The organism is Micromonospora sp. NPDC047730, assembly GCF_043204765.1.
Lineage (GTDB): Bacteria > Actinomycetota > Actinomycetes > Mycobacteriales > Micromonosporaceae > Micromonospora.
Map to the genome: position 1 here is coordinate 1 of NZ_JBIDCU010000026.1, position 57,449 is coordinate 57,449.

Below are 57,449 nucleotides of genomic sequence, written 5' to 3' on the forward strand. Positions count from 1 at the left end.
TTCCGACTCGGCGCCTGGGCACTTTTCTTCGGACTCGCTCTGGCCGCACTCACCGTCAACCTCGCCTACCATCCGGACGCTTGATGCAACTGGTGGGCGGGGGTCGGCGCTGAAGGTCATATCGGCGTCGGTGCCTACCAACGTGTCTGACAGCGTGAACCGCTGCACTCGCGTCCGAACCGGCACGTCGCCGGTGGACGGCCGGTGCGCTATGCCGATGAGCGAATGGCATCCGATCATCGACATGACCGGACGCCGGCGACCGGCGCCGACATCCCCCTCGGTGACGAGCGCTTCGCGGCAGATCCGGATAGCTGCGGCAGATCGGCGAGTTCGAGGTTATAGCCGCCAGCCCGGCATGCCCGTCTGTGGGCGCTTCTCATACGGTGTGGCGGTGGAAACCTTGGCACAGATGCGGTCCGAAGCGACGCTCGAGCGGTTGCTCTGCCACCCCAGGCTGCCGTTGATAGCCGGTTGGGACACCGAACGCCCGGCGATCCGGATCTGGGAGTACGCGGTCGGGCAGCTGCGTGAGATTGGCGGTGTCGGTACGGATTCGGCCGTCTACGACGCCATCGGCTATGACCGGTTCAAGCGGACACCCTCTGCCGCTTGGCATCCGGGTGAGCCGCAGCTGGTCATAGCGGACGGCCACAGCACGGCCTGCTGGACTCCTTCGGGCATCACCGCGATCGATGGTGTTCCGCCGACCGAGTACCAACGGGAAGTGGCGTTCAGTCCGGACGGTCAGACGCTCTGGTTGTCGCCCGGCGGCGGAGAGGAAGGCTGGGAGTCCTCCATCACGCTCCACCTCGCTTCCGGCACAACCGCAGTCGGCCCTCGTTGGGACACCGGTGTCGCGGCGTATCCGGGCGGTGGCCTCTTGGCCACTCTGCAAAGCGATCAGGGTGCCACGCTGGTGCTCTTCTCTCGAGACACCGAGCCGGTGCTGCGGCCAATGCGCCGGGCGTTGGTCCTCGACTGCGACGGCTACGAGACACCTATCTTTAGCCCGGACGGGCGGCATTTCGCGGTGCGGGGCAACGCCTACGACAACTCGCTGGAGGTGTTCGAGTTTCCTTCGCTGCGCCGCGTTCTCGGCCTGACACTCGGGGACCCAAGTCCGGGGTACCCGTACCCGCAGGAGTGGCTGGACAGAATGCGTGCCTGGTCGCGCCACAACGTTGCGTTCGGGCCATCTCCGGGTGTTCTCTGGATCGGTACGCCGGACGGTGCCGTCATCGAGTTCGAGATCGACGGGAAACAGGTGGCCGAGTATGAGGTGCTGCCCGGTTCGATGGTGACCGCCCTGGCGGCCACCGCCCCAGGCGAACTGATCGTTGCCGGCCGCGACGGCACGCTTCTGGTGCTTTCGGGGGAACGGGCCGGCCCCACCGAGGCGTCAACTGCCGCAGTGGCCGAGTTCCTTGCCGGCACCTCTGAGGCTTCGGTCATCGACATGGACCAACTTGATCTCACCGACGGAAACCGGACCTGGCAGCCCGGCGAGCTGGAAACGGTCACCGACGCGTCAGACAGCGACCCCTCATGGCTGAAGATCCAGGCCGCCATGAACAGGCGCACCTAACCTCGACGCTGGGCGCGTGCGAAGTTGCGCATCGCGGTTTGGGCGGCAAAGACGTACGACATCATCGCCTCGGCGTGGGCTGTGGTCGGCCATGCCGCGCACAAGATTCTCAGCGGGACGCCTACGAACATTGGAATGATCGGCTGCGCTGATCTCGGCACGAGCGGTCGCCTGACGGTGTCGGTCTCGCAGGTGCGGCCCCCTGACGCCCGCTCGCGGCAGATCCGTGCACCTGGGTTCCATGTGCCATCGACCTGATCGAACTGACCGCGGTAACGTCCGGGGCCGCCAGCATCAGAAAGTTTCAGGCGTGGCTCGCCACGTCACGCGATAACCATGGTTGCAGGGAGCAGACCCATCGACGCCTCCGACACGATCACCCTGTGGCGGCCCACCGGACAGGCCGAACTCGACCTTGTCGCGGCGTCCGGATGGCGCGCTTGGCCACCACGCCTGCCGGACCAGCCGATTTTCTATCCGGTACTCAACCGCTGGTACGCCACAAAGATCGCACGCGAGTGGAATGTCCCTGCCGGTGGCATCGGCTACGTGACCCGGTTCGAGGTCCAGCGTGCGTACCTGAACCGTTACGAGGTTCATCAGGTCGGTGGCCGCGACGTGCTGGAGTACTGGATCCCCGCAGAGGAGCTTGCCGACCTCAACGCCCACATCGTCGGGGCGATCATCGAGGAAGCCGACTACCGCGGTCCCGTGGGCGACCAGGAGTTCACCGACGCCCACCACGCGCTGGGCAGAGCACTACCGGCCGCGTGGCGGGCCTACCTGCAAGGTGCGTCGTGGTTCCGGCGAGGGTGGATGACAGGCGGAACCTATGTTTGGCTCAACACGCCACGCGAGATGCTTGAACTGCACCACGTATGGGACGAGAGCACCGACGCGTACCCCGGCATCGCGATCATCGGCGGTGACGGATCCCGCGAACAACTCGTGCTCGACCTGCGCAGCGACCCCGCACCGGTACTGCTGGTCGACATCACCAGCAGCGGATGGGACAACGCCATCCGGCAAGCCGATGATGTCGGCGAGCTCATCGACCGCATCGAGGCGGGCACCTTCGCGTTCGACTTCGAGGATTAGCCGACATCGGCGAGCGGCCCAACGCGCACCTCGCGGCAGATGAGTGCGTTCACGCTCACCGCACTCGGTCAGACTCTAGGAGGGGAATCGTCCTCGCTCGGGCAGCCCAGGCATCGACGATGCGGTCCAGGGTGCGCCTGCCCCACCGGCTCATCGTCGGGTTGGAGTCGAGGTAGTACCAGACCAGCCCCATCGCCTGCTGGAACGCCCAAGCCATCCCGCGCCGCCACTGGACGTCGCCGCATCCGAGCTCGCGGCGGAGGATGCCGCGCTGGTGCTCGTCGAGGAGGTGCCAGGCCGCCACGAGGTCGAGCGCCGGGTCCGCCGGGCCGAAGCCGCCGCCGTCCAGGACGCCGACGAGACGGCCGTCTTCGACGAGGACGTTGGGCGGGATGAGGTCGCGGTGGCACATCGTGTCCTCGTCGACCTCGGGCAGCGTCCGAAGCTCTGCCCAGATCCGCCGCAGGAGGGGTACGTCGAGCAGGTCCTCGCTCTGCCGGAAGCATGTCTCGAGCCATTCGTCGTGGTCCGGGAGGTGCCCGCCGCGACCGACGCCGTCGAAGCGTCGCCCACGGGTGTCGGCGGCGCGCATCCCGGCGATGAGCTCGGCCAGGTCATGGGCGAACGCGTTCGACCCTGCAGGGTCCTCGACCGTCGCGTCGTGGCCGGACAGCCAGGTCTGGACGCTCCACGGCAGCGGATAGCCCGCGCCCGGCTCCCCGAGCGCCACCGGCTCCGGGGTGGGCACGGTGGCGGCGTCGGCCAGTTCACGCGCGGCCTCGGCCTCGGCCGCCAGCGACCCGCGGGCCTGCGCCGGGTCGTGACCGACCAGCGGGAAGCGGGCGGCCAGGTCGTCGCCGATCCGGAAGATCGCGTTCACGGTCCCAGGCGTGCGCAGCTCGGTGACCGGCAGTCCGCGCCACTGAGGGAACTGCACCTCGACCAGCTGGCGGACGGTCTGCGCGTCGACGTGGAGCTGGTCGGCGTGCATCGTCATGCCGCCATCCTCCCGTCGGCGACCGCGGGTGTCCTCCGATTTTCGCGCGACAGGCTCGGCACCGTCGCCCGACCAGCCGCCAGCGCCCGGTCGAGACGACGTCCACCTTGTCGCCGCGGACCCGGATCGCGGAGTCGTCGTCGAGCAGGTAGAGCGGGAAGTCCACGCTCGCCGCAAGCCGGTCCGCCCATGCCTCGTCGCGGTTTGGGAAGGACGGGGAGTCGAGGTGAGGCTTGACGTACCAGTCGAACAGCACGTCCGCTCATCGACAAAGCCGCGAGCGCTGGCTATGTCCCGGAGGCCATGTACGCGGCCAGGATGTAGTTGAGGTGCCGGTCGAGGTTCTTGCGGATTCGGTCAGAGCGCATGGTGGTTCACGGGTCGGCGTGGCGGGCGGCGATCCGCACGTCACGCCGGCTGACGCCGGCGTCGAGCATCGTCGTCACAAACGTGTGGCGCAGCATGTGAGGGTGCATCCTCGGCATCCGGATGCCCTGCGGCCTGAGCTCGCCGATCGATCACAGCCCGGCGTACCTGCCTGTTCGTCGCCGTGGTCGCGGCCGGTGTGGCGCAGCGCCGCGATGTCCAGTTCGGTGACCACCAGGTCGAGCCCGGGATGGTCGCGGGCCAGCGCGACCAGGGCAGGCGCAAACGGTACGCACAGCGCTCGGATACGCGCCGATGCGTACCGTGCCGGAAAGCCCCCGACGATGCCTGCGGCCTGAGCAAGGTGCTTGAGCCGGCGGGTGGCGGCGTGTCTGTCAATCCGTACGCCGAGGGTGTTGCGCAGGATGGGCCCGCTGGTCCGGAGCGGCAGATCCGGGCGGCGGCTGGGCCGTCATTGTGCAGTGGGTCTGATGGTCCAGGCCTGGGCGTTGGCGACCAGGTTCGCCGCATGCGGGCCGGCGGCGTAGCGGGCCGCGTGCATGGTGTCCGTGGCCGCCGCGACGGGGTCCGGGTTGGTCGCGCGGTGGAGGGCGAGCCAGACCCACCGGTGTTCGCCGTCGTCGAGTTGGGATCGGCGGGCGCGTAGGTGCGCGTCCGGGGTCAGGGTGCGGGCGGCGATGCTGGCGGCGATGTCCGGGTCGTCGCCGAGGCCTGCGTAGCGGGCTGCCTCCGCGGCGATCCACCAGGTGAGGTCCCGCAGTTCGGGTTCGGGTAGGGCGGTCAGCGCTTCGGCGGGAATCCCCGGCGCGGTGACCTCGGGCAAGGCGGGGCCGAGGCGTTTGCCGCCGGGTTTCGGCCGGCGCGGGTACAGCGTGGGCAGGTCCGGCACGATCCGGAAACCGATGTCGGCGGCCTCGATCCGGGCCAGGTCTTCGGCAGTGATGCCGTGGCCGGTGAATCGCTGTACCGCGACCAGGCCCATCAGCCGCTTGTTGCGGTAGTGGTCGGCGAAGTCGAGGTCGGCGAGCGTCGCGGTGACCGGTGGTGGCGCGTCGACGTCGCCGAACGGTTCCACCCGCAGCAGCACCTCGCCGCGTTCGGCGAACGACAGCCGGGTCACGGCGTTGATGTTCCAGAACATGCTGGCGGCCCGCCCGCCGGCGGACACGCGGGTCAGCACGGGCGCGGTCGAACCCTGCCAACCGTTGTACTCGACGGCGAGCACGGCGTCGCCGACGTCCAGCATCGCTACCCACGGATCGATCGACTGCCGGCGCATCAGGTCATCGTTGATGGCCCGCATCGACTCCGGTCGGGCCGGGTCCGCGCCGAAGGCGCGCAGTACGTCCGCGACGTTCGTCCCGGTCACCACCGTGACCGTCGCGGCCTCCCCGAGGGTGCTGTGGCGCAGCCATCGGTAGGCGGTTTCGGGCTGGTCGGGCCGCGCCGGCTCCGGCTCGCCGCGCAGCCGATGGCCGAGCCGGTCTCTACGGGAATACACGATCTCGGGCGCGGCGGGCGCCTGCCACACCACCAGCTCGTAGTACTCGGCGTCGCGTTCGTCGGTGTCGTCCCTACCGCGGGCGTGCACGCGCAGCCGGTAGTCGCCCGGCCAGGGTGGGGTGACCCGGCGCAGGTGCGAGTCGCTCGTGTGAGGTCCGACCACCGAGGCGCCGCCGACGGCCGCCCGCCAGCTGACCTCGACGATTTCCTCCCATCCGGTCGCGACGTCCGGCGGTGGCCCGTCCAGGATCCGCAACCCGATGCGGACGTGCCCGGTCTCGACGCCGGTGCGGATCACCGCACCGCCCGGCACGACCGCGACCAGCCCGTTGCCGCCGAAGTCGGCCTCTGGGACGCCAGCGTCCTCCAGCAGCGCGAACCGGTGCCCGAACACTGGTGCCGACCCGCTGGTCTGGCGGGGCAGCAGGTACTCCGCCCGGGCCCGGTCGAGGACCGCAGCGGCGTAACCGGCGGGCATCGGGGCTTCGCGTAGCAGCAAGACTGCGGTGCCGATCGCGACGCCGAGCACCGCCGGTGGTTCGATGGCCCAGGGGTGGATGCCCACCCGGTGCAGGACGGCGACGGTGGTAGTCACGGCCAGCGCGAGCTGTGCCGCGCCGTGCGCTGCGGCGATCCCCCGCTCGTCGGTGATTGCAGGCGCCACCGCCAGCAGGGGGGCCACTCGCGCGTGAGAGGCCAGCCGGCGGGCCAGCGCGGCGACCAGTGGCACCGCGCCGGGCCGGATTTGCTCCAGCACGGCTACGCCGGTAACCGCCTCGCTCTGCCCGCTCATGCTCGCGATGCCGAACGTGCCGGTGCACGGCTCGCCCAGGAGACCGGTCAGGTCCGGGGCACCGGCCAGGTCCAGTTCCCGCACGGTCAGTTCCAGTGCGCCGAGCAGGCGTTCGATCAGCAAGGGAGGCAGCGAGCCGAGCGCTTCTCGCACCGGCGAACTGCCCGATCCGGCCACGCCGGAGCGGAACTGGGCCACCGCCGGGTGCCGGACGGCCGATCCCCGGATCGGCCAGGTTTCGCCGTCAGCGAGTGCCCGCAGCCGGCCGAGCTCGGCCGCCGGTGCTGTCGGAACACGGGCAACGATGAACGGCAACGCAGCGGCGACCGGACCCGACAAATCCGCCAATACCGCATCAGGAATCTCGACCACAGCACCCCCGCCGCCCGCCTGTACAGGACGGCACATTCTAGCCATCGATGATCTTACAGTCGGTGACAGTTTTCGCGTTCCCGACCAGCCTTCCCAGGACGCGCCACACTGCGGCGAGTCGCGCTCATCGGCATGTGCGGACGTCGCCCGGCTGACAAGCAGGAGTCACCAATGCTGACGCCTTCGGACGCGCCGAAGAGGTCACCGTTCAGGAAACCCTGCTCACAGGTTTGCCGGGTGGGATTCGGGTCTCAGCTCGCGGGGTCCAGACCGCCGCCACCACGACGACAACCAGAGCCACACATCGATGCGGCCTGCCCTCGTGCTTGGCGTCGACAGGCCTCAGGGCGACAGCCGGACGGCGGCAGAACCGGCGACTTCCATCGTGCATCAGATGAGGGCGCCGGCCCGCGCCGCGACCATGCGGTCACGGCGACGCAGGTCACCCGTCGACGGTCGCGGCTGAAAGCCGCCAGCAACCGCTCGTCGCTCATCGTTGACTTGGTGAATGTCGATCTTCACTACATCTTCGACCGCCAGTGCGCGTCGTACCGATCACAGGCCGCCTCTGCTCGGCTGGTTGGGCGTCGTCTGGGTGGCGATCGGCATCTTCGCCATCGTCACCGCCGAGATTCTGCCGATCGGCCTGTTGACCTCGATCGGGTCCACGTTCGGTGTCTCCGACGGCACGGCTGGTCTAACAATGACCATGCCGGGCGTGCTGGCGGCGCTGTCGGCACCCACGGTCGCCGTCGCCGTCGGCCGGCTCGACCGGCGGCTTCTGCTGTGCGGCCTGATGCTCCTGCTGGCTGTCGCGAACCTGCTGGCTGCCACCGCGACCTCCTATCCCGTCATGGTGACGTCCCGAGCGCTCGTCGGAATCGTGATCGGTGGCTTCTGGTCGATCAGTGCCGGTCTTGCCGTACGGCTGGTGCGGCCCGAGCAGGTGGGTGTGGCAACTGCGGTGATCTTTTCGGCCGTGCCGGTGGGATCGGTCTTCGGCCTTCCGGCGGGGACCTTCATCGCCCAGTACGGTGGCTGGCGCACCGCATTCGTCGTGCTCGGCGCGTTGAGTGTGATCGTGCTGGTGGCGTTGATGGCGGTTCTGCCCCCGCTGCCAGCGGAGCTACCGGTCAGGTTCACCGCGCTGCTGGACCTGGTGTCCGGTCGCACCGGCCGCACCGCAGTGATCCTGACGGTCCTCGTCGTGACTGCGCACTTCGGCACCTACACCTATCTGACCCCGTTCCTGCAACAGGTCACGGGCGTCGGCTCGGTGACCCCGTTTCTGTTGATATACGGCCTCGGCGGCGTCGTGGGCAACTTCGTGGCTGGCGCGAGCGTGCGGCGACGGCTGCGGGCCACCCTGATCACCGGCGCCGCCGCACTCGCCTCGGCCACTGCGCTGCTGCCCGAGTTCGGCGCCACAACGATCGGCGCGATGATGCTGCTCGCTCTGTGGGGCGTCGCTTACGGAGCCGTGCCGATCTGCTCGCAGTCCTGGTTCACGGCTGCGGGCGCGACCGAGGCCGCGTCCGTACTGTTCACATCGTCGTTCCAGGCCACCATCGCATTCGGCGCGATCCTCGGCGGCGTCGTGGTCGACGCAACGTCGCCGTCGGTACTCATGATCCTCGGCTCTGGTGCTGCCTTGCTCGCCGCGCTCATTGCGGCAGGGTCGACGAACCCGCAACAAGGGATCAGTGGCACCAGATGATCGACGGTCCCATGAAGATGCCCGCAGCGAAGCCAGAGGATCAGCAGGCAACACCGCCTTGGTGGCGTTCGCAATTCGGCTACTTGTTTCATTGACCTGCGACCGTGGCCCGGCCAGGCTTCGGTTGAGGCGCCCGGGCTGTCGCTCTCAATTCGGCTGCCTACGCTGGATGAGCGGACGTTGCCGGCCTGCGAAGCGGGGTCTTGGGTGCTGACGCTCTCGGGCTCGCCGAAGCACGCACGTGTACGCATGCCGCGTAACCAGTTACGGCGTTCGCGAGGGCTCGGCGGGACGGCTGCTGGCGTTGTATGAGTTCTTGGCGGCGACCACGGCCGGCTGAAGGTGCTCGGGGTCGACACCGTGCACGTTGAGCGGCGGGTGCACACGCCGGACAAGTTCGGCCTCGACGGTCGCCGGCTCCGCGTCTTCCGCCCAGGTCAAGCGCAGGTGCGTGTGCATCCACGCGGTCAGCCGTGCCTCATCCTCAGCAACCAGGACGACACGGTCGGTCCAGGTTGTCCGGTAGCCCTCGGCGAGCAGAAGCCCGGCCAAGGTACGGCGCAGCGTCGAGCTGCCCGAACGCCTCAGATGGTTGCGCAGGATACGCCCGCGCAGGCTGGTCGCTCGTCCGAGGTACAGCAGTCGTAGCGACGGGGCGTTCTCATTCGGCGGCCCGGGGAGGTCGGGAAAGACAGAGGGAGCAGCCCACCAGGCGTAGACACCGCTGCCAGGGCTGAGCCGCTTGACAGCGACATCGAGTCCGACCGGCACGCCGGAGAGCAGCCGCAGGACCTCTTCGACCCAAGCTTCGTCGCCAGGGACGTGGTCGGGTCGCCATTCGGGAATGGTCATCGACACGCCATATCCGTCGCGCACCAGACCCGCCTCCACGCATCGTCCGTGGCCCCGGGCCGCTGGTCCAGGCGTCGGACTGCCGGCAGCCACGTTACGAAGAGACCTACCCCAACACCGCAGGTGGCCGTGTCCCTATCAGCGGTCCGTCGACGCCACCCGACCCGGCGACAACACCCCCCGGATCATGCGTACGACAGGGGAAGTAAGTCATACCGGGCCGGGCGACCGAGCAGTCCCCGGCTGGGGACGATCAAAAAGACCTCCGATCTCCTCAAGGGTCAAGTGGCGGGGTTGGTTGGATGGCGGAATGGACTACCGAAAGCTCTTTGCGGACGTGCATCGACGCCCGGGGATGTTCACGCTGGACGGCTCGTTTCACGACTTCACGGTCTTCATCCGAGGCTGCGAGGCCGGCAACGACTGGCAGCTGCTTGCAGGCTTCCGGGAGTGGCTGGTGGCCCGCTGTGGGCGCGGAGACAATCTGATCTGGGAGGCGCTGGTGCTGCACCAGGCGTTCCCGGATGGGCCGCCGCAACGCGAGCAGCTTGAGGCGGAGGCTGAGCTCAACCGGGTGGCGGTCGAAGCGCTGTTTCGGCTGCTTGACGAGTATCTGCAGCGACGAACAGAGCATGGCGGTCTGGCTAAGATCTTCGATGAGTACGTGACGTGGCGAAAGGCACAGAGCTGGTCGTGATTCACGCGGTAGCGGTGTCTTTCCGCGCCCCGAATGCCTTGGCAGGGTCGTATCGCTGACCGGTTGCCAGGCAGTGGTGGAGGCGGCCCAGGAGCCGGTTGAACAGGTTTCGTAGCGCCGCGGGGTGCCGGTCGCCATGGTCGCGGCGGCGTTGGTAGTGCTGCTTGGCGGGTTCGGCGTGGGTGGCGGCGACGAAGGCCCACAGGTAGCCGGCAGCGGCGAGCCGATCGTTTTTGACCTTGCGGTGGGTGATGGAGATGCTGCGCCCGGACGCGCGGGTGACCGGGGCCGCGCCGGCGTAGGCCTTCAACGCGCGGGCATCGGCGAACCGGGCGCGATCGTCGCCGATCTCGGCCAGGACGCGGGCGCCGGTCACGTCGGCCAGGCCGGGAAAGCTGGTCACGATCGCGTGGTCTGGGTGCTGGCGGAACGCTTCGCTGGCGGCCTCGGCAAGCTGGTCGACACTGGAGCACTCGACGTTCAGTGTCGCCAGCAGTGCCAGCGTCTGGGTGCCCATCGCTGCCTCCACGACGGCCGGCTGGCGCAGTTGCGGACGGCGTAGCGCCTGCTGCAGTTCGGCGGCCAGGTCCTCGACGCCGCGTCGGCGGCCGCCGCGACGCAGCGCGGCAGCGATCCGCGGCGTGGACAGCTTTGCAGCAGCTGCCGGTGTGGGTGCGATGGCCAGCACAGCCCGGGCGTCCGCACTGGTCAGGTTGCCCTTCCTGCCGTTGAACGCGGCAAGGAACGTGGGGAAGTACTCCCGCAGCAGCGACCGCAGCTCGTTCGAGGCCCGGGTTCGCCGCGAGACGGCGTCCTGGTGGGCCCGGGCCAGCACGGCAACGGCCTGGACCAGTTCGCTGTCGTGCGGCAGCGACCGGTGGGCATGGGCGTCAGTATGCAGGATGTTGGCCAGCACCACCGCGTCGGCGTGGTCGGATTTCTTGCGTGACACCGAGTACCGCTCCCGGTAGCGGGCCACCGCCATCGGGTTGATCGAGTACACCCGCCGTCCGCTCGCGCGTAGCGCCGCGACCAGCAGCCCGCGCGGCGTCTCGATCGCCACCGGGATCGGATGGTCGGCGCTGTCACCGGCGGCGGCCAGCATCTCCACCAGCGTGGTGAATCCGTCCCAGGTCATCGCCGATACGGCCCTTGGCGACCAGGTGACCGTGCTCGTCGACCAGAGCGATGTCGTGATGCCGTTCCGCCCAGTCGATGCCGCAGTACACCGTCAACTCCAACTCCTCCTCATCTGTCAGTACAGGTGCGCAACCCTGGCGGAAACGCGTGGCGCCCTAATGACGAGGCTCTGTGGCCTACCCTCCGATGAGCCGTTCGCGATCCCAGCGACCCGCACGGTCCCGGTCTTCGCAGTCAGAGCTCGTCGGCTCCCGGTATGCGAGGTGTTCGCCGTGCGGGCGGGCTGCAACCACGATCAACATCTTGCCCAAGGCCGTGAGGTGGTCCGGCACCACCGAGATCCGCCCGTCTTGCACGAGACCTGCCGCGGTCCAGAGGTGTGCAGGCATGTCCTCGGTGAGCCGGACCACCACCTGAACGGCTCGCCGAGCCCACGCTGCCGATCTTTTGGAGACCTTCAGAGGCCAGGTAACGGGCAGGCATCCCATGGACTACGGCGGGCCGTCCGAGGCTCATTAGGTAACGGGGACCGACGTCCCCGTGCGGGACGGCGACGGCAGCCCCGGACGCGCCTACGTTGATCCAGTGCACCGAGGCCCGTTCACGCGCTGGCCGAGGGCGGCCGAGGCCGTCCTCGGCGCCGTGCTGTTCGTGCTCACGCTGCTGTTCACCGACGGGGCGGGCGACTCAGTGGTGCTGCGCGACGTCGGCGCCGTCCCGCTCTGGATCGTGCTGCTGCTCGCGGTCGCTGTTGCCGGAGCCGCTGTCACCGACCCCGCACACCGGGCCTGCCTCGAGCGTCACACCCCGGCCTGGGCGAGGTCGCGGCCGGCGGTGGCTCGAATGGTCCGGGGCCAGGTCCATGCGGCGCGCAGGATGAAGGCCAGGAGCAGCAGCTCGAGTCCGACGGAGAGGCCGTAGAAGTAGAAGTAGGTCCAGGACTCGCCCTCCGCGTTGTACACCGAGACGGGGACGTAGAGCGTTGCCACGACGAGGTTGGTGGCGCGGTTGACACGGGCGGGGAGTGTCGTGGAGAGCAAGATCATGAGGATCGGGATGGCCACGAGCGTGAGCGCAAGGGCGACAAAGGTAGGGCCGGTGTCGAACTCATGAACGACGCCGACCAGGATGTCGTCGATGAAGCCGGGCTTGTACAGGGCGAGGTAGTCGACGTAGATGTAGAGGAACATGAAGCTGGCCCAGGCCGCGGCGAGCTTCGCCTGGACCGGGATGTGCGCTTCCTGGAGCGCACCGACTGGTCTGTCGTTTCTGGTCATCACGTCTCCTGTGTGCTGGCGTCAGCCAGGTCGGCTCACTCGATGTCTTAACCATGACCAGCGTTGACGGGCACCACCTCCGCTTGCGGGCTCGAGCTGTCCTGGCCGCAGGCACGGGACATCCGCAGTACTTTCGACTGATCCGCCCAAGCGGCGGGCCCCTTACGTTGTCCGGGAGGGGGAAGCATGCTTGCTGGGATCTGGGCTGAGCCTCGCCCCGCACGCCCGCCGGTGCGGGTCTGGCGGGACTGGGCGCTGTCCTCGGCTCTTGTCGCGATCTCGCTCGTCGAGGTACTGCTGCGCGACGACAGGGCATGGGCGCCGCTGCTGGTCGGTGTCAGCGTCGTGGTCGCGGCGTGCCTACTGTGGCGACGCACGCGGCCGCTGGCCGCAGTCACCGTTGCCTTCGGAGCCGTTCTCGCGTTCGACATCGCGAGGATCGCGGTCATTGATGCCACCGGTCTGCTGGGCATCGCAGGGCTGCTTGTGTTGCCCTACGCCCTGCTGCGCTGGGGAGCAGGTCGCGAGGCTGCCCTCGGACTCGGCATCATCCTCATCTGGCTACCCGTCACCCTCATCGCGGACCCGACCTCACCCGCGGAGAAGGTCGCCGGTTACGGCTTCTTCCTGTTCTCGGCCGCGCTCGGCGCGGCAGTGCGCTACCGCACCAGAAGCCACGACCGCGACATCGAGCAGGTGCGGCTTCACCAGCGCAACGAACTCGCCCGCGAGCTGCACGACACGGTCGGCCACCGCGTCTTGGCCATCGCCGTCCAGGCACAGGCAGGTCGCGCGCTGTCCGCCGCAGATCCGAAGCGCGCGCTGGCCACCCTGGTCACCATCGAGGAAGAGGCGTCCCGGACGCTCAAGGAGATGCGAGCCCTCGTGGGCGTGCTGCGCGACGGAACAGACGCCGATCTCGCCCCCCGGCGAGGGGTGGTGGACGTCGAACGACTCGCTCGTCCCGGCGGAGAGGTGCTGGGCGTCCGCGTGCAGGTCTCCGGTGACGTCGAGGCCGTTGAGCCAGCAGTCGGCACCGCCCTCTACCTGATCGCCGCCGAGGCGGTCACCAACGCGACCCGCCACGCCTCCGGCGCCACCCACGTCACCGTCGACGTCACCGCATCCCGCAGCCAGGTGCACCTGCGAGTGCGCGATGACGGCGAGGCGAGTACGACCAGCTCCCCGCACGCCGGCTACGGGCTGCGCGGCATGGCCGAGCGGGCGAGCCTGCTCGGCGGCACCCTCCGAGCGGGACCTGACCCGGACGGCGGCTGGAGCGTCGACGCCTCGCTGCCTCGGACAGCGCGCGCGTCATGACCATCCGCGTGCTGGTCGCTGACGACCAGGACATCGTCAGGGCAGGGCTCTGCATGATCTTGGACGCCCAACCGGGCATCGCCGTCGTCGGCGAGGCCGCCGACGGCCGCCGGGCGATCGCCATGGCCCGTTCGCTGCGTCCCGACGTGTGCCTGCTGGACATCCGCATGCCCGAGGTCGACGGGATCGAAGCCACCCGCCAGCTCGCCGGGGCCGACGTCGCCGATCCTCTGGCCGTCGTCGTCATCACCACTTTCGACCTCGACGAGTACGTCTACGGCGCGCTGAAGGCAGGCGCCCGAGGCTTCCTCCTCAAGGACGCCGGCGCCGAGATGCTCACCCAGGCCATCCATGCCGCCGCCCGCGGCGACGCCCTGATCGCACCGAACATCACCGCGAGGCTCCTGTCCTCCTTCGCGAACAGCCGCTCGCGCTCGGTGCCGCCTGAGCCTGTCGAGCCGCTGACCGCTCGCGAGGAACAGGTCCTGCTGGCTGCCGCTCGCGGGCGGACCAACAGCGAGATCGGCGATGAGCTGTCCATCAGCCTCAGCACCGTCAAGACCCACATCGCCGCCCTGATGCGCAAGCTCAACGCCCGCAACCGCGTCGAGATCGTCATGTGGGCCTACGAGACACGCCGCGTCGGCACCTGATCGGCGCCCGCATACTCGAATCGCGGAAGCAGGAGCGCCGGGGGGCCGGATAAGGCGAGGAACTCACCTCGGGCGGGTTGAGTGGGCATGCCGCTGGCTTCGGGCGCACCGTCGGACGTCCGGCGGCTGTCCCTTCCAACACAGGTTGCGCCCTGCGGTGTCCCGGTCGTGTGTCACGGTGCTCGGTGCCCTGAAGGATCGACCGCCGTGTCGGCGGCGGCCGACCCGTTACGGCTCCGACATCCCGCAGGCGCGCTAGTCGTACCGATCGCCGTCGTGCACGACGACGGCAGGGCACGCGGGCCCGGCGAGCCGACGGCATCGAGCGCGACGTCCGCTTCTCGGCTGCATCGACTTCCGCCGCCCATCCAGCAACAGCCCCCGCAGATACGTCTCACCCTTCGCCCGCTGATCCGACCGAGCCAACGGGGTGAACACGTCCGCCGCGAACGCCTCAAGCCGCTGCCGCACAACCGAAAGCTCGTCAGGAGTCACCGCAACATCGAACTACCCGGACCCCTCTGACGCCCCAACGACACACCGACCTAACAAAGCACTACTAGACGGGCCACTCGAACGCATGTTCGGGCTGTCGCCCCCACGGAGTAACCTCGCCCCGTGACCGAAGCCTCTGGACACGACCCTCCACGACGGAGTGCCAGATTGGCTGGATCAGCCGCTCCGCGCATGGTTGAACCAAAGCATCAGCGAGTCGATGGCGCAGCGTGTCATGCTCCGACTTCATCTGTGGCAGGACTCCCGGTACTACGAGAAGCACAAGGACCAGCTGATCAGGGATCCCAGCCAGGACCTGCTGGCGATCATCGACGCCGCGCTTCAGCTACATCCGGCGTGGGGGTTGGACGGAGACCGGCTGTGGGACCAGCACCGCATGACGAGGGAGGACGTTGTCGGCTCCCTCGTTGCCCTGGACCCTCTGCTGAAGGATGGCGGGTCCCTCTACCGATGCGACTTCGAGCAGCACTGCTTAGTCCGCCGGGTGGATGACACGACGCAGGCTGCCGTCGACACGGCGATCAAGAGCGCCTCCGCCTCTGCCGCAGATCACCTACGTGCGGCGTGGACTGCGGCGTACGGCCTGAGCCCCGACCCGGACAAGGTCTTCAACGAGGCGATCCGGGCGGTGGAGGAGGTGGCCTGCCCGTTCGTCGAGCAGAAGAAGGCCGCGGCGAACTCGGCCACCCTCGGGACGGTCATCGGGGAGCTGGGCAAGAACGCCCCGCACAAGTGGGAGCTGATGCTGCCAGGGAAGGACGGCCAGCCGAGCGAGGTTGGGCCAATCGTCTCGATGATGGAGGCGCTGTGGCACGCCCAGCTCTCCCGGCACGGCGGCGCGCCGAAGTCGCGCCGGCAGAACCAGGACGAGGCGGAGGCCGCTGTGCACCTCGCCGTGCTACTGGTGCAGTGGCTCTCGACGGGTGTCCTGCGCAAGAAGTCCTAGGCGAGACCGAATCAGGGCGGCGTTGGCTCTGGTCTAGGAGCGGAAGTCGAACCGGGCCGCCGGATGCGCGGCGGTGATCCGGTCCCGGACCGCCTCGGGCAGCCGGTTGTATCCGAGGTCGACCGCCGCCAGCTCGGGCAGCTCGTCGAACTCCGTTGGCAGGTCCTCAAGCTTGTTGAAGGACAGGTCCACGACGCGCAGCCGGCGGAACGCCCCGATCCCGGCGAGGTGTTCGGCCCGCAGCTCGCCGCGGTCCTTGTCCGGGCCCCACCGGTCGATCCGCAGCTCCTTCAGCGCGCCCAGCGTCATGCCGAACAGCTGCCGCAGCACGGAGTGCGCCGGCTGCGCCGGGTGCGGGCCGATCCGCCCGCTGAAGCCGAGCACCCGCAGGGCGGGCAGTTGGCCGAGGTCCGGCAGCGGGACCGTGACCAGGCCAAGGCTGTCGCCGAGGTCGAGCTCCTCGAGGCCGGTCAGCCGGAGCAGCCTGTCCGGGATCGCGTCGAAGTAGTTGCGGCTCAGGTCGAGGCGGCGCAGGTTCGGGAAGGTCGTGACGGCGTCGGGGAAGATTTTCAGGTACCCGCCGCCGCCGGCCGCCATGGACACCTCCTCGATGCCGGTCAGGCCGTGCGCGGACTCCGGGAACACGAGGTTGGTCCCGTCGGCGACCAGCCGCCGCAGCCCGACCAGGCCACCGAAGGAGTCCGGCAGCACCAGCGGCGCCACCCCGGGCACGTTCCGCCACGGGGTCGACCGCACCGGGCCGCCCGACATCGCGGAGATGTCCAGCTCCTCCAGCCCGGCGAGCCGGCCGACGGCCGCCGGCAGGGCGAGGGCGTCCCCGTCCCCGATCTTGTTGCCGGCCAGCCGCAGCACCCGGAGCGCAGCCAGGTCGCCGATCGAGTCGGGCAGGGCGGTCAGCCCGCAGTGGCACACCGACAGGTGCTCGAGCCGGATGAGTTTGCCGATCGCCTCGGGCAGTTCGCCGATCCGGTTGCCGTCCAGCACCAGGGTGCGCAGCCACGGCATTCGCAGCACCTCGGCGGGGAACCTTCGCAGGTCGCGCCCGGTCAGGTCGAGGTGCTCGACCCGGTCGGCCACCGCGCCGGACACGTGGTCGCGCGCCCGTTCGGACGCGATCCGGGCTCCGGGCCGCAGCACCGGCAGCCCGGCCCGCAGCCGGTCCAGGAACACGTCGAGCATCAGCTCCTGCTCGTCGGCGTCCACGACCTCGGGCACGAAGGCGTCGACGATGGCCTGCCCGGCGAAGTCAGCGTCCTCGGAGTCGCCGTAGTTGTCCACCAGGCGCGCGCCCGGGGCGGTCACGACGACCGGGTGGTCACGCTCGATCACCCACGGCGTGTCGACGGTACCGGCCTGGAGAGTACCCTCGCTGTGCTCGCCGTACACGAAGTGGGTGAAGGCGCCGTCGTGGATGGAGATCTCCGACCCGCCGCCCTCCAGGGTCTCGGCCTCGGTGCGACCGGCGACGTAGAGCCCGGGGTGCTCGTCGTACAGCGCGATCCGCCCGGTGACCGTCAGATCGCCGGTGACCACGATCAGCTCGACGGCGTCCTCGCGGTCCGCGGCGGACATCTCGCGGACGGCGTCCAGGAAGTCCCCGTCGAGGGTCAGGTCGCCGTCGAAGAACAGCGTGCCGCCGTAGTTGCCGTCGAACGCGGCGGACAACGCGCCGCCCAGGCGTGTATCGGCATCGTCGAAGGACGTGAACACGTAGGTCGCGGGCGTCGCCACGCGGGTGATCATAGGGTACGCCCGCGCCAGCCGTGCGCACAGTCTATTGTGGAGCGAAGGGTCGAGCCCTCCAACCGGGCGGCCTCCCGGGGGTTAGACGGGCATCTTGTCCAGCAGATGCGCCTGCTCGCCGGCCACCGCCGCGTGCAGCATCGCGTGCATACGCATCCGCGCCGCCCGGCGCACGCTGGCCACCTGGTCCCGCAGCGTCGTCACACCCGGCAGCAGCACCCGCCGGGTCCGCAGCCATGCCACCGCCGCGTAGAACAACACCTTTGGTTGATCACCCGTCGTCCACGCCTGCTGATCCACCCACTCCAGTAACGCCGCCTCCGAGTCGGCGTAGCCGGTGAACCCGTACACCTCGCAGATCTCCCACTGGTGCTCGAACCGGGTCTTCTCTCGCTCCAGGTACGCCTGCGGTGGCGCTTGATCGTGCGGCCATCCCACTCGTAGAACGCCAGGTCAGTCGCTTCCGTCCTGATCTGGCGGGCAACGAACTCCACCGCCTCCGGATGCAGGTCAGCTCGGCCACGCGGGAACCTGCCGAACCGGCCGTAGAACCGCAGCAGCAACGCGAACCCGAGGCGCGTCTCGGCGTGCTTGCCCACCACGAGATCCAGCTCGGCGGGCACGAGCGTCCAGTGCTCAACCAGCTCGCCGATGTTGAGGGGAGATCGACTCACAACGGTCAATCATCGCGGTAGCGACCTTGCAACACAGCCCTCAACCGAAGATCAACTATTTGGCCCCTGGTCGCAAGATCCTTACCAACACCCCTAGGTCTACGGGCTCGGCGACCTGTGCGCTGACGTGGCCGCCAGAATCCGGCACCGGCTCGGGCGTTGCTGAGACATCCTGAGCCGCACTTCGGGATCATCGATGAATGCAGGTGTTCTCGGCTTCCCGCCCGGAGTTGATTCATCCGTTCAACCGGGCTGCACCCGGCGCAGATCCACCGGCTGGTGCGCCTGGTCGCTCGCCGTGGCGGGGACGCGATAGCCGACGGGCGCCCGGTACACCCCTGGGCCCTGACCGCTGCCGGACCGGGTTCTGCTGGTCGCCGTGCACTGGCGCACGAACCTGACCATGCGTCAACTCGGCCCATTGTTCGGAGTCTCGCACTCCGCCGCCCACCAGGTCATCGACACGGCCGGACCCTTGCTCGCGCTGGCACCGGTACGCCGCCGGCCGAAAGACCAGATCGCGATCGTGGACGGCACCCTGATCCCGACCCGCGACCACCGACTGGCCGCACAGAGCAAGAACTACCGATACTCGACCAACCTGCAAGTCGCGATCGACGCGAACACCCGCCTGGTCATCGCCTTGGGTGACGCAACCGGGTCTGTCAAACGAACGGTGTAACTCGGGTTATTGAGAGTTACTTGCGGCCTGCGGTCAGGCGGCCTTCGAACGTCATCTCGAAGGCGTTCAGGGCGGGTTTCCAGCGCATGGTCCACCGCCGGCGGTCCTGCCCGGTCGGGTCGAGGCTCATCACCGCGAGGTAGACGCATTTGAGGGCGGCGCCCTCGTTCGGGAAGTGGCCGCGGGCCCGGACGGCTCGGCGGATGCGGGCGTTGACGGACTCGATGGCGTTGGTGGAGCAGATGACGGTGCGGATCTCGGCGTCGAAGGCCAGGAACGGGACGAACTCCGCCCACGCCTGCTCCCACAGTCGAATGATCGCCGGGTACTTTGTGCCCCACGCCTGCGCGAACTCGGCGAAGCGTTCCCGGGCGGCGGCCTCGGTCGCTGCCGTGTAGACCGGTTTCAACGCCTTGGCGATGGCGTCCCAGTGCTGCCGGCTGGCATAGCGGAACGACGCCCGCAGCAGGTGGATGATGCAGGTCTGCACGACCGCCTCGGGCCAGGTCTGCCCGATCGCGTCCGGCAGACCCTTGAGCCCGTCGCAGACCACCATGCACGCGTCGGTGACACCCCGGTTCTTCAACTCGGTGAGCACGCTGAGCCAGAACTTCGCGCCCTCACCGCCGTCGCCGGCCCACGGTCCGAGGATGTCCCGGTTGCCGTCGACCGTGACGGCCAAGGCCACATAGATCGGCCTGTTCGCGACCTTGCCGTCGCGGATCTTGACGTGCACCGCGTCGAGGAAGATCACCGGGTAGACCGGGTCGAGGGGCCGGTTCTGCCACTCGGTCATCCCGTCGACGACCTTGTCGGTGATCGTGGAGATCGTCTGCCGGGACACGTCCGTGCCATACACCTCGGACAGGTGGGCCTGGATCTCCCCGGTCGTCAATCCCTTTGCCGACAAGGCAATCACCATGTCCTCGACCCCGGACAACCGGCGCTGACGCTTCCGCACGATCTGCGGTTCGAACGTGCCGTCGCGGTCGCGGGGCACCTCGATCTGCACCGGGCCGACCTCGGTCAGCACCGTCTTGCCCCGCACCCCGTTGCGAGAGTTTTCCACCGTTCTTCCCTGCCGGGTCGCCCTTGTCATAGCCCACGTGATCGGTGATCTCACCGTCCAGAGCGGCTTCCAGAACCCGCTTGGTCAGCTGCTGCAGCAGCCCGCCCTCACCGGTGAGCTGCAGACCCGCCGCACGAGCCTGTTCCACCACCTGGGCGACGAGCTGATCGTCGACCCCGTCTCCCACCGGCCGCGCCGGTCCACGCTTCGCCACCTGGTCAGTATCGACCTCGGTGATCACGACATCCGTCATCAAGTGCTGCTCCTTGATCAGGAGTTACACCGTTCGTTTTACAGTCCCTACAGAAGGTTGAAAGATCAGGGTTACGGCGGTTCGGGGTCGAGGGGCAGGCCGGTGTGAGCGAGAAAGCTGGTCAGGAGGTCGGGGCGGTACTGGATGCGCTTGAGCCGGTTCTGCACCACAGCGGCGAGCTGGTCCACGCCGGTCACGGCGAGGTTGCGAGGCTGCGTTTGACGTGTGACCAGACGTCTTCGGTCGGGTTGAGGTCAGGGGCATAGGCAGGCAGCTGGATCGCGTGGAGCCAGTCCCGGGCCGCGGCCAGTTCGCGCATCGCGGCGCTGACGTGGGTGTTGAGGTTGTCCCAGATCAGCACGATCGGCGCCTTGAGGTACTGGTGAGCGGCATCGAGCAGGGCGAGTAGTCGGTCTCGGCGAAGCTGCGCCGCTCGCCCTTGCGGGGACGGTGGACGCGTCGGAACGCCCTCGGTACCACCTCCAACAACTCCTCGGCGTCCGCCACACGCCAGCGCCCCGACATGACGTCAGCGTCAGCCACGACCGCCTGCCACGTTCGCGGGTGATCGGGGCCGCTGACGGACTCGTGGTGGTCAGCGGCTCCCGATCACTCGACGTGTCAGCGCACGTCGTACGCGCGCGTGATGGTCTGGGAGACCTTGGCTCCCTTCGCATCGGTGAGCTCGACGCGCAGGCTGACCTGCTTGCCGGAGTCACCGGAGTGGTCCACAACGAGGTCCGCCCCGGAGGACGTCAGGCGCGTCGTGCCCTGGACCCAGGTGATGCCGCCGTCCGTCGAGGTCCACACCCTGGCGGACTCGATGGCACTCGCCGGGTAGCCCGGGTTCGCCTGGACCCTGGCCGGGATCGTCACCAACCCAGCGGCGACCGTCTTGAGGCCGTCGGTGGGCAGGTCGAGACGCGGAAGGAGCATCGGCAGCGGGCGGCTGTAGACGTCGGGTTCCTCGTGCGAGTCGAACGTCCACGACGTCTGGATCAACGTCGAGCGCTTCCAGAACTTCGCCGGCGCCCCGATCTTCTCCGTGGTCAACGTCAGCTCGTAGGTCGAGTCCTCTGACGGGACCTTGAAGACGTCGTAGGGGTAGATGCTCTTGCCCACGGTGACACCGTTGCGCTTGAGCTCGAGCTTGCCCAGGTCGCCGAAGCTGCCGGCGTCGGCCCAGTGCCCTGCGCTGTCGGCCCAGATCGTCGGAGCGACACCGATGAGCTCACCCTGCCGCTCACCGATCATCTGCGGCACGCCGTCGTTGTTGTTCCGGACACCCGGTGCGAGGATCCCGCCGTGCCACGAGTCGGTGACCTCCTGGCCGGGCCTGAAGGTCCGGAAACGGTCGCTCATGACCTCGCCGAACGGAAAGCTCGAGATGACGGACTTGTACCACTGGGTGCCATCGGCGGTGAGGTACTCCGTCCGGGTGTTCGGCACGGCGAGGGGGTCGCTTCCACCGATGCCGAAGGCGACAGTGCTCGGACGCCTGGCCACCGTCAGGTCACCGAAGTCGGTCGTGGCACCCATGCTCGAGTACGTCGCGTTGATCCGACCGAGGGAGGAGTCGGCCACGACGTGCTTCTGGGCCGTGACGAGCTGGCCGTCGGAGAAGAAGCCCAGCGTGTAGGCGTACCGGCTTTTCGCCTGCGCCGACCATGTGATGGTCACCGGACCTGCCGCGAGCTCAGCGCCGAGCGCGGCGCCCTCGCTGGCGGACAGGCTGTAGACAGGCAGTGGCGTAGCGCCGAAGCCGGCGGTTGGGAGCCACGTGCCGGGGTCGTCGCGGTAGACGAGCAGTGCCTTGGCGCCTGCAGCCGCAGCCCTCGTCTGGATTGGGAAGTCGCTGCCGCCCGGAATGTGAGCCACGGCCACCTTGCCCGCGACGCTCACGGCCGCGAAGTCGGCGGCGGTGCCTGCTCCGACCGAGACGGCCTCCGCAGTGCCCTGCCCGTCGAGGTTGCCGACCCCACTGCGCGGCGAGAGCGGGTGCAGGGCCAGCCCGCCGGACGTCGTCATGGACGAGACGAGCGGGGTGATCCTCCGGCTCCAGTGCCCGAACTCGAACGATCCGTCACCGTTGGCCACCTTGCCGGTGATCTGAGCGTAGATCTCGCGCGTTCCGGGACCCGTGGTCATCGTCCCCGCGTGCAGCCAGTTGTTCGGCCACTGCCGCTCGAAGGTGAGCGTCGTCGAGCGAAGCTCGCTGGGCTGCTCGGTCGAGACCGTGAGCGGGTGCGCCTGGCGGGCGTCGAGGACGAACGAGGTGTCCTTGTCGATCGTCACCTCCGGACGGGCGAGGTACGCCACCGACGCTGGAGCCGACGGGTTCGCCGCCCCAGGGGTAGGCGTCACCGCGAACGACGTGAGGAAGTAACGGCCCGGGCGGACGGTGTAGGTCTGCGCCTTTCCGCTGGTGAAGCGCCGCTCCCCCTTGGACGTGTCGGTGTTGACCAGGTCGACCGACGACAAGCTGGCGGCGAGGTTGCCGTTGCGGTCGATGACGGACACCGTGACCGTCACCGACGGGGCGGTGGCGTAGAGGTTGAAGGCGGTCGAGACCCGCTGGCTACCGTCGGTCGCGACGATGCGGGCGGTGATGTCGCCGAGCGAGCTGTCGGGGATGTTCGCCCCGAGCTGGACGGTCACCGGGACCACGACGCTCGCCCGGGCCGGGACGGCGACGTGCTGCGGCAGCTTGAGCAGGGGCGTGTTGACCGGTCGGCCGTCGTTACCGGTGACCCGCTCGACGGAGAGGCGCAGGTCGACGGGAGCGTTCCCACGGTTGGTGTACGTCAGGCTCTTCGCCTCGTAGGCCTTGGTCTGCGGGTAGGCGAAGGCCCCTCCGTAGACGCTGGACTGCCCGGTGATCTTCTGGGAGAGCATCCGCGCGATGTCGAGACGACCCGCGCCGACCTCCTGTGCGGCTCCGGCGACGGTCGGGTCCGCCGAGGAGGTGAGCAGGTCCTTCAGCTGCGCACCGGTGAGGGTGGGGTTTGCCTCCTTCGCGATGGCGGCAGCGCCGGCGACGTGCGGCGCGGCCATCGACGTACCGGACATCGCCCGGTAGGCGTACAGGCCGCGACCGCCGGCGGCGGCTGCCAGGATCCCCACGCCGGGCGCGGCGATCTCCGGCTTCAGGACATGGGTGCCACCCACCGGGCCGCGGCTGGAGAACTGCGCGGTCGCGTTCGTGGAGTCCACGGCGCCGACGGTGAGCGCGGACGTGGCGCAGCCCGGGCTCGAGACCGTGTTCTGGGACGAGCCGATGTTGCCCGCCGCGATGACGAACAGGCTGCGGCTGGAGCCGGAGAGCTCGTTGACGGCCTGGGAAATGGGGTCGTCACAGGTCGTGGTCGGCTGGACGCTGCCCAGGCTCATGGAGACGACGTCGGCGTTGTGCGCCACGGCCCACTGCATGCCAGCGATGATCTGGGACTCGAAGCCGGCGCCCGAGTCGTTGAGGACCTTGCCGATGAGCAGGTCCGCACCCGGGGCGACACCACGCTCCTTGCCACCACTCGCAGCTCCGGTGCCGGCGATCGTGGACGCGACATGCGTGCCGTGCCCGACGCGGTCGTCGGTGCCGGTCGCGGACCCGGTGAAGTCCTTGCTCGCCTTGATGCGGCCGATGAGGTCGGAGTGACCCGCGTCGACCCCGGTGTCGAGGACGGCCACGGTGCTGCCCGCACCGTCGAGTCCGGCCTGCCAGGCGACGGGCGCGCCGACCTGCGCGGTCGAGTCGGCGAGTGTCGCACGCAACGCGCGGTCGAGCCAGAGCTTGGCCAGACCGTTGCCAGCGCCCGAGCTCGCGTCGGTCAACTCCGCCCAGGCCGCCTGGACGTTCGACTTGTCAACGGCGTACGACAGCGAGTTGACCGAGGTCAGAGCGCTGCTGTCGCTGGCCCCGGTCGGCGTGGGCGTCGAGTCGGTGACCGTCCGGCTGCCGTCGTCGTACTCGGCGATGACCCGGATCGCGTCGGCGTGGGCGTCGTCGAAGCCCTGGTCGACGAGGCCGGTCACGTTGAAGAGCTCGCGGTCGACGAGGTCTGCCGCGAGAGCCTGCGCCGCGGTGCCGGGGAAGACGTAGAGGTTGTCACCGTCGCGGAGCGTCTCGTGGTCGGGGACCGTACCGTCGTCTCCGGGCAGCATCTGGGCGATCGGCTGGCCGTCCGCCGCGCGGGTGAGCCGGACCCGGTCGCCGGAGATGAGCGTCACCGTCGCCGACTGCTGGGCCTGAGCGTGCTCGGCCGACCCGACGATGGGCCGGGGCTCGCCTGCGGCCGATGCTGCGGGGACTGATGGGGAGAGTGCGGCCGCGATGGCGAGAACGCCAGCGGAAGCGAGGGTACGACGACGCCAAGTGCGGCGCATGGGGCCTCCGTGGGAACGAGGCGGGCACGAAACCCGGATGTGGGACGACGCAGCACCGGTAGGGCGTCCACGCCGCTGCCGACCCCTGGGTGGTGGTGGGGCCGGCGCCAAGGAGCAGAGTGCCGACCGAGGCCCGCCTCGGGGAACCTGGGCGGGCAGGCGAAGAATCGACATGTCGTGTTCTCGACAGCCGGCATGCGCGATGGTCGCACCCGAGCGGAGGTCTGAAGGGAGTGGTCGGTGACCCTGGAGCTCGATCTCAGCGCTCTTGGCCTGACAGCTGCACAGGAGCGGGAGTACCAATCCCTCGTCGTCGACGGGGGTGGCACCGTGGACATGCTCGCGGCACGGTGGCAACGCCCCGTCGACGAGGTGCTCGGGGGCCTCGGCTCGCTGCGCGACCTCGGGCTCGTCGAGGTGGCGACATTCGAGGGCGACGTGCGCAGATGGTTCCCGACAGCCCCGGATGTCGCGCTGCAGGGGTTGCTCAACTCGCGTCGGCACGCCTTGTCGGTGGCGGAGACGTCGGTGGTGGCGCTAACCGAGATGTTCCGCCGCGATCTCAACCATGCCGACGTCGGCGACCTGGTCGAGGTCGTGCTGGGAGCTGACGCGGTCCGTCGGCGGTTCCTCCAGCTCGAGCTCAGCGCTCGTGAGGAGGTCTGCACCTTCGTCGACGCCCGCCCTGTCGCGGTGAGTCCCGAGGAGAACACGGCGGAAGCGCAGGCACTCGACCGCGGCGTGACGTTTCGCGTCGTCATCGAACGCGCGGCCTTCGAGGATGACACGACGGTTGCTGAGGCACGGGAGGCACTCGGTGCGAACGCCCTGATCCGCGCCGTCCCCAAGGTACCCACCAAGTTGCTCGTGACCGACGGGGTCGTGGCCATGGCCCCGCTCTCGGTCCGGGGCTACGCAGCGGCCGCCGTGGTCATCAGGGCCCCGAGCCTCGTCCACTCGCTGGTGACCCTGTTCGAGTCCGTCTGGGCAGCAGGCATCCCCATAGTCCTCGACCCGGAGAAGGATCTCGTGGACGGCCCCGCTGCTGGCCCGGACCCAGACGACCTCGCGCTCCTCTCGCTCATGCTCAGTGGTCTCACCGACGAAGTGGTCGGCAAGCAGTTGGGGATGAGCGGCCGTAGCGTCCAGCGCCGCCTCAGGGCGCTCATGGACTTCACCGGGTCGACGTCGCGCATGCAGCTCGGCTGGGAGGCGTCTGAACGCGGCTGGGTCACTCGTCGCTCCTTCGACTCCTGAACAGCAAGTTGCCGGCAACGACAGCCCGGCGGCCGAGCCCAGGAACGACTCCAGCACGGGTACGAAGTCGCCGGCCGACAGCCCGTGCAGATACAGCAACGGCAACACCCGACCCGCCGAGCCCGCCCGCACGGCTGAGGTAACAGAGGTTGCGAGTGGCCGAATCCCATGAACCACTGCATCACCATCCCTCTATATCGATGCCGATGGCTGCAACGTTGTGTGTGGGAAGGGACCTGATGCAAAACTCTGTCCGGATAGTCGACAGCGCCGGGAGAGCTTCTTCCAGTTCTCGCAAACTCAACAGGTCACATGGCTTCCGGGCGCATTGTGTACAGTTACGCTGAAGGGTATTCCATTCAGCGATCGGGCGGTCATTTCGAGCTCGGGAAGGTCTATCCCTGCCCGCACTTCATGGCTGCCCGAACCGCTGTGGGACCCGGTTTTCAAGCCCTCCTACGCCTGGCAGAACGCCTTTCCACTGCCTCGCCGGCTGCCACGAACGTCGCGCTACCGTCGCGGCGCCACGGCGAGGAAGGTCATGCGGGTGCGCGGGTGGCCCGGATGAAGCGGGCGCCCCACTCCTGGACGTGCGCGGCGAACTCCGGCGGCCCCAGGACCTTGAACTCGGCGCCCACGTTGCCCAGTGCCTGGGTTGGCCAGTCGAGGGAGGTCGAGGTCATGGTGAGCTGGCAGCTGTCCTGATCGAGTGGCTCGATCGTGCCCCAGCGGCCGACCACCTGCCGCACCCGCGAGGAGGGCGCGTGCACAAGGACCTCGACCGTGTACGGAGCCGGGGCCCCGCTCGCTGCCTGGACGAGGGCCACGGCGTCCTCGGCCGGGAGCAGGCGCGGCCGGAAGCGCGTGCCGGTAGCCGTCGGCTCGGTCAGCCGGTCGAGGCGGAAACTGCGCCAGTCGTGCCGACCCAGGTCGTAGGCCACCAGGTACCAGCGTCCGCCGAGTGCGACGACGCGGTGCGGCTCGACCTCGCGCTCAGTGGGTGCGGAGCCCCTGGCCGTGTAGCCGAACCGCAGCCGCTCCTCGTCCCGGCAAGCCTGGGCGACTGCGGTGAGCACCCCCGCCGCGACGACCGGCCCGGGCACGACAGCGGAGAGGGTCATCGCCCGCAGGGCGTCCACCCTGGCCCGCAGCCGGGGCGGCAGGACCCGCACCACCTTGGTGAGTGCGCGCAGAGATGCTTCCTCCATCCCCGCGATCCCGCTCTGCGCCGCGTCGCCGATGCCCACCGCGAGGGCCACCGCCTCCTCGTCGTCCAGCAGCAGCGGCGGCAGGACGGCGCCGGGCGCGAGCTGGTAGCCACCGTCGGTGCCGCGGGCCGCGCTGACCGGGTAGCCGAGCTCGCGCAGCCGCTCGACATCGCGGCGCAGCGTCCGCTCGGAGACCCCGAGCCGGTCGGCCAGTTCCAGGCCGGACCAGTGCCGGTGGGTCTGCAGCAGCGAGAGCAGTCTCAGGGTCCGTGAGCTGGTGTTCGCCATGGCGACATCCTGCCTCGACTTCCGGTCAGAAACTGGCCGGAACTATCCCTAGAGTCGATCTCGACGGTCACACCCGAGGTAAGGACAGAAGATGATCACCCGTGAGATCCAGCTGACTGCCCAGATCACCGGCACCCCCACGCTCGAACATTTCACCGTCGCCAAGACCGAGGTGGACGGCGAGGTCCTGGTACGCACCGACCAGATCGGGCTCGCCGCGACCTACCTGGAGCTGATGCGGGCAGACTGCACCATTCCGGTCCCGGCCTGGCAGCCGGGGCAGCGGGTAGGGGTGGCCGCCATCGGCACCGTGGTCCGATCCGACAGCCCCGAACTCGAGGCCGGCGACCTGGTCCAGTCGATGACCGGCTGGAGCGAGTACTCGGCCGGCCCGGCCGGCTCGTACCTCAAGCTCAGCCGCGAGCTCTTCGCCGATCCCGGCTACTACCTCGGCCAGGGACCGACCGCCTACTACGGGATGGCCGAGGTAGCGGCCGTCGGCGACGGCGACGTGGTCTTCGTCTCCGGCGCGGCGGGCGGGGTCGGCTCGCTGGCCGGGCAGATCGCCAAGTGCCTTGGCGCGGCGCGGGTGATCGGCAGCGCCGGCAGCCCGGCGAAGGCCGACTACTTGGTGAACGAGCTTGGCTATGACGCCGCCTTCGACTACCACGACGGCTCGACGGCCGACCGGCTCAAGGAAGTCGCGCCCGAAGGCATCTCGGTCTTCTTCGACGTCGTGGGCGGCGAGCAGTACCAGGGCGCGCTCCAGGCGGCCCGGCCCGGAGCACGCTTCGCCCTCTGCGGCTCACTGTCCAGCCAGCTCGGCGACGCGGCGCAGCGCTTTCCGCAGCCCGACCGCGCGGCGGCCGAGGCCAAGGGCGTCGAGCTGCTGCCGTTCTCCTGCTACCACACGCCCGATCAGATCGCGGCCTGGCGCGAGCACTTCAGCAGCTGGCTGGGCGAGGGCCGCTTCGTCTACCCGCAGACAGTCGTCGAGGGCGGGATCGAGGACGTGCCGCAGGCGTTCCTCTCCCTGCTGCAGGGTTACTACCAGGGCAATGTCTCGGTGCGGCTGCCGTGACCACACTCTCCCTCCGGGCCCTGAAGGGCGCTGATGGACCGCCAGTTCCTGCTGGGGCGCAACGATCGCACCCCGCTGGAGGTGATCGGGCGACTGGTTGCGCTGCAGGCACAGGAGCCCAACTGGGCCTATGTCGGGCTGTGGAGCAGGATCCACGCCCTCACGCAGTCCGAGCTCATCGCCCTGCTGGAGTACCGGGCAGGTGGTACCGGTTGAGACCGATGCGAGGGCTGCGAACGGACAAGACAGCACAGGTCGTCATCGCCGGCCACGCCTTCATGCAGAACCTCCGACGCGGACACTACGAACTCGCCGTCGACGCCCCGCCCGCTCTGCGGGTCGCTACCGCATTCACCGAACTCGCTTGGGCGATCTGACCGCAGACCTCCACACCGGGGTTCAATACGTCCGCCAATCCCACAACGCAACGGTGTCGGTCAGGCCCCTTACGATCTTGTGCGCCCGAAGGGACTCGAACCCCTAACCTTCTGATCCGATAGGGACGGTGGTCGGAACGGGTCCACCGACACTGAGGGTCAGGGCTTGCGGGCGACGCCGGCCCAATAGTAGGCCGCGCGCGGGTCGTCCGGTCCGGCGTCATCGCGCCGCCACGCCATGACGGGCACGATGCCCGGCTCGATCAACTCCCACCCGTCGAAGAACCGCTCCACCTCGGCGCGCGTGCGCGGCACCAGCGTCATGTGGCCCTGATTGGCGGCGGCCACCGCCGCGCCCATCTCTGAGGGGTTGAAGTCCTGCGTCGGATGGGTGATGGCCAGGTAGCTGCCAGAAGGCAAGGCCCGCGTTATGGTACGCAGCCTCTCCCCCGGCTCGTCCTCGTCGCGCAACAGCATGAGCACCGCGATGAGCGTAAGCGCCACGGGCCGGCTCAGGTCTAACGTGCCAGTGAGGCGGTCGGCGAGGATCGTCTCCGGCCGGCGCAGGTCGGCGTGGATGTACTCACTGCGCCCCTCCTCGCTGCTAATCATCAGCGCCCGGGCGTGCGCCAACACGATGGGATCGTTGTCCACGTACACCACCCGGGTCTCGGGCGCCAGCGCCTGGGCGACCTCATGCAGGTTCGGCCGGGTGGGGATGCCGGTGCCGATGTCGAGAAACTGGCGGATTCCGGCCTCGGCCACCAGGTAGCGGGCCACCCGGTGGACGAACCGCCGGTTCCCGGCGGCCATCATCCGCAGGGTGGGGATCGCCTCGATCAACGCGGCGCCCACCGCCCGGTCGACAGCGAAATTGTCCTTCCCACCGAGCCACCAGTCGTAGACCCGAGCCGAATGCGGTACGGAGATGTCCACACCGGTGGGCGGGACCTCCTCAGTTCGGCTTCCGGCGGAACGCGTCACGGTCGACTCCCTCGAAGAGCCGGGATGGACGTGCGTAGCCTAGATGACGTCCGCCCGCCCCGCGATCCGGTCCAATTCGGATGATGACGGCATTTCGGCAGGTCAGACCCTTCATGATCTTGCGCGCCCGAAGGGACTCGAATCGAACGCCCAACCTTCCGATCCCCGGGTGAGGGGGACAGGCTGACTGCGGGCCAGATTCCCGCAGTCGACCTGGATCTGCGACCGAAGGCGGTCACACCTGCCGTCGCGGGCCAGCAGGCAATAGCCGTGTCGCCTGCTGCCCCAGCCGATGGCGCGCCCGCCACAGGCACCGTTGGCGGCGAGGAGCTTGAAGCAGCCGCGATGCTCAGCATCTCCGTCAGCCACCTCGACCGGCTCTACCGCGAGCGCGACAGCAACGGCTTCCCCGAGCGCGCGGCCGACGGCCGCACATGGCGCCGCCAGGACATCGCCAAATTCGAACTGCCACGCGAACAGGCCAGGCGCAGCGCGCGTGACAGCGTCGACCGCTCCGGGGCCCCGGACGAACTGGTGGGCAAAGCGGAAGCCGCCAGAGTGCTCGGCTACAGCACCGCCAACGCCCTACCCAGTCGGATGCTGGAGCGCGCCGATGAGCAGTCAACAGGCCCAAAGGGGCGCTACCGCCGCAAGTAGAGGCGCGAAGCGCTGTGGGCCATCCTGGACGAGCAGGGCAGCACACCACCTCACCCCTGATCTGCTCAGCTGGCCCTCGGCGTAGGACTGCGGTCGACCCCGACCGATCACCCCACTCCCGCTCACCGCAGCGCCCGGCCCTGGCGGGCCGGGTTAACCGGAAGCGGCCTCCGGCCGTAAAGAGCAGGCCGACCGGCTCCGCCGTCAAGTCGAGCGGGCAGAGACCAGCCCCACCGCCCTCGCCTGACCTCGTCAACCGGCGATGCCCAGTCCAGCGTGGAACCGCACCAATCGGGTCTCGTACTCCCCGAAGGTCGGTCAGGCCTGTTCGATCAGGTGGTCGAGTTCCGCAGCGCGATCCCGGCCCGGCCCGCGATACGTGGTGACGGCCTCCCCGATCGAGCAGGTCGCAAGGTCAGCCCGCGAACTGCCACGCAATCGCCGGTCCGGGTCGTCGACAGGTCACAGGTCCGCGCTCCGCGCGGCGGGCTTCCCACAGGTTGATCGGCACCCGGCGTTGCTACCGGTGTGCAGCGGCCTGAGCAGCGCCGCGCCGAGGCCGCTGAGTAGGGCTACGTGCTTTACCTCCTGCCCATTGGCGGCCGCCGAACGTGCACGGTCGTTGGCGGCCGCCTCGGCTGGCCGGGTCAATCGTCGCGAGAGCAACCGTTCGCCAGGTGCAGGTGGTAAGGAGGTGGGGCCTGCGGGCGCCTGGCGAGAAGAGGCGGACCGGTTCTGAACCGGCGCGACGGATCGTCGCAGAGGGAACGCCGGATCAGTAATTCACCGAGTAGGTGAACCAAGCAGCGATCCGAGCGTTGCGTCGGGCTCGTGACGACGGGACGGCCACTCGATCAGGCTCGCCGGCCGATCACGTACATGCGCAGGCGTTGCAGTGGCGGCAGGAGGCCGTAGATGACGATCGGCACCGCGAGGGTGGCCAGGACGAGGGTGCGCAGCACCGTCGGTGTGTCCCGGAGCAGGTCGCCGAGTAGCAGTTGCAGGACGGTGAGCGTGGGGAAGACGGCCAGCCAGATCATCAGGGCCATGTGATGGCGGGGCGGCGGCCCGGCGCGCATCGGCGGGCGGGCGATCGGGTCCTCAGACATGGTGAGTGCTCCTCCAGTATTTGATGGTTGTGGGTTCAGAGACCGTGACGGCGGTCGGCGAGGACGGCCTCGGTGACTTGCCGTTCCAGTGCGGCCGAGAACGGGCGGGCGTCCGCGATGGCGCGCTGGACGTCCTGCTCGACCAGGTCGGCGTGCAGGGCGATGGCGGCGGCCGATCCGGCGCCGGCAGCGGTGATGACCTGGGCGCGCGGGTCGACGGCGTTGCCCGCAGCCCAGACACCGGGCACGCTGGTGCGGCCCCTCTCGTCGACGACCACCCAGCCGTTGCCGTCCACCTGGCAGCCCAGGCCGGTTAGCAGGCCGTTGCTCGGCACGAACCGGGGCCGGACGAAGATCGCCGCCGGGGCGACAACGCTTCCCCGGTCCAGTTCGACGCCGGCGAGCCGGTCACGGTCGATCACGAGCCGCGCCACCGTGCCTTCGACGATGCGGATACCGCGGGCGGTCAGCCGCTTCCGCTCGTCCGGGCTTAGGTCGTGGGTGTGCGCGAAGAAGGCGACGTCGGGCGACCACTGCCGCACCAGCAGCGCGTGCTGCACCGCGTCCACCGTGCCGCCCAGCACACCAAGCGGCCGGTCACGGACCTCGTAGCCATGGCAGTACGGGCAGTGCAGCACGTCCCGGCCCCACCGCTCGGCCAGGCCCGGGATCGCGGGCAGGTCGTCGCGTAGGCCGGTGGCCACGAGGACGCGCCGGGCGCTCAGCGCTGCTGCGGTGGCCAGGTGGACCCGGAAGCCGCGTTCGATGCCGACCACGGTGTCGTCGATGAAACGACCGCCGTACCCGGCGACCTCGGCCCGACCGGCGGTAAGCAGATCGTGCGGCGGTATGCCGTCGCGGGACAGGAATCCGTGCAGGTGGGTGGCAGGCGCGTTGCGGGGCAGGCCGGCGTCCACGACCGCGACCCGGCGCCTGGCTCGGGCCAGCACCAGGGCGGCGTTCAATCCGGCGGGCCCGCCGCCCACCACCACGACGTCATACTCGTTCATGGCGCCCAGGCTGCTCCGAGAGTCCGTAGGCGGCAACTATTGTTGCCATTTCCGGGAAGAGCGAGGTGGAATGGGGCCATGAATCACCCGCCCGCGATCGCCGCCGCCCTGACCGAGGTCGGCCCCCGCCTCAAACGCCTGCGCACCCAGCGCGGCGTCACCCTGACCGCGCTGGCCGAGGCCACCGGCATCTCCAAGAGCACCCTGTCCCGGTTGGAGGGCGGCCAACGCCGACCCAGCCTGGAACTCCTGCTGCCGATCGCCCATGCCCATCAGGTGCCACTGGAGGAATTCGTCGGCGCACCCGAGGTCGGCGACCCCCGGGTGCGCCTGGTCCCCCGCCGGGCGAACGGCCGCACGGTGCTACCGCTGACCCGGCAAGCCGGTTCGCTGCAGGCCTGGAAGGTGATCATCCCCGTAGACCAGACCGAGCCCGACTTACGCGTCCACGAGGGCTACGAATGGCTCTATGTGCTCTCCGGACGGCTCCGCCTCGTCCTGGCCGAGCACGACTTCGTGCTCCGCGCCGGCGAGGCGGCCGAGTTCGACACCCGGCTGCCGCACTGGTTCGGCAGCACCGGGGAACACCCCGTCGAGATCCTCAGCATCCTCGGCCGACAAGGCGAGCGCATGCACGTACGCGCCAAGCCCCGCGCCCCCAAGCCGGCAACTGACGGTGCACGACGTTGAGCGGTCAGGTCGGGCAGCGACGGGGGTATGGGCACAGGAGCCGGCAAGATCAGGTGCGCTCATCCAGCCACGATGAGGGCGCCCATCCCCCGGACCCGTCACTAGCGGTAATCAGAACTCATGCTCCGTAGTGGTCGTCGTGGTACTGGCCGCTGCCGGAGGTGAGGCTGCTGTTGGAGTAGTAACCGGTATCACTGGGGGTGCCAGCTCGCCGAGCTGACATTGCTGTGGGTTCTGCCGGCGCGCCGGTGCCCGTCCGAGGCGGGAATGAGCTGTGCGTTACTGGTCTGGTGCGGTGACGACGCAGTGCACACTCGCCTGGTGATAGGCAGTGTCCGACGGATCAATCTGGCCGTCGACATCGACGTCGACATGATTACGCCAGGAGATCAGTTGACCTGTCGATTCGCAGGGTCGACGCGCCGTCGTTCGGTTGTTGCTTACCGACTTGGGCTTGAGTTGCAACCGTCGCCGATCAAGCCTTGCGGCGCCATGCGCCGTCCGTGGAAAGCTCGTAGAGACAGTTACGGACACGAGCCGTGTCCGCCGTGCAGTCACCCTTTTCCCACTGCCCGCGCCCAGAGACATCCGGCGCTGAGTAGTGAGGATCATCAGGCAGGCTGATGGGCGTACACCCGATCGCCGACGTCGCGATCCCGCCGTCTGGTGCCCGTTCGTCGCCGGATTGATCACTCGGCCCTGCTCGTCGACGTACCGGGCGCGGTCTCCGATATCAGACGGCGCGAGACCCGGAACCGCATCCGCGTAGGTGACAACTTGACCTGGCTGGACCCGGTCCTCCGCGCCTGCCGGCGAGGCAAGACCTGTGCCCCCGACCACCACACTTGTTGCGACCGCAACCCGCAAGATTGTCGCTGAAGCTACGGGCGGGCCTAAACGGCCCTCGACCGAGCAGAACAACTGGGACGAGAGAGCAGAACTGAGGTTGATCCGTCTCGACGGACGGCCAGCCCATTCAAGAAGCTCCGCCGCCTCAAGCCGCTGCCCGCACCGGGCCGCCAACACGGCGGGAACCTCGTCGCGCCAGACCAGCCGGAATCCGTCCGATGTAGGCCACGTCGGCGTCCAGGGCAGGTCTACCGAGTTTCACGTGATCGACAGGTCGTCGAGCTTCTGGTGATTGCTTTCCAGGTGTTCCCCGGCGAAGTCAAGCACCACTGGACAGTCAGCAAACCACTGCTCGTCATCGGGGTCCCAAGCACCGGCCAACTCCTAGGCCAGCTCAATGGCTGATCGAAGGCGTGGCCACCATGTCTCAACGCCGCGCTCCTCTTCTTCATATCCGGCCTGGCAGATCTCGCGATCCTGGCTACCAGCCTCGCCATCCTCGGCGTGGCCTCCTCCTCACGGGGCTCGCCATCGCGCTGCGGAAATAGGGACGGCATCGAGACAACCCGGAGTCCCTCGACCGGAAGTCAGCTCCGTGACAGACACATCTACATATGCCAAGCTAGGCAAGTGAAGCCCCGCCACAACCTCGGAACGCCTCGGAAGCCACCGACGGGTGCGCAATGACGGACGACACACCGATCAGTCACATCGTGCACCTGGTCAGATCCTTTGGAGACGACGCGACCGCACCGAGGGAGATCCAGTTCGGCAGACGACTGCGCCCTTCCGCTCTCGCCATTCTCTGGGTCCTGCTGGTCGCCGGCACGCTCAGCACAAGCCTCCTAGTCGTGTTCCTCTGGATAAGCGACTCGCCGGGGTGGTGGTTCAATCTGATCTTCACCCTCCTGCCGGCCTTCTTTTTGGCCGGGTGTGGAATGGCATTGACGGAATCGAGAAAGCTCTCACGCCGCGAGGCGCAGCTCGCCGAGCGGTGGCACGCGACACGGAACCACGCACGACCATCAGCGGGACGCGTCATCGACCGCACGGTGAGCCTTATGGAGCACGGGAGCGTGTCATCTTTTACCCTCACCGTCGACATCGAAGGGGCATCGCGCATCCGCGCACGCTGGTACCGCAGCAACCCGGAAAACGCAGACGCAACTCTCCTCCAGACCCAGATACCCGCAATCGGCTCTAAAGCACGTGTGTGGTCTGTCGGAGTACCAAACGACGACGAACCCCTGATCGTGGAAGCACTCGATGCCAGCATCGTGATCCCATGAGCGTGCTCTATCGACTTCTTCCACCAACCTCGCTGGGGGCGCGGCGGGGGCTGCGCTGCGCCCGGCCCCCGCACCGGGCGAGGATCGCAACCGGGCCAGCTACCAGCAGGTGCCGCCCGAGCCTCTTCGGGCTGCGCCGGTCCCCGGCCGGGCGAGGATCGCAACGGTGCGACGATGGGCGCGGAGCCCGCGCTGACACCACCAGCGCAGCGAGTGGCGCCGGCCGGTTCTGGACGCAGGCTGGTCGCTGTGCGGGGTTCGGCGAGTTGCCTGGCAGCCGAGATCCGGGACAGCCGGTAGGTGCGGTCCGCGTCTGATCTTGTGGCCAGCAAGTAGCCCTGGTCCCGTACGGTGACCAGGCCGATCGGGTCCACGGTGCGCCACCTCGGGGTCTGGTCCACAGCCGCGTAGTGGATGCGCAGTCTGTGTCCGGCAAGTACCGCGCGCCGGACCTCAATCGTTGTCGCATCGGGCTGAGCAACCGACGGCCACGGCTCGTGGCGAGCTGCCGAAACTCCAGATCAGGCGAGTGCGGCTGAAGTACTAGTGTTCTGAGTCGTTAATTCGCCGGCAGTATGTGGCGAGGCTGTTGAGGATGTCGTCGGCGGTCCTGGTCCAGACAAACGGCTTGGGGTTGGCGTTCCATGCGTCGATCCAGGTGCGGACGTCGGCTTCGAGTTCGGCGAGGCTGCGGTGGCTGGATCGGCGGAGCTTGCGGTTGGTCAGTTCGGCGAACCACCGCTCGACGAGGTTGAGCCAGGATGCCGAGGTCGGTGTGAAGTGCAGGTGGAAGCGGGGATGCGCGGCCAGCCACCGCTGCACCGCCGGGGTCTTGTGGGTGGCGTAGTTGTCCAGGACCAGGTGTAGATCCATACCGGTGGGCGTGTTGGCGTCGATGACCTTCAGGAACTTGAGGAACTCCTGATGGCGGTGCCGGCGGTGGACCTGACCGATGACAGCGCCCGTCGCCGGGTCGAACGCGGCGAACAGGCTCGCCACGCCATGGCGGACGTAGTCGTGGGTCTGCCTCGCGGGGACCGTGGGCATCATCGGCAGCATCGGCCGGGTCCGCTCGAGTGCCTGCATCTGCGACTTCTCATCCACGCACAGGACCATCGCCTTGACCGACGGATCGAGGTACAGGCCGACCACGTCGCGGACCTTCTCCACGAACAACGGATCGGCCGACAGCTTCCACGTGTCCACCAGGTGCGGCTTGAGGCCGAACGCCCGCCAGATCCGCGACACCGCGGTCTGCGACAGCCCGGTCTCCTTCGCCATCGACCGCGTCGACCAGTGACTGTCCCGATTGGACGGCTGGCGCTCCAGCGTCTTGACGATCACTTCCTCAATGCGGTCGTCGGTGATTCGACGCGGCGCCCCAGGCCGCGGCTCGTCGGTGAGCCCCTCCAGCCGGCGCGCGAGGAACCGGCTACGCCACTTGCCCACCATGTCCCGCGACACGCCCAACCGCTCCGCGACGTGCGTATTCACCAGACCATCGGCGCACAGCAACACGATCTTCGACCGCAACGCCAACGCCTGCGACGACTTACCTCGCCGTGCCCACCGGGTCAGACACGCACGCTCGTCATCAGTCAGTTCCACCACGCCACGCGGACGACCAGCCATCCCGACAGCCTACTATCTGCCGGCGAATTAACGACTCAGAACACTAGGCGTACCCGTCGTTGTAACCGCAGCGTCGGCCCCGCCACGGTACGAGTGGCGGGGCCGACGCGCGGGTGGTGTCAGGCGTCCGGCCCGCCGCCGACCGGCGTCGCCGAAGGCATGCGGCCGGCACCGAACGGGGCGGAACCCCTCGACCGACCCCACAGCCCCAACTCACGTGCACCCAGGTACAGGAACGGCAGCAACAGCAGCACGTCGGCGACATGGGCGATCGACACCTCGCGGGTGATCCGGCTCAACGGGAAGGCGATCGCGCCCAGGCAGAGCAGTACGCCGACCGGCAGCGGCGCGGTGCGGGTCCGGCAGAGCACCAGGCCCAGCGCGAACAGTGTGAGCGGGAAGAGTGGACCGGCGATCCAGAACAGGGTCGTGGCGAAGGGGTACTGGTTGAGCAGCTCGACCGTCCGGGCATGCGAGACGTCGACGAGGCCCTCGTGGATGCTCTGCACGCCGAACGCCACCCCGCCGACGACCGCGAAGACCGTCACCGGCAGCGCGACGGCCACATACCGGGGAGCCGTGGCGCGCAGCCGGTCATAAAGCCCGATCAGACCGACCAGCCAGCAGAAACAGGAAAGCGCGACGAGCGTACCGGCGGTCACGCCCTGCGAGTCGGGCTCCCAGAAGAAGGAGGCGAGCAGGTTCAGGGTTGCTCCCAGGATGAGAAACATGGACCAGACGCTATGGGTGGCGGGGCGGCGCTGGATCCGCTCCGCGTGGGCGGCGGACTACTGCGGTCGTCGTACCCCGGCCAGCCCGCCGTGGTAGGCGAAGACCACGAGTTGGGCCCGGTCCCGGGCACCGAGCTTGGCCATCGCCCGGTTGGCGTGGGTCTTCGCGGTGGCGGTGCTCATGCCGAGCCGTGCACCGATCTCCGCGTTGGAGAGCCCGTCCGCGATCAGCGTCACCACCTCGCGCTCCCGCGCGGTCAACGCGTGCAGGCCGGGCACCTCCGGTCCGCTGGCGAACGCCGCGATCAGCCGACGGGTCACCTCCGGCGCGAGCAGCGCGTCGCCGGCGGCGACCACCCGGACCGCCCGGCGCAACTCGTCCGGTTCCAGGTTCTTCAGCAGGAAACCGCTCGCGCCAGCGTGCAGCGCCGCGTAGACGTACTCGTCGAGTTCGAAGGTGGTCAGCACGACCACCCGTACCCCGGGCAGCCGCTCGTCGGCGAGGATCCGCCGGGTAGCGGTCAGCCCGTCGGTGCCGGGCATCCGGATGTCCATCAGGACGACGTCCGGCTGGTGTGCGCGGGTCAGCCCGATCGCCTCGTCCCCGTCGGCGGCCTCGGCGACGACCTCGATGTCCGGCACCCGCTCCAGCAGCACCCGGAAGCCAGCCCGGACCAGCGTCTGGTCGTCGGCCAGCAGTACTCGGATCGTCATCCCGGCAGCCACCCCTGTACCTGGAAGCCTCCGCCCTCGGCCGGGCCGGCCCGGAGCCAACCGCCCAGGCCGGTGGCCCGTTCCGCCATGCCGCGCAGGCCGTTGCCCGGTGGTCCGCCGGCGCCGCGCCCGTCGTCCTGGACGGTCAGCGTCAGTCCGTCCGGACGGTAGCCGAGCCGTACCTCGATCCGGTTGGCGTCGGCGTGCCGCACCGCGTTCGCCACCGCCTCCTGGACGATCCGGTACGCCGTCGCCTCCACAGCCCGGGGCATGGGCCGGGGCTCGCCGTCGTGGAGCAGCACGGCGCCGGTCGCGGCGGTCAGTGCGGGAAGCCGGTCGAGCGCGGGTGCCGGCGGCGCGGGGCTGAACTCACCCGGCGGGTCGCGGAGGTCGCCCAGCTTTCCGCCGGGGCCGCCCGGCTCGGGGCCGGGGTCGCGGCGGCCGTCTCGGAGCACGCCGACGGCGGCGCGCAGCTCCACCATCGCCTCCCGGCCGGCCTGCCGGACCACGTTCAGCGCGGCGCGTGCCTGGTCTGGGTCGTCCTCCAGCACCTCGGCGGCGACCCCGGCCTGTACACCGACCACCGCCAGGGTATGCGCCGTGACGTCGTGCAGCTCCCGGGCGATCCGGATCCGCTCCTCGATCACCCGCTGCTCCGCCGTACGGTCCCGCTCGGCGGCCAACAACTCCAGCCGGATCCGCCGGCCCCGGACCGCCTCACCGAGCAGCAGCGTCGCCCCGAAGACCACCGTCGAGCTGTCCAGGGTCGCGTCCAGGGGTCCCACCCCCTCCACCAACATCCGCCCGTGCAGGTCCAACAGGATGAACACCCCGGCCACCACCAGACCGGACCGACGCCGGGACGCGACCGCCACCGAGTACATCGCCACCCAGAGCGGCGCGGCGGGCGCACCACCGGGATACCGGGACATGTGGTAGGCCAGGAACAGGGCACCCACCGTGGCCAGCGTCGCGGCCGGCCAGCGCCGTCGGGCCAGCAAGACCAGCGCCATCGCCAGCCCGAGGCCGTACGCCCACGCGTCCGGCGCGCGGTCGGCGGACTCCACCGCCGCCACCCCGATCCGATACACCGTCACCGCACCGGTAATCACCACGATGCCGGCCTCCGTCATCCACCGCCGCACGGCGTAACAGTACGTACCCGGCCGGGCGACCACGTACCACGAACGCGGTAGCCGGCGGCATGCAACGAAGGGCCGTCTCGTTGCCTGGCGGCCCGTGCCTGTGACGATCTCGACAGCCTGCTGAGGGCGCTTGCCGCAGATGTCGTAACAGCGACGGCGGTGGTCTGGCACCGGCACCGCGCAAGGCGATCCACGGGGCGGAGCTGGTCGCTCGGGCGTTGCTCACCTTCGCCGGCCGGATGCCGGTGGATCCGACCAACCCGGTCGTCGAGCTCAACGGCGGACCGGGCATCGCTGTCAGTTCCGGGCGGGCCTCGGCGGCGGCGATCAGCCTGCACTTGGTGGACGGCGTGGTCAACGCCATCCATCTGGGCAACCCGGAGAAACTGACCGGGCTGCGTGAACGCTGAGGCCCCGGCTCAGCTGGGACGTCGAGGTCCTCGACGTCCGAGGTCAACGTAACGCCGCGACGCCGGGGCCCAGTGCACCGGGAGAGGGCGGTAGCTGCCGGTGGACGATCACGCCGGGGGTGTGGGTGCCGTGGTAGCCCGGGCCGATCATGTGACCAGTTCGTTGTACGCGGCCGACCAGCGACCAGTGAGATACCAGCGGCTCGGCGTGTCGCCCGGAGTCAGCGGCCGGGATCGTCTGTCTGCACCACCACCGACCACGAGGCCCCAGCTGACCGTCTGGACCAGCGGCGAAGCCAAACTTGACATCGCCCAGATCGCACAGGCACTGTCATCAGCACCCACTACGAAATGTCCACCACCGCCGACCTCACCACCTGCCTAGGCCCACCGGCTGACGTCGCCCCCCTTCTGGGACTTGACCAAACCCATAGGGACACCCCCAGAAGCGAATGACCCGTACGTGCACGGTTCCGGAGTCGCGCTCCGCTGTCGTGGTGCCGCGTGCCCGCTCGCCCGAACAGGCCGCTCTACCTGGAGTAAGTACAGGTCATCGCCGAACCCCCGACGTGTCATCCTGCCGCGGGAGTACGGCAGCGTGAGCGCCGGGGGTGAGCGCCTCGGCGGCCGACAACCGTACGCCGGCGTAGCCGGCATACCGCAAACGCGGTACATGAACCGTGGCAAACGGCGATCGGCACCATGCGGGATGCTGGCTAGCGTCGACCGTATGACCGAGAACATCGAGATCCGGCCCACCCGGACCGACCGGCTGCGGTGGCCCTGGATCCCATCCGCTGTGACTGGCGCTTTGGTCCTCGGGGCGATGCTACTGCTCTACGCCGGCCGTCCCCTCGCCGGCATCGCACTCGCCAGCGCCACCAACATGGCCGCCTTCGCGTTCTTCCTCGTCGGCGGAGCGGTACTGGTCTGTCGAACGGCGAGCGCGCCAGCGCCAAGGTGGGCAATCGTCGTCCGCCCAGCATTGGTCGCGTTGATACCGGCCCTCGCGTGCTGGATCGTCATCATCGTGCTGCGCCAGGCGATTCTCGCCAACGAGCCGCTCTCCGAGACCGTTTTCCAGGATGGATACGGCCGTAGCATCGTCGTATACCAGTTCGCCGCGCTCATCGGCGTCGTCGCCGAAACAGTCCTACGGATCAGAAGGTTATGGGTCCGAAGATAGCCGATAGTACGGCAGCCGCCATTGGCTGTCTGACCAGGGTGGACACCGGCGGGCTGGGTGGGTGAAGTGGGTGCAGCCGCCGTGCTGGTCATGGCCGCCCTCGCGGTCTGCGCCGTCGCCACCAAGCCCGCTCACGCTGGCTCCACCAACGCACCCGGCGACGTCTCACCCGCATCAACTGCGCCACCTACGCCGCGAACGGCTACACGCTCACACTTCCGACCGGGTACGCCATCAGCGGCGTGTTCATCGCCGACCCCGAACTCGATGAAGATTTCGCCCGCGCCGAACCACTGACGCACGACAGGTGGCAGCCGAGGCTGGCGCAACTGCAGCGGTACGCCCGTAACCCGGTCAGCCAGGCACTTCAGCGCATCGACCGAATCTTCAGGGACCGCCGGGCCGGCAACGCGACCGCGCCCACCACCGATGCCGCAACAGGGTTCACGACTGGCGGACGTCCTCGGCACACTCCTCGACACCCAGGCCGGCGGCACGGAAACCCGCATTCCGGCCGGGTGGGACAACGCGGTGCCCCACCCGCCGACAACCGCGTCGGGCGCAACGGCAACACACACCGGCACACCGACACCGGGCAACGGAGGCAACGGGCGCCAGCAGGGGCACCAGGGCCGGGGGTCGCGCTCCACGTCGGGTCTGGCCCTGAGTTTCCACCCCCGGCCCCGGCAGACCCCATCGTGCCCGCCGATGCGCCGAGCGAAGAGGTCTGGTCATTCCTCAGCCTGGTCCTGCTGCCGGATGTCGCGCTCTGGCGATGGCCCAACCCGCTCCGTCGGCCAGGATACGAACGCATCATCGGCCGTCCCCGTAACGTGTTCCGACGCCTATGGACCCGCATTCACAGCCTGGGCGAGGACCTCGGAGCCCATCTCTACGAGGACGAGGCCGTCGCAATCCTCGAGCGCCCAACGCTCGGTGCCCATCCACGCGTCGCCCGCGCCATAGCCCACGGCCACCTGATCACAGCCGGGGGAGCCGGCGCCGCACGGACGGACATCTTGCGCATCACCGCCCGCAGACTCCGGCGACTTGCGGTAGTGGTGAGTCTCGAATCGCTCGACGATGCTCAACTCTTAGATCTGGTGGGAAACTACACGAAGGAAGCCGTCGACCAGTTGCGGGCGGTGACAACTAGGAGCACGTACAACGACCACCTTCCGACGCAAGTGCAAGCGAGTTAGGAGCCAGCCCGTAGCGGCCATGTTCTCAGCACACGCGGGGTGATCCGAGGCCGCCGGCAGGCACAGTACGAGCGGTGCTGCCCCCGCCGGCGGAGGGATGATCTCGTCCGCGCTGGCGGCCTGGTCGCGACCCTTATCGGCACCGCTGAAACCGGCTCGTTCGCGTTGATGCGGCCGATGCCGCCGAATGTCACGTTTCCTCGACCTCGATGGCTCTGGCCATGGTCAAGCCGTAGGAGTTGGTGTCGCGGGCGGGCGGGCCAGCCGAGGAAGCGGTCGAAAATGACAGCAGCGGTGCCCGTCTCAGCGGGGTTGAGCCGTGCAGATCGTCAATCGCGTCGTGCAAACATCCGGCCAGGTAGAGGAACGGGTCCGGTTGTCCTGGCACTCGGCGAGGAGAGCGAGTTTCGCCGCGCCGAAGGCCACGGCTGCCCGCACACGGTACAGCCATCGCGGGCGCAGCGGCAGATGCTCCACGGGCTCTCCCCCGCGATCGGGCGCCCAAGACGCGGCGCTGCTCCCCAGCGCCGCATACTTCGACCAGGCGACCCGCGCCGCAAAACAAATCCGCGACGTGGTCACTGAGGCCAACGCGTTGCACCATCGTGATGGCAGGCTAGAACGCTGGCGCTCCGACCCACGAACCGAGCGGACTGGCCGACCCCACCACCCAGCCGAGCCCCGGCGCCAGCAAGAGCTCATCCTCGGCTCGCGACCAGGCCCGCCGCTTCGTACAGCGGAATCCGGGGTTGCTCCCCCACCGGCCACGAAGCGACAGGGCCTTATCCGGGATAGCCGGCCAATGGCGAGTGGTCGGCGGCCAGGCCGCCTGACGGACGAAGCCGTTGGGTGATGCCGAATGAGGCCAGTAGTCGATGACGGTTCGGGCGTAGTGACGGTTGGTGGCGGCGATGTTGGTCACGCCACTGACTGCTGCCCTTCAGCGACGGGGCAGGTGCTCGGGCGGCAGGATGCCCGACCAGTCGATCTGGCCCGACTTGAGTCGGTGCCGGGCGGGGGGCGGGACCTCGTCCGGTGCCAGCCGGTCGAGGTATCCGATGAGCTCTGCGGACTGTTGTTGAGAGTTGTGAGTGGCTCGGGCCCGGTTGACGAATTCTCTGGTGGCCCATCCGAACCAGGGGGACTGCCGGGCACGTTCCGACGCGAGTGGACGGAACAGCGCATCCCACCAGTCGGCCGCGCGCGGATTGAGCGTTTGGAGCAGGGGCATGTCCAGTCCCGGCAGGGGGGGACCGTACCGCAAAGTGCGCTCTGCCCGAGACAACCCGGCCAGCATGGCGCCAAAGTTGAGCTCAAAGAAAGCCATGGCCCTACGGATCAGTTCTTCGAGGGTGGGCTGCGCCGGCTCGTCGGGGAACGCTTCGCACAGGTCAAGGCGGATGCCGTGAAAGAGCATGTCTCTGCGGGCGCCGTACATCCAACCCCGGTGACCACTCTGCTGCGGCCGCCCCAGGGAGCTCGGGTCCGTGCACGCCAGGCGCACCATCTCCTTGCACGACTCCATAAGCATCATCACCCACATGTTGCCGGCAAACTCGTTCAGCAGGATCGAGAGCCCATTTTCGTCGAGTGTTCGACCACCGATTGACCGCAGCAACAACTCGGCGCCGAACCAGTCCGCCGACACCTCCGCGATCAACCGATCGCGTGCCCCGGGCGGACCCCACGCAGGTGGTTGTCCGTCGAAGCGCTTGCCCGGCACACAGCGGTGAGTGAGGGCAGCGGGGCGACGGCGGCTATACGCCGGTCCCGGTCACCCGGCAGGCATTCCAGCCAACTGTCGTAGCGGCGGATGACGTCGTCGATGACCTCCGTGGCGACGGACTGGCTCATCCCGTCGGCCACCACCAGCAGCACTGGCCGCTGCCGCGTCAGCGGCAGCACGACCGTGGGCAGGAGGTCCTCCAGGTGGACCAGCCCGGCCGGGGTCGGGGCATCCTGCTCAACTTGTGCTGCCAGCGCGCGGCCGAACGCCTCGTCGTGGGCGTCCCGCCGCAACCGGGCCGCTTCGAGCACAGCGCGAAGCCCCTGCGCGAGCGTTTCGTCGTCCACCCCGGTCCACGCCTCGGCGGCGGCTCGGTCGGCCCAGGCGTCCTCGTCTCGCTGCCGAGCCGCCAACTCGCCGAGGTCGTCAGCGGTCGGTACCGGCCGGCTCAGCCAGCGCGCCAGGCGGACGCTGGCCATCGCTCGTGGCACCCGTACCTCGTCGGGATGCCGAGCCAGTGCGTGGCCCTCTACCTTGGCCCTCGCAGCCGGCGACGTCGGCTGTGGCCTTCGTGGTCTGCTCGCAGCGGCCGATCGTGGCACACGGGACCGGCGACTGTTTACCCTCACGCCTCACCGAAGTAGCTCTCCTCCTCGCCGAGCAGCAGCGGCACGTCGTACACGGGATGTCCGGCCAAGCGCCTGGCGGTGCGTGGTATTCGTTACCTGCTGTATTCGCCAGCCCAACATGAGGGGGCTCTAGCATGCTCTCCTGAAGCCGGCGGCTGCTCATGACGCCTGGCTACCGGACCGCTCGGTCAGCGGCTACTTGAGGATGCGTTAGCCAGGAGCGCGGACCGACCAGCCTTGCGTCGTTGCGCTACTCGTGCTCGTCATCGACGATGGTGATGTGGTCGGCCCGGCCGACCGGCCGCAGGCTGCTTTGCTGGCGTCGCATTCTGCAACGTCTGCGCGTGGCGGAACGACGTGGAGATCAGGCTCAGTGCCTTTGACGCGAATGGGTCGTCGGGCAAGGCTGCAGCCGCGGCCTTGGCAACAGTCGCGGTTCGTCGAGCACGCCCTGCTACAGAGGGGCTCTGATCAGTCCGGACGTGTCGCCAAGCGGCGTGATGCGAATCGGTACCGAGAGTTGCGGGCGACACGATGGCGCAAGCGACCGTACACCGCTCAGTGGCAGGCGTGGATTGCCGTTGGGTGTGAACCCTTAGTTGGCCACCTGGATGTGCCGGCCGGTCTTCGCCGGAATGATCACAACGAAGTACATGCATGTCGCAGGTATCTGCCAACTGGGGAGCAGTGTGAACACGCGGAGAACAACGAAGGTCGCCATCCTGGCGACCGCGATAGTCATGTTGTGGGCAGGGGTGTCCGCAGCGGCGCCGACGCAATCGTCGGCCAAGTGGTCGACCCTGCGGGCGAAGTTCGAGGCCATGGCACAGGTCGACGTCGTTTCGGCGATCGCCGAACTACGCGAGGGCTCGTCGGTAGAGCGATTCAGCGCAGGCACCACCGAGTTGGGTGGCAAAGTCCCGGCACCGGCAGGCGGCCGCTACCGGGCGGGAAGCGTCACGAAAACGTTCGTGGCCACCGTGATCCTGCAATTGGTCGGTGAGGGCCGAATGGCGCTGAGCGACCCGGTCGAGCACTGGTTGCCGGGCGTGCTGCCCAACGGGCAGGCCGTCACGATACGCGACCTGCTCCGACACACCAGCGGGGTCTACGACTACACCTGGGACCTGCTGCCAAGCGACGACCAGGTGCTCGGCATCCGGTTCACCACGTTCACTGCCCGTCAGCTTGTCGACATCGCCAACGCGCATGGGTCGCAGTTCACGCCGGGCAGTCAGCAGCAGTACTCCAACACCGACTACATTCTGCTGGGCATGGTGATCGGCAAGGTGACCGGACGCCCGTACGGCGAGGAGATCCAGCGGCGGATCATTGGACCACTTGGCCTGAGCGGTACCTCGATGCCGGGAACTTTCCCGTCCATCATCGGCCCGCACGCGCACGTGTACGTCGGTGCCACCGGCGCCGTCGACGCTCCACCGGTAGACGTGACCATCATGAACCCGTCCATGGCCGGCGCCGCCGGCGAGGTCATCTCGACCACCTCGGACCTCAACCGGTTCTTCCACACCCTGACCACCGGCCGGCTGCTGCGCCCGACCGAGTTGCAGCAGATGACCGACCCCGCCGGGTTCGGGTTCGGCTTGGGCGTCGAAATTGCCACCCTTGACTGCGGCGTTCGGATCATCGGGCACGGCGGTGGCGGCCCCGGCTTCGTCGGCCTAGCGTTTACCGCCGCCGACGGTTCGCGTCAGCTCAGCCTCACCGCTGCCGTGTGGGGCGAGAACCGAGACACCCTCACCACACGGGTGATCGGTGCCCAGATGCAGGTACTGTACGCGGCGTTCTGCCCCGCAGCACACGCGTAGCGATCGTGGCCAGCCCTACATGGCTCATCCGATCGCTACCATGGGCGTCAATGGGCCTCGGGCTGGCCAACCGGTCTCCATTCTCATGTCATCGGCAAACTCGTGCCTTGCCGTCCATCTCGACGCGCGCACATCGGCACGTCCGGGCGCCGGTCGCGAAGACGACTGTGGCGCTGCGTAGTGCCCGCTCCGCGGCACATGAGTGAACCCGATCAACGGCGTTGTACGGCTGCAGTCGTTGCGACAGTGCCGGGCTTCTGGCCGTAGCCGCCCTGCGCAGCGTTCGCCTGGCCCGGGGCTGCACCGCCCTTTTGGCGGTGTACGGACCTCGTCGCTCGCGCTGCCGGCCGGCGCTAAAGTGTCGATCGTGTCGACGACGGGAGCGCTCGCCCTCGCCCAGGTGATGGCCCACTGCGGCGGCTCGCCCTCCGCAGCGACGAGCTTCATCGCGCGAGCGGTCGCCGTCGATCCGCGCGATCTGGAGCTGTACTCGGCGCTGGAGAACCTGCGGCGCGAGCTGCCCTCCGAGGTCACGGCCGTCGTCGCGGCGGCAAACACGATCGGACCGATGCTAGCCCGCGCCTACTTGTCCTTCGTGGGCGGTGACATGGACGAGGCCGCGATGTCGCTCGGCGCGGTCACCGGCTACCAGCCCGACGTCCCGTGGGCGTCCGCGCCGTGGTTCGGCGACGAGCGATTCCTCAGCGCGGTAACCCCGGCTGCCGTCGCTGAGGCCACGATGCGTATCCGCGATTACGACCGTGACCTCGACACTGATGCTGTCCGCGAGTGCCTGGCCCCGTGGTTCCGGGCGATCGAGGCGGTCTGCGAGCGCCATGCGGACCCTGACGCGATGGCCCGCATGGCGATCTTGCTGCGCGTGTGCGGCCGCACCGACGCATCGTTCGCCCTGTGCGACCGGGCCGACGCCGTGCGGCGCGTGATGTTCACCGAGGTCGTCCGCGCCGGCACCTGGCGTCACGTCGGCAACCGTGCCGAGGCGGCCGCTGCCTTTCGGCGTGCCCTAGCGCTCGACCCGGCCAACTGGTCGCTGTACCTCGATCTGGCCGATCTAGCCGCCGAGGAAGGCGACTTCGCCGAGGCCGCCACGCAGGCCACTCGCGGTGAGGAACTCGAGCCGGACGACGTCACGATGCGGGCGGCCGCCGCCGCATACCGTGCCCGCTCGACGGGATCGGCCGCCGACCTGGACACGCTCACCGAACTGGCACCGCAGGTGCCCGAACCGTACCGCCGGGCGCTCATCGACTACGCCCACGCTCGCGGCACCTAGGACATCTCACCGTCTCGATGTTCGCGAGTCCGGCGCCACCTCAAACGCCACGCCTCTGGTTGCCTACCTCGCCCGTCCGTTTACCCACGGTGACGAGGCGTAGGAGACCAGCGCGCACGGTCGGCGGCAAATCCGTGCACGTAGCCTTGTTGGCGGTCCTAGCCGATTGAGTGGGCGTTCTGTCACGCCTGCCGGAGTCGGACACCGAATCGTCGAGACGCCGTCCGGAAGGCGGCGGGTTCGTGAATGGTGAAGTCCACGTCGAGGAAGGCCAGGTTCAACAGGAGCCACTGCCATGAGTCGGATCTGAGGACGGCGCGGGTTCGATGCGGTGCGATGGGCTCAAGTTCGACGTCCTGGTACTTCAGAGCGTCCGCCACCGCGGTCATGGGAGCGTCAACAGTCAGAACGACGCGGTGTTGGTGCTTGTTGAGTCCCTCGCGGAGGTACTGAATGCCGGTGTCGGCGGGCAGTGGGCGGGGGCTGAAGGCTCGGCCGGTGTTTCGCAGGTTGGTGATGCGGTCGGTACGGAAGACGCGCCAGTCGCGCTTGCGGGTGTCCCAGGCCAGCAGGTACCAGCGCAGGTGCTGGTGGATCTGGCGGTGCGGTTCGACTTTGCGTGCCGTGGTAGGTCTGGTCGCGCCGGCGTAGTCGAAGGTGACGAGGTGTTGGTGGTGAATTGCGTCGGCGAGGGCGCTCAACGTTCCGGCGCTGATGCTCGGAGCCAGGGCCTGTGTGGTTTCGAGGCTGGCGCGGAGGGCCACTGCTCGGGCGCGGAGACGCTTGGGTAGGTACTGGTCGACCTTGCCGTAGGCGCGCGTCGCCGCATCGTCGAGGCTTCCCTCGCTGGCGCTGCCGATCGAGGTGAGGGTGGCCAGTCCCAGGAGGGCCGCGATGGCTTCGTCGTCCTCTAGGAGAAGTGGGGGCATGGTGCTGCCGGCGGAGAGCCGGTAGTAGCCGCCTGGTCCCGGTTGGGTCTCGACGGGGTAGCCGTAGCCGCGGAGACGATCGACGTCCCGGCGTAGCGTGCGCGGGCTGACGTGGAGGCGGGCCGCGAGTTCTTCGCCGGTGAACGCCCGACCCGTCTGCAGCACCGCCAGCAGGGCGAGGACTCGTTGGGTGACGTCGGCCATGGGCACATTATCCGCCGGAATCGCGGACATTTCCTGACCGGATCTGCTCGTAGTGTTGCGCGCATGTCACAGCGCAAGATCGAAATCTGGGGAGCCCGGACCAACAACCTGAAGTCCCTCGACGTCGAAGTGGCACGCGGGCAGTTGGTGGTGTTCGTGGGGGTGTCCGGGTCGGGCAAGTCGTCGTTGGTGTTCGACACGATCGCCGCTGAGGCCGGCTACCAGCTCAATGAAACGTTTCCGCCATTCGTCCGCAACCGGCTGCCGAAGTGGGCGCGGCCCGAGGTCGAGCAGATCGACGGTCTCTCGCCGGTGGTGGTAATCGACCAGCGACGCATCGGCGGGAACGCACGATCCACGGTCGGTACGATCACCGATGCATGGACCTACCTCAGGCTTCTGTTCTCCCGCCTGAGCACGCCGCAGGTCGGTGAGTCCAACCACTTCTCTTTCAACGATCCCGCCGGCATGTGCACGACATGCTCCGGCCTCGGTGAAGTCGTCGTCAGTGCCGTTGACCGCTTTCTCGATCTGGACAAGTCGCTGAAAGACGGAGCCATCCTGCTGCCCGGCTTCGGCAACGGCGGCTACTGGTACTCCCAGTACGCCGACATCGGCACATTCGACGCTGACACACCCTTGCGCGACTGGGCCCAAACCGAACGCGACGCGCTGTTGTTCGGCGGCGAACACGCCGCACGCCTCGGCACCAAATTTCCGAAGGGCTACGAGGGTGTCGTCGAACGGTTCGAACGGATCTACCTGCGGACCTCTGACAATATGTCTGACCGCAAGCGAGAAACCCTTGCCCGATTCACCCGCTCCACCGTATGCCCGGACTGCAACGGTGATCGGCTCAACGAGGCCAGCCGCACGGCCACCGTGCTCGGCTTCACCATTGGCGAGATGGCGCGCCTAGAGATCAACGAACTCGTCGAACTGGTGACGACGGTGACCGACGCGAACGTGGCGCCGGTCGTGGCCGCGCTGAAGGCAAGGCTGGACGCCCTGATCACCATCGGGCTGGGATACCTCCACCTCGGCCGCGCCACCACGACCCTGTCCGGCGGCGAGGCACAGCGCATCAAGACCGTCAAGCACCTGGGTAGCAGCCTGGTCGAGATGCTCTACATCTTCGACGAGCCCACCGTCGGCCTCCACCCGCACGATGTCGCGTCCATGACGAGACTGCTCCAGCAACTGCGGGACAAGGGCAACAGCGTCCTTGTCGTCGAGCACGACCCCGCAGTCATGGCCGATGCCGACCAGATCATCGAAATCGGGCCAGGAGCGGGCGACCAGGGCGGCACACTCGTCTTCCAGGGCACATTCGCGCAGCTGCGTCAAGCCGACACCCCGACTGCGGCCGAACTATCGCGGCATCGCCCCATCAAAGATCGTCCACGAACACCACGCGGGAGCATCACCGTCACCAACGCCACCCGCAACAACCTCAGGAACCTGACCGTGAACATCCCCACCGAGGTCATGACCGTGCTCACCGGCGTCGCGGGCTCGGGAAAATCCAGCCTCGCCACCGAACTCGCCGCCCGCCACCAAGCCATCATGATCGACCAGAAACCGGTCACCACTAACCGTCGCTCAACCCCGATCACGTACACCGGCATCGCCACACCCATCCGGAAGCTGTTCGCACGCCGCAACAACGTTCCAGCCAGCTTGTTCAGTGCCAACTCCGACGGCGCCTGTCCCGACTGTAATGGCCTCGGCGTCATCTACACCGACCTCGCCTTCATGGAGAGCCAGGAAACGGTCTGCGAAACCTGCCAGGGACGACGCTTCACTCCTGACGTTCTGCGGCACACGGTCGACGGACTGTCCATCGCCGATGTCGACGAACTCACTATCACTGATGCCATCCACCGGCTCCCCGATCCGGCAATCACGAAGGCCCTGCGCCACCTCGACGACGTCGGCCTTGGTTACCTGAGACTCGGCCAGCCTCTGACAACGCTCTCCGGCGGCGAATGTCAACGCGTCAAGATCGCCAAGGAGCTCGGCGACCCGACCAGCCCGACGCTCTACATCCTCGACGAACCCACCACCGGCCTCCACCTTCGCGACATCGACATCCTGCTGCGCGCGCTCGACAACCTCGTGGACCACGGCAACACCGTCGTCGTCATCGAGCACAATCTTGACGTCATACGACAAGCCGACTGGCTTATCGACCTCGGACCAGGAGCCGGCAGGCACGGCGGCCAGATCATCTACCAAGGCCATGTCGCAGGCATCACCAACACCGCCACCGCGCAAGCACTCAACGTCGCCACTCCAGCGTGAGTCGCACTCATCTCGGCATGACCGGACGCCAGCGACCGGCGCTGACATCCCCTCGGTGACGAGCGCTTCGCGGCAATAGCGGATGGCCCGGGCCGCGCCGCATGCGCTGGAGGCCGCCGCCACCCGCGGCGCTTTCTGCCACCATGCTGACCATGTCGAGTCCTCCACGTTCCTCGCCGTCTGCCGTGCCGGTGGGGGTCAGGCTGGCCGCTGCCACGCTGGGGTTGATACGAGAACCGCTCGTATCGCTTGGCGGCACCACCGGGTCTGCTTGGGCGTGCGGTACCAACGTGCTGCGTATCGGCAACCCCGGGGACTTACGCCGAGAGGTGCTGGTAATGCGGGCCGCCTCCCGCGCCGTGCCTGTGCCCGAGATCCTGGCAACAGCGGAGTTCATCGACGACAAGCAACACCCCCGGGCGGTTCTGCTCATGGCGCGGTTACCGGGACGTCCCGCTGCCGACCTCGCCGACGTTTCACCGGCCCGGGCACGCTGGTGGGGCGAGGTTTGCGGGCACCTACACGCCGCCCTGGCCACGGTGTCACCTCCGCCGGGACTGCGCGCCGCGTCAGCCGTTCCCACGTCGGAGGCGAGCGCAACCCCCTGCTTGCTTCACCTGGACCTGCACCCGCTTAACGTGCTCGTCAACGAGGCTGGCGACGTCAGCGGCGTTCTGGACTGGGCCAACGCCGCAGCGGGCCCGGCGGTGCTGGACCGGGCCCGCACCTGGTCGATCCTCACTCTCGACCCCGAAGTTCTGCCGCTCCGAACCGAGCCTCGCTACAAGGCGCTGCTACAGGGCTGGACGCGCACTGCCGGGTTCGAGCAACTCCCGCCGGCGGCCCGTGCGTGGGCGTGTCAGTTCATGCTTGACGACCATGCGATGCGTTACCCCGCCTCTCGCCTCGACCACATACGGCGATACCTGACCGAGAACCTCGGCGTCGGCGCCTGAATAACGCGCCATCCGCTCTTCGGCAGATCCGGTCGTCTCCGACGCGCTGTCGGCGACAGATCGCGCCTGCAACTGGTCGAAGCCGCCCGGGGATCACGTAGGCGGCCTCCGAGACGCCCCTTGAGACTCGATGGTGCAGACCTTGGCGTCGATAGTGCCGACTCCTGGGGGCCGACCACCTCCTCCTGTGGCCGGCCCGCGTGACCGGAGGCTACGCCGCGCCGTTGAGCGAGGCGGCCAGGGACTCTGCGAACCCGGTGTCGGCGGGCGCGCCGCTCACGCCGATGCGCCAGGTCCCGCCCGCGAGGTCGCCGACCAGCAGTGACCGCCCGCCCGGCTGCCACAGGGGCTGCCAGGCGATCGAGCCGCTCGGCCGGTTGAACCACCGGTTGTCCTCGCTCCAGGCCGACCCGTCCCGGTACGCGACCGCCAGCGTGGTCGTGTCGTCCGTGGCGAGCGCCCACCGGGTGAAGCCCGCCGCGTCCCCGTCGCGATCGGCGCCGGCCGGGTCCGCGAGCCGGGGCAGGGTCGAGTCGACGTTCCAGGCGGCTTCCCAGACCGGCGCGCTGGTCGGACCGGTCACATGCCAGGCGAGGTCGACGTCCATCGTGGTCCGTGCGAACCGGAAGCGCCAGTCGACGGTCACCGGCTCGTCGCCGAGCGGGATGCCGGCCAGAAGAACGTCCGTGCCGTCGGCCGACACCGTCACGTTCCGGGCGGCGCCCGCCGTGTCGGTGGGCCCGAAGGTCCCGACCGCGAGGTAGGGCGCTGTGGAACGGAACGACGAGTCCGTCACGGGCCGGTACGCGCCTCGGCCGGTCGGGTCGGCCTCGTAGGAGACTAGCCGGGACTCGGGCACGGTCTGCACGACCGCCCGGTAGTAGGGCGTGCTGACGAGCCGCCCCTTCGTCACCACCGGTGTACGCCAGTTCAGCGGCGCCAGCCAGAGCCCGCCCTGACCCCAGCCGGCGCCCGTGACGTACCACTGGCCGGTGCCGGAGTCGTCCTTGACCACCTCGGCGGCGTGCGCCTCAATCCGGCCGGCGAACTGGTCGACGGTGAAGTGGAACGGGTCCTCGCTACGGTACACGCGGGTGTCCTGGTAGCCGCTCTCACAGCAGACGAAGAGATACCACGAACCGCCGCGGTGCACCACAAACGGCGACTCGGTCGGCCCGCCGAAGGTGCCGGTGGCCGGGTGCTCGAAGGCCGTCCGCCGGTCGCTCCAGTGCACGAGGTCGTGGCTCGTGCGGTAGGCGACAATGTGGTGGCCACCGGCCGGAGTGCTGTTGGCGGTGTAGTACATGACCCACTGGTCGCCGACCCAGGTCACCATTGGGTCCCGACCGTCGAAGCCGTCGGTGAAGAGCGGGTTGCCCGGGTGCCGCGTCCAGGTCGTCAGGTCCTTCGACGTGGCGAGGTGCATCCGGTACGCCTCGTGGTCGGCGGTGCCGCCCGCGTAGAACATGTAGTAGGTGCCGCCGTGAAACAGCACATACGGCGCCCAGATGTGCGTCTCCCCCGCGCTCGGGTCGGCCTCAAGGGCGAACGGATGCTTCGTCCAGGGGCCACGGGGCGACGGCGCCGTGGCATGGCCGAAGAACTTCTCGTCCAACGGGTTGGCCGGCTCGGCGTGGGTGATCGCGAAGACGTGCCACAGACCCGTTGCGCGGTCACGCACCATTGTGTGGTCGTTGTAGTACCAGCGCTCGTTCTCGCCGACGCTGGGGTCGTACACGTTAACGAACTCGCCGGCGGTGACCTGGACGGACTGGTTCTCGTACGGCTGGTTGCTCAGCTCGGCGGTATCGGCGGCATGGGCCGGCGCCGGGGCCACGATCAGTCCCAGGGCGAGGGCGAGCAGCGCGGACAGCCGGCCGACGCGGGACGGTGGGCGGGGCATGCGTTCCTCCAGAGCTCTACGGTGGCGTGGTGGTGACCCGGACGTGCGCGCGGCCGGCGCGGGTCCGCCGCATGCCTGCGGCGGCGGACCCGGGCCAAAGCTCTACTGCTTGCCGCCGAGCGTGGTGTAGGCCTCCGCGGCGTTCTCCTTGGTGATCTGCATGGTGCCGAGCGTGGTCGTCTTCGGGACGTCCTTCGCGCAGTCGACGAGGATCTTCTTGGCCACGTCGATTGCCTCACGGCCACCGGTCGGGTACTGGAACGTCGCCTGGAGGCGGCCCTGCTCGACGGCCTTGATGCCGCCCGATGGGACGGGCAGCGCGTCGATCCCGGTGAACTTGATCGCGGTCTCCTTGCCGGCCGCCTTCGCCGCCAGGTAGGCACCCTCGGCCATCGGGTCGTTGTGCGCGTACACCGCGTCGATGTCGGGATTCGCCTTGAGCATCGCATCCATGACGCTCTGGCCCTTCTCCCGTAACCACTCGGCGGTCTGGCTCGCCACGATCTCGATCCTCGGGTTGCTGGCGATGCCCTGCCGGAAGCCCTGGGCGCGCTCGGCCGCCGGTGTGGAGCCCGGCAGGCCGGAGATCTCCACGACCTTGCCGCCCTGCGGCAGCAGCGTCTTCGCGTAGTACTCCCCCGCCGCCCGGCCGATCGCGACGTTGTCGCCACCGATGAAGGCCGTGTACACGTCACCCTCGACCTTGCGGTCCAGAACGATGACCGGGATCCCCTGGTCGTACGCCTTCTTGACCACCGCGGTCAGCGGCTTCGCCTCGTTCGGGGAGATGATCAGCAGGTTGATGCTCTGAGAGAGGAAGTTCTCCACGTCGGCCACCTGCTTGCTGTTGTCCTGAGCCGCGTCCGAGACGACCACCTTGAAACCGGGCACGGACTTCGCGGCGTTGGTGACGTCGTCGTTCATGACCTGCCGGTACGGCTCGGCGTTGTTGGCCTGGGACATGCCGATCAGGAATTCTTTGCCGCTGCCGCACTTCGCCGAGGCGTCGGAGCTGCTGCCCGGGTCGTCCTCGACGCTGCACGCCGAGGTGGCGACGAGCGCGGCCAGTGCCAGGATCGTGGCGGCTCTTCGGGTGTAACGCATGGTTTCCTCCGTTTGGTGGTGGGTCAGGCGATGCGGGGACGCAGCTTCTGCAACGCGGCGGCAGCCACGATGACCAGGCCCTTGACGACCAGCTGCACGTTCGCGTCGATGTTGTTGAGAGCGAGGATGTTGTTGAGAATCCCGAGCAGCAGGGCGCCGGCGATGGTGCCGCCCATGGATCCACTGCCACCGGCGAGGCTCGTCCCGCCGATGACCACGGCCGCGATCGCGTCCAGCTCGTAGCCGGCGCCGTCGTTCGGGCTGCCCTGGTTGAGCTGCCCGGCGTGGATGATCCCGGCCAGCGCGGCGAGCAGGCCGGCGATCGCGAAGACGGTGATGCGGACGCGGCGCACCGGCACGCCGGAGAGCCGGGCGGCTTTCTCGTTGCCGCCGATGGCGTACACGTGGCGGGCGAAGGCCGTGGTGCGCAGCACCAACAGCGCGCCGACGCCGATGGCGAGGAACAGCAGCGCCGGCACCGGGAGGATCCCGTTGATCGACCCGCTCAGCATCGAGAACGCCTCCGGGGCCTCCTGCGGCCCGTCGCCGTAGGCGATGGGGATGCCCAGCCCGCCGGACCACATCCGGGCGATGCCCCGGGCCGCCTGGAGGCCGGCGAGGGTGACGATGAACGACTGGATGCCGAGCCGGGCGACGATCGCCCCCTGGGTTGCGCCGAACGCGGCGCCGATGAACAGCACGATCAGGACCGTCGGCAGGATGCCCATGCCGCTGTCGACCATCAGGGTGGCCGACCCGACCGCGGCGAGCCCGAGCACCGCCCCGACGGAGAGGTCGATCCCGCCGATCAGGATCACGAACGTCATCCCCACCGCGATGATGCCGATCTCCGAGACCGCCCGGACGATGTTGGCCAGGTTCCCGGAACTGAGGAAGACGTTCTCGCCGTTGCGAACGGGCGACACGGCGATCGCGATGACGAAGACGGCGACCAGGCCGAACAGGCTCTGGAACCGGAAGAAGCTGTCGAAGATCGCGTGCCGGTCCCGCGGCAGCCGGATCAGCCGGCGGCGGGGCGGTGTCTCGGGCGGCGCTTCGGCGACGGCGGTGGGGCTGGGCGGGTTCATCGGGCCTCCTTGGCATCGTCCCCGTTGGCCGCGGCGAGGATCGCTTGTTGGGTGGCGGACGCGCGGGGCAGCGCGGCCACGGTGCGACCGCGGTGCAGGACGACCACCCGGTCACAGAGGCTGAGCAGCTCCGGCAGCTCGGACGAGGCGAGCAGGATGGCCATGCCGGTGTCGGCGAGTTGGTGCAGCAGCCGGTAGATCTCGGCCTTGGCCCCGATGTCGACGCCTCTGGTCGGCTCGTCGAGCAGCAGCAACCGCGGTCGCGTCAGCAGTTGCTTGGCGAACACGACCTTCTGCTGGTTGCCGCCCGAGAGCGTGGCGGTGGCGACCGCGGGCGAGGCCGCCTTAACCGCCAGGGCCCTGAGCTGTCCGTTTACCGTCCGCTTCACCGCCTGCCGGCGTACGAGGCCGAGCGTCGTCAGCGACGACAACGCGGAGAGCACGACGTTGTCGGTCACCGAGTGTTCGAGCATCAGTCCGGCGCCACGCCGGTCCTCGGGGACGAACGCCACCCCGCGCGCCAGGGCCGACCGTGGGTCGTGCGGGCGGTACGGGCGGCCGTCGATCGTCATCTGGCCGTCGCGGGGGCCGGAGGCGCCGGCGCCGAAAAGCGTCTCGAGCAGTTCGGTACGGCCCGCGCCCATCAGACCGGCGAGGCCGACGATCTCGCCGGAGCGGACCGTGAGGTCCACCCCGGCCGGCTCGGTCCGCCCGGGTATCGGCCGGCGTGGCGTCACGGCGAGTCCGCGGACGTCGAGCAGTACGTCCCCGGGCTCGTTGCGCCCCTCCCCGTAGAGCGCGTCGACCGACCGGCCGACCATCAGCTGGATGATGTCGTCGCGGGAGGCGGTCTTCGGGTCGACGCTGCCCGCGACGCTGCCGTTGCGCAGCACGGTGACCCGGTCCGCCACGACCTCGATCTCCGCCATCCGGTGCGAGATGTAGACGATGCCGACGCCGGCCCGGCGCAGCTCCGCGATCGT

General features: G+C 68.7%; 45 protein-coding genes and 12 pseudogenes (1 of these 57 running past the window's edge). 25 read left to right on the top strand and 32 right to left on the bottom strand.

Annotated elements, in window-relative coordinates:
- From ACGF5G_RS32730 to ACGF5G_RS32740, 3 genes and pseudogenes are all read left to right on the top strand, one after another.
- Positions 1-84, top strand: a pseudogene (locus ACGF5G_RS32730) (DoxX family protein); the annotation flags it as partial.
- Positions 85-394: 310 nt separating this feature from the next.
- A complete protein-coding gene (locus ACGF5G_RS32735) occupies positions 395-1,588 on the top strand; it encodes a hypothetical protein (protein ID WP_393270133.1) in 1,194 nt (397 codons plus the stop codon).
- A gap of 336 nt (positions 1,589-1,924) precedes the next feature.
- Positions 1,925-2,293, top strand: a pseudogene (locus ACGF5G_RS32740) (ADP-ribosylation/crystallin J1); the annotation flags it as partial.
- Between the two features lie 448 nt (positions 2,294-2,741).
- On the opposite strand, the gene ACGF5G_RS32745 reads toward ACGF5G_RS32740, so the two are convergent.
- From ACGF5G_RS32745 to ACGF5G_RS32760, 4 genes and pseudogenes are all read right to left on the bottom strand, one after another.
- Entirely contained in the window at positions 2,742-3,683 is a 942-nt protein-coding gene (locus tag ACGF5G_RS32745) for an aminoglycoside phosphotransferase family protein (RefSeq protein ID WP_393270136.1), read from the bottom strand.
- 109 nt (positions 3,684-3,792) lie between these two features.
- A pseudogene (locus tag ACGF5G_RS32750) lies at positions 3,793-3,939 on the bottom strand (Type 1 glutamine amidotransferase-like domain-containing protein); the annotation flags it as partial.
- 118 nt (positions 3,940-4,057) lie between these two features.
- A complete protein-coding gene (locus ACGF5G_RS32755) occupies positions 4,058-4,168 on the bottom strand; it encodes a tyrosine-type recombinase/integrase (protein ID WP_393270138.1) in 111 nt (36 codons plus the stop codon).
- A 353-nt stretch (positions 4,169-4,521) separates the two neighbouring features.
- Positions 4,522-6,489, bottom strand: coding sequence for a DUF6461 domain-containing protein (locus tag ACGF5G_RS32760; protein WP_393270141.1), 1,968 nt, complete (start codon positions 6,487-6,489; stop codon positions 4,522-4,524).
- A gap of 757 nt (positions 6,490-7,246) precedes the next feature.
- On the opposite strand from ACGF5G_RS32760, the gene ACGF5G_RS32765 reads away from it, so the two are divergent.
- Complete coding sequence (locus ACGF5G_RS32765; RefSeq protein ID WP_393270145.1) at positions 7,247-8,455, top strand: MFS transporter; 1,209 nt, start codon at positions 7,247-7,249, stop codon at positions 8,453-8,455.
- 264 nt (positions 8,456-8,719) lie between these two features.
- On the opposite strand, the gene ACGF5G_RS32770 is transcribed toward ACGF5G_RS32765, so the two are convergent.
- The gene (locus tag ACGF5G_RS32770; protein ID WP_393270148.1) at positions 8,720-9,346 is read right to left on the bottom strand and encodes a GIY-YIG nuclease family protein; all 627 of its coding nucleotides are present in this window, start codon (positions 9,344-9,346) and stop codon (positions 8,720-8,722) included.
- A 271-nt stretch (positions 9,347-9,617) separates the two neighbouring features.
- Here ACGF5G_RS32770 and ACGF5G_RS32775 point away from each other — a divergent pair, with 271 nt between their 5' ends.
- Complete coding sequence (locus tag ACGF5G_RS32775; RefSeq protein WP_393270150.1) at positions 9,618-10,004, top strand: hypothetical protein; 387 nt, start codon at positions 9,618-9,620, stop codon at positions 10,002-10,004.
- A gap of 1 nt (position 10,005) precedes the next feature.
- Here ACGF5G_RS32775 and ACGF5G_RS32780 read toward each other — a convergent pair.
- Both ACGF5G_RS32780 and ACGF5G_RS32785 read right to left on the bottom strand, forming a co-directional pair.
- Positions 10,006-11,263: pseudogene (locus ACGF5G_RS32780) on the bottom strand (IS110 family transposase).
- A 681-nt stretch (positions 11,264-11,944) separates the two neighbouring features.
- Positions 11,945-12,421 carry a DUF6326 family protein gene (locus tag ACGF5G_RS32785; protein ID WP_393270152.1) on the bottom strand — a complete coding sequence of 159 codons (477 nt, stop codon included), beginning with the start codon at positions 12,419-12,421 and terminating at the stop codon, positions 11,945-11,947.
- Positions 12,422-12,607: 186 nt separating this feature from the next.
- Between ACGF5G_RS32785 and ACGF5G_RS32790 the strand changes: the two genes are divergently transcribed.
- A complete protein-coding gene (locus ACGF5G_RS32790) occupies positions 12,608-13,741 on the top strand; it encodes a sensor histidine kinase (RefSeq protein ID WP_393270155.1) in 1,134 nt (377 codons plus the stop codon).
- On the top strand, positions 13,738-14,394 hold the full coding sequence (locus ACGF5G_RS32795; RefSeq protein WP_393270158.1) for a response regulator: 657 nt from the start codon (positions 13,738-13,740) through the stop codon (positions 14,392-14,394). Before ACGF5G_RS32790 ends, ACGF5G_RS32795 begins: the two co-directional genes overlap by 4 nt.
- 330 nt (positions 14,395-14,724) lie before the next feature.
- On the opposite strand, the pseudogene ACGF5G_RS32800 reads toward ACGF5G_RS32795, so the two are convergent.
- A pseudogene (locus ACGF5G_RS32800) lies at positions 14,725-14,889 on the bottom strand (transposase); the annotation flags it as partial.
- Between the two features lie 235 nt (positions 14,890-15,124).
- Between ACGF5G_RS32800 and ACGF5G_RS32805 the strand changes: the two are divergent.
- Complete coding sequence (locus ACGF5G_RS32805; protein ID WP_393270161.1) at positions 15,125-15,856, top strand: hypothetical protein; 732 nt, start codon at positions 15,125-15,127, stop codon at positions 15,854-15,856.
- A 33-nt stretch (positions 15,857-15,889) separates the two neighbouring features.
- On the opposite strand, the gene ACGF5G_RS32810 is transcribed toward ACGF5G_RS32805, so the two are convergent.
- The 3 genes and pseudogenes from ACGF5G_RS32810 to ACGF5G_RS32820 form a co-directional block, all read right to left on the bottom strand.
- Positions 15,890-17,608, bottom strand: a complete 1,719-nt coding sequence (locus ACGF5G_RS32810) for a leucine-rich repeat domain-containing protein (RefSeq protein WP_393270164.1) — start codon at positions 17,606-17,608, stop codon at positions 15,890-15,892.
- A gap of 93 nt (positions 17,609-17,701) precedes the next feature.
- Positions 17,702-18,058: a DUF4158 domain-containing protein gene (locus ACGF5G_RS32815; RefSeq protein ID WP_393270167.1), complete on the bottom strand. Its 357-nt coding sequence runs from the start codon at positions 18,056-18,058 to the stop codon at positions 17,702-17,704.
- A 23-nt stretch (positions 18,059-18,081) separates the two neighbouring features.
- Positions 18,082-18,294 (bottom strand): annotated as a pseudogene (locus ACGF5G_RS32820) (DUF4158 domain-containing protein); the annotation flags it as partial.
- A 200-nt stretch (positions 18,295-18,494) separates the two neighbouring features.
- Between ACGF5G_RS32820 and ACGF5G_RS32825 the strand changes: the two are divergent.
- A pseudogene (locus ACGF5G_RS32825) lies at positions 18,495-18,946 on the top strand (transposase family protein); the annotation flags it as partial.
- A 46-nt stretch (positions 18,947-18,992) separates the two neighbouring features.
- Here the strand turns inward: ACGF5G_RS32825 and ACGF5G_RS32830 are convergent.
- Positions 18,993-20,196, bottom strand: a pseudogene (locus ACGF5G_RS32830) (IS256 family transposase).
- Between ACGF5G_RS32830 and ACGF5G_RS32835 the strand changes: the two are divergent.
- Positions 20,083-20,406 (top strand): hypothetical protein, encoded by a 324-nt coding sequence (locus tag ACGF5G_RS32835; protein ID WP_393270261.1) that lies wholly within the window; start codon positions 20,083-20,085, stop codon positions 20,404-20,406. The pseudogene ACGF5G_RS32830 and the gene ACGF5G_RS32835 sit on opposite strands and share 114 nt — an antisense overlap.
- On the opposite strand, the gene ACGF5G_RS32840 is transcribed toward ACGF5G_RS32835, so the two are convergent.
- From ACGF5G_RS32840 to ACGF5G_RS32850, 3 genes are all read right to left on the bottom strand, one after another.
- Positions 20,370-20,495, bottom strand: coding sequence for a hypothetical protein (locus ACGF5G_RS32840; RefSeq protein WP_393270170.1), 126 nt, complete (start codon positions 20,493-20,495; stop codon positions 20,370-20,372). The genes ACGF5G_RS32835 and ACGF5G_RS32840 overlap by 37 nt on opposite strands.
- Entirely contained in the window at positions 20,492-20,659 is a 168-nt protein-coding gene (locus ACGF5G_RS32845; protein ID WP_393270173.1) for a transposase, read from the bottom strand. The genes ACGF5G_RS32840 and ACGF5G_RS32845 overlap by 4 nt, the downstream gene beginning before the upstream one ends.
- 260 nt (positions 20,660-20,919) lie before the next feature.
- Positions 20,920-24,525, bottom strand: coding sequence for a S8 family serine peptidase (locus ACGF5G_RS32850; protein ID WP_393270175.1), 3,606 nt, complete (start codon positions 24,523-24,525; stop codon positions 20,920-20,922).
- A gap of 396 nt (positions 24,526-24,921) precedes the next feature.
- Between ACGF5G_RS32850 and ACGF5G_RS32855 the strand changes: the two genes are divergently transcribed.
- Positions 24,922-25,938 carry a TrmB family transcriptional regulator gene (locus tag ACGF5G_RS32855; RefSeq protein ID WP_393270264.1) on the top strand — a complete coding sequence of 339 codons (1,017 nt, stop codon included), beginning with the start codon at positions 24,922-24,924 and terminating at the stop codon, positions 25,936-25,938.
- Positions 25,939-26,477: 539 nt separating this feature from the next.
- On the opposite strand, the gene ACGF5G_RS32860 is transcribed toward ACGF5G_RS32855, so the two are convergent.
- A complete protein-coding gene (locus tag ACGF5G_RS32860) occupies positions 26,478-27,434 on the bottom strand; it encodes a helix-turn-helix transcriptional regulator (RefSeq protein WP_393270177.1) in 957 nt (318 codons plus the stop codon).
- A gap of 91 nt (positions 27,435-27,525) precedes the next feature.
- Between ACGF5G_RS32860 and ACGF5G_RS32865 the strand changes: the two genes are divergently transcribed.
- From ACGF5G_RS32865 to ACGF5G_RS32875, 3 genes and pseudogenes are all read left to right on the top strand, one after another.
- On the top strand, positions 27,526-28,515 hold the full coding sequence (locus ACGF5G_RS32865; RefSeq protein ID WP_393270179.1) for an MDR family NADP-dependent oxidoreductase: 990 nt from the start codon (positions 27,526-27,528) through the stop codon (positions 28,513-28,515).
- 33 nt (positions 28,516-28,548) lie between these two features.
- On the top strand, positions 28,549-28,731 hold the full coding sequence (locus ACGF5G_RS32870) for a DNA glycosylase AlkZ-like family protein (RefSeq protein ID WP_393270182.1): 183 nt from the start codon (positions 28,549-28,551) through the stop codon (positions 28,729-28,731).
- Positions 28,725-28,892, top strand: a pseudogene (locus tag ACGF5G_RS32875) (IS6 family transposase); the annotation flags it as partial. The gene ACGF5G_RS32870 and the pseudogene ACGF5G_RS32875, both read left to right, overlap by 7 nt.
- Before the next feature lie 159 nt (positions 28,893-29,051).
- On the opposite strand, the gene ACGF5G_RS32880 reads toward ACGF5G_RS32875, so the two are convergent.
- Entirely contained in the window at positions 29,052-29,876 is an 825-nt protein-coding gene (locus ACGF5G_RS32880; protein WP_393270186.1) for an SAM-dependent methyltransferase, read from the bottom strand.
- Between the two features lie 345 nt (positions 29,877-30,221).
- Here ACGF5G_RS32880 and ACGF5G_RS32885 point away from each other — a divergent pair, with 345 nt between their 5' ends.
- Positions 30,222-30,533 carry a hypothetical protein gene (locus ACGF5G_RS32885; protein ID WP_393270189.1) on the top strand — a complete coding sequence of 104 codons (312 nt, stop codon included), beginning with the start codon at positions 30,222-30,224 and terminating at the stop codon, positions 30,531-30,533.
- Positions 30,534-31,387: 854 nt separating this feature from the next.
- On the opposite strand, the gene ACGF5G_RS32890 is transcribed toward ACGF5G_RS32885, so the two are convergent.
- Together ACGF5G_RS32890 and ACGF5G_RS32895 are read right to left on the bottom strand one after the other, a co-directional pair.
- On the bottom strand, positions 31,388-31,642 hold the full coding sequence (locus tag ACGF5G_RS32890; protein ID WP_393270192.1) for a hypothetical protein: 255 nt from the start codon (positions 31,640-31,642) through the stop codon (positions 31,388-31,390).
- A 35-nt stretch (positions 31,643-31,677) separates the two neighbouring features.
- Positions 31,678-32,652, bottom strand: coding sequence for an NAD(P)/FAD-dependent oxidoreductase (locus ACGF5G_RS32895; protein WP_393270194.1), 975 nt, complete (start codon positions 32,650-32,652; stop codon positions 31,678-31,680).
- Positions 32,653-32,730: 78 nt separating this feature from the next.
- Here ACGF5G_RS32895 and ACGF5G_RS32900 point away from each other — a divergent pair, with 78 nt between their 5' ends.
- Together ACGF5G_RS32900 and ACGF5G_RS32905 are read left to right on the top strand one after the other, a co-directional pair.
- A complete protein-coding gene (locus ACGF5G_RS32900) occupies positions 32,731-33,342 on the top strand; it encodes a helix-turn-helix domain-containing protein (protein ID WP_393270197.1) in 612 nt (203 codons plus the stop codon).
- Between the two features lie 1,532 nt (positions 33,343-34,874).
- On the top strand, positions 34,875-35,480 hold the full coding sequence (locus ACGF5G_RS32905) for a hypothetical protein (protein WP_393270200.1): 606 nt from the start codon (positions 34,875-34,877) through the stop codon (positions 35,478-35,480).
- A gap of 254 nt (positions 35,481-35,734) precedes the next feature.
- On the opposite strand, the pseudogene ACGF5G_RS32910 reads toward ACGF5G_RS32905, so the two are convergent.
- From ACGF5G_RS32910 to ACGF5G_RS32930, 5 genes and pseudogenes are all read right to left on the bottom strand, one after another.
- Positions 35,735-35,938: pseudogene (locus tag ACGF5G_RS32910) on the bottom strand (WYL domain-containing protein); the annotation flags it as partial.
- Positions 35,939-36,023: 85 nt separating this feature from the next.
- The gene (locus tag ACGF5G_RS32915; RefSeq protein WP_393270203.1) at positions 36,024-37,112 is read right to left on the bottom strand and encodes an IS630 family transposase; all 1,089 of its coding nucleotides are present in this window, start codon (positions 37,110-37,112) and stop codon (positions 36,024-36,026) included.
- 119 nt (positions 37,113-37,231) lie between these two features.
- Complete coding sequence (locus ACGF5G_RS32920; protein WP_393270206.1) at positions 37,232-37,843, bottom strand: hypothetical protein; 612 nt, start codon at positions 37,841-37,843, stop codon at positions 37,232-37,234.
- 57 nt (positions 37,844-37,900) lie between these two features.
- Positions 37,901-38,557, bottom strand: coding sequence for a response regulator (locus ACGF5G_RS32925; protein ID WP_393270209.1), 657 nt, complete (start codon positions 38,555-38,557; stop codon positions 37,901-37,903).
- A complete protein-coding gene (locus ACGF5G_RS32930; RefSeq protein WP_393270212.1) occupies positions 38,554-39,702 on the bottom strand; it encodes a sensor histidine kinase in 1,149 nt (382 codons plus the stop codon). Before ACGF5G_RS32930 ends, ACGF5G_RS32925 begins: the two co-directional genes overlap by 4 nt.
- A 218-nt stretch (positions 39,703-39,920) precedes the next feature.
- Here ACGF5G_RS32930 and ACGF5G_RS32935 point away from each other — a divergent pair, with 218 nt between their 5' ends.
- From ACGF5G_RS32935 to ACGF5G_RS32950, 4 genes and pseudogenes are all read left to right on the top strand, one after another.
- Positions 39,921-40,112 carry a hypothetical protein gene (locus ACGF5G_RS32935; protein ID WP_393270213.1) on the top strand — a complete coding sequence of 64 codons (192 nt, stop codon included), beginning with the start codon at positions 39,921-39,923 and terminating at the stop codon, positions 40,110-40,112.
- Between the two features lie 192 nt (positions 40,113-40,304).
- Positions 40,305-40,568, top strand: a pseudogene (locus ACGF5G_RS32940) (hypothetical protein).
- Positions 40,569-40,842: 274 nt separating this feature from the next.
- Positions 40,843-41,298, top strand: coding sequence for a hypothetical protein (locus ACGF5G_RS32945; RefSeq protein ID WP_393270215.1), 456 nt, complete (start codon positions 40,843-40,845; stop codon positions 41,296-41,298).
- 698 nt (positions 41,299-41,996) lie between these two features.
- Positions 41,997-42,500 (top strand): hypothetical protein, encoded by a 504-nt coding sequence (locus tag ACGF5G_RS32950; RefSeq protein ID WP_393270218.1) that lies wholly within the window; start codon positions 41,997-41,999, stop codon positions 42,498-42,500.
- Between the two features lie 251 nt (positions 42,501-42,751).
- Here the strand turns inward: ACGF5G_RS32950 and ACGF5G_RS32955 are convergent.
- From ACGF5G_RS32955 to ACGF5G_RS32965, 3 genes and pseudogenes are all read right to left on the bottom strand, one after another.
- A pseudogene (locus ACGF5G_RS32955) lies at positions 42,752-42,977 on the bottom strand (hypothetical protein); the annotation flags it as partial.
- 463 nt (positions 42,978-43,440) lie between these two features.
- A complete protein-coding gene (locus ACGF5G_RS32960; RefSeq protein ID WP_393270219.1) occupies positions 43,441-44,160 on the bottom strand; it encodes a hypothetical protein in 720 nt (239 codons plus the stop codon).
- Positions 44,157-44,705: a hypothetical protein gene (locus ACGF5G_RS32965; RefSeq protein WP_393270222.1), complete on the bottom strand. Its 549-nt coding sequence runs from the start codon at positions 44,703-44,705 to the stop codon at positions 44,157-44,159. The genes ACGF5G_RS32960 and ACGF5G_RS32965 overlap by 4 nt, the downstream gene beginning before the upstream one ends.
- 749 nt (positions 44,706-45,454) lie before the next feature.
- On the opposite strand from ACGF5G_RS32965, the gene ACGF5G_RS32970 reads away from it, so the two are divergent.
- Positions 45,455-46,684, top strand: coding sequence for a serine hydrolase domain-containing protein (locus tag ACGF5G_RS32970; protein ID WP_393270224.1), 1,230 nt, complete (start codon positions 45,455-45,457; stop codon positions 46,682-46,684).
- A gap of 367 nt (positions 46,685-47,051) precedes the next feature.
- Positions 47,052-47,978: a tetratricopeptide repeat protein gene (locus ACGF5G_RS32975; protein WP_393270227.1), complete on the top strand. Its 927-nt coding sequence runs from the start codon at positions 47,052-47,054 to the stop codon at positions 47,976-47,978.
- A 182-nt stretch (positions 47,979-48,160) separates the two neighbouring features.
- Here ACGF5G_RS32975 and ACGF5G_RS32980 read toward each other — a convergent pair whose 3' ends face one another.
- Complete coding sequence (locus ACGF5G_RS32980) at positions 48,161-49,111, bottom strand: helix-turn-helix transcriptional regulator (protein WP_393270230.1); 951 nt, start codon at positions 49,109-49,111, stop codon at positions 48,161-48,163.
- Positions 49,112-49,174: 63 nt separating this feature from the next.
- Here ACGF5G_RS32980 and ACGF5G_RS32985 point away from each other — a divergent pair, with 63 nt between their 5' ends.
- Both ACGF5G_RS32985 and ACGF5G_RS32990 read left to right on the top strand, forming a co-directional pair.
- Positions 49,175-51,415 carry an ATP-binding cassette domain-containing protein gene (locus ACGF5G_RS32985; RefSeq protein WP_393270232.1) on the top strand — a complete coding sequence of 747 codons (2,241 nt, stop codon included), beginning with the start codon at positions 49,175-49,177 and terminating at the stop codon, positions 51,413-51,415.
- Between the two features lie 290 nt (positions 51,416-51,705).
- Positions 51,706-52,371 (top strand): phosphotransferase, encoded by a 666-nt coding sequence (locus ACGF5G_RS32990; protein ID WP_393270235.1) that lies wholly within the window; start codon positions 51,706-51,708, stop codon positions 52,369-52,371.
- Between the two features lie 211 nt (positions 52,372-52,582).
- On the opposite strand, the gene ACGF5G_RS32995 is transcribed toward ACGF5G_RS32990, so the two are convergent.
- The 4 genes from ACGF5G_RS32995 to ACGF5G_RS33010 form a co-directional block, all read right to left on the bottom strand.
- On the bottom strand, positions 52,583-54,274 hold the full coding sequence (locus tag ACGF5G_RS32995) for a glycoside hydrolase (protein WP_393270237.1): 1,692 nt from the start codon (positions 54,272-54,274) through the stop codon (positions 52,583-52,585).
- Between the two features lie 102 nt (positions 54,275-54,376).
- Positions 54,377-55,378, bottom strand: a complete 1,002-nt coding sequence (locus ACGF5G_RS33000; protein WP_393270240.1) for a substrate-binding domain-containing protein — start codon at positions 55,376-55,378, stop codon at positions 54,377-54,379.
- Positions 55,379-55,401: 23 nt separating this feature from the next.
- On the bottom strand, positions 55,402-56,466 hold the full coding sequence (locus ACGF5G_RS33005) for an ABC transporter permease (protein WP_393270242.1): 1,065 nt from the start codon (positions 56,464-56,466) through the stop codon (positions 55,402-55,404).
- On the bottom strand, positions 56,463-57,449 hold the 3' portion of the coding sequence (locus ACGF5G_RS33010; protein WP_393270243.1) for a sugar ABC transporter ATP-binding protein. 552 nt of this gene lie beyond the right edge of the window; only the last 987 of its 1,539 coding nucleotides appear in the window; its start codon lies beyond the right edge, outside the window; it ends in the stop codon at positions 56,463-56,465. Before ACGF5G_RS33010 ends, ACGF5G_RS33005 begins: the two co-directional genes overlap by 4 nt.

Coding starts and splice junctions, on each gene's coding strand:
- ACGF5G_RS32745 (WP_393270136.1), bottom strand. CDS start 3,683: ATGACGATGCACGCCGACCAGCTCCACGTCGACGCGCAGACCGTCCGC.
- ACGF5G_RS32755 (WP_393270138.1), bottom strand. CDS start 4,168: ATGCCGAGGATGCACCCTCACATGCTGCGCCACACGTTTGTGACGACG.
- ACGF5G_RS32765 (WP_393270145.1), top strand. CDS start 7,247: ATGTCGATCTTCACTACATCTTCGACCGCCAGTGCGCGTCGTACCGAT.
- ACGF5G_RS32775 (WP_393270150.1), top strand. CDS start 9,618: ATGGACTACCGAAAGCTCTTTGCGGACGTGCATCGACGCCCGGGGATG.
- ACGF5G_RS32785 (WP_393270152.1), bottom strand. CDS start 12,421: ATGACCAGAAACGACAGACCAGTCGGTGCGCTCCAGGAAGCGCACATC.
- ACGF5G_RS32790 (WP_393270155.1), top strand. CDS start 12,608: ATGCTTGCTGGGATCTGGGCTGAGCCTCGCCCCGCACGCCCGCCGGTG.
- ACGF5G_RS32795 (WP_393270158.1), top strand. CDS start 13,738: ATGACCATCCGCGTGCTGGTCGCTGACGACCAGGACATCGTCAGGGCA.
- ACGF5G_RS32805 (WP_393270161.1), top strand. CDS start 15,125: ATGCTCCGACTTCATCTGTGGCAGGACTCCCGGTACTACGAGAAGCAC.
- ACGF5G_RS32860 (WP_393270177.1), bottom strand. CDS start 27,434: ATGGCGAACACCAGCTCACGGACCCTGAGACTGCTCTCGCTGCTGCAG.
- ACGF5G_RS32865 (WP_393270179.1), top strand. CDS start 27,526: ATGATCACCCGTGAGATCCAGCTGACTGCCCAGATCACCGGCACCCCC.
- ACGF5G_RS32870 (WP_393270182.1), top strand. CDS start 28,549: ATGGACCGCCAGTTCCTGCTGGGGCGCAACGATCGCACCCCGCTGGAG.
- ACGF5G_RS32885 (WP_393270189.1), top strand. CDS start 30,222: ATGCTCAGCATCTCCGTCAGCCACCTCGACCGGCTCTACCGCGAGCGC.
- ACGF5G_RS32890 (WP_393270192.1), bottom strand. CDS start 31,642: ATGTCTGAGGACCCGATCGCCCGCCCGCCGATGCGCGCCGGGCCGCCG.
- ACGF5G_RS32895 (WP_393270194.1), bottom strand. CDS start 32,652: ATGAACGAGTATGACGTCGTGGTGGTGGGCGGCGGGCCCGCCGGATTG.
- ACGF5G_RS32900 (WP_393270197.1), top strand. CDS start 32,731: ATGAATCACCCGCCCGCGATCGCCGCCGCCCTGACCGAGGTCGGCCCC.
- ACGF5G_RS32905 (WP_393270200.1), top strand. CDS start 34,875: ATGACGGACGACACACCGATCAGTCACATCGTGCACCTGGTCAGATCC.
- ACGF5G_RS32915 (WP_393270203.1), bottom strand. CDS start 37,112: ATGGCTGGTCGTCCGCGTGGCGTGGTGGAACTGACTGATGACGAGCGT.
- ACGF5G_RS32920 (WP_393270206.1), bottom strand. CDS start 37,843: ATGTTTCTCATCCTGGGAGCAACCCTGAACCTGCTCGCCTCCTTCTTC.
- ACGF5G_RS32925 (WP_393270209.1), bottom strand. CDS start 38,557: ATGACGATCCGAGTACTGCTGGCCGACGACCAGACGCTGGTCCGGGCT.
- ACGF5G_RS32945 (WP_393270215.1), top strand. CDS start 40,843: ATGACCGAGAACATCGAGATCCGGCCCACCCGGACCGACCGGCTGCGG.
- ACGF5G_RS32965 (WP_393270222.1), bottom strand. CDS start 44,705: ATGGCCAGCGTCCGCCTGGCGCGCTGGCTGAGCCGGCCGGTACCGACC.
- ACGF5G_RS32980 (WP_393270230.1), bottom strand. CDS start 49,111: ATGGCCGACGTCACCCAACGAGTCCTCGCCCTGCTGGCGGTGCTGCAG.
- ACGF5G_RS32985 (WP_393270232.1), top strand. CDS start 49,175: ATGTCACAGCGCAAGATCGAAATCTGGGGAGCCCGGACCAACAACCTG.
- ACGF5G_RS32995 (WP_393270237.1), bottom strand. CDS start 54,274: ATGCCCCGCCCACCGTCCCGCGTCGGCCGGCTGTCCGCGCTGCTCGCC.
- ACGF5G_RS33000 (WP_393270240.1), bottom strand. CDS start 55,378: ATGCGTTACACCCGAAGAGCCGCCACGATCCTGGCACTGGCCGCGCTC.
- ACGF5G_RS33005 (WP_393270242.1), bottom strand. CDS start 56,466: ATGAACCCGCCCAGCCCCACCGCCGTCGCCGAAGCGCCGCCCGAGACA.